We start from the raw sequence: 56,916 nt of genomic DNA on the forward strand, positions 1-56,916 counted from the left end.
AGGTGTTCGAATCGATCGCCCGCGGGTAACCACAAAGAACGGCGGACCCGGCCACAAACAGATGAGGGGGTCCGGGTCCGCCGCTCTGTCATACGAATCGAATCGGATCGTCGATTGAACCGCCTGATCACTATCTCCGTGAACAAGGCGAAGCGGAAACCGGCGCAAGGCCGGCCGCGCCTTCGAGGGAGATCCGACCGACATGACATTCCACGAACAACTCCGCACCCGCCGCAGTGTGGTCGTCGCCGGTGCGGGCGTCGCCGCCGCGGCGGCGGTCACCGCCTGCACCGCCTGCACCGCCTATGGCAAGGGCGACGACGCTCCCGCGCCGCATGACGCCACCGCCGCGCAGGCAGACCGGCCCGTCGATGGGAACAGTCCCGCGAACGCGCTCGCCAAGACGGCCGACATTCCCGTCGGCGGCGGCGTGATCGTGGGCGACACCGTGGTGACCCAGCCCAGCGCGGGCACCTTCGTCGGGCTCTCCTCGGTGTGCACGCACGCGGGATGCAAGGTCGCGACGGTGTCCGGCGGCACCATCAACTGTGCCTGCCACGGTAGCAAGTTCGCGCTGGACGGCACGGTGGCCCACGGCCCGGCGAGCAAACCACTCGCCCCGAAAGGCATCCGGGTCAACGGGGATTCGGTCGTCGCCGAATGAGCAGATCCGCCGGGATCAGGAACCGCCGAACCGCTCGGCCATCCGGCGGTCCATCTCGTCGGGCGGCACATCCTCCACGTGGGTGGCCACCGTCCATCGGTGTCCCCACGGATCCTCGAAGGCGCCACTGCGATCGCCGTAGAACTGATCGGTCATGGGCGTGAGTTCCCTGGCGCCCGCGGACAACGCGGCGGCGAAAGCGGCGTCGGCGTCCTCGACGTACACATACAGGTTGACGGGGGTGCCGCCGACCGTCTTCGGGTCGAGGAAGTCCATATCGGGCGCCGAATCGCCGAGCATGACGACGGAATTGCCGAACATCAGCTCACAATGCGCGATTCTGCCGTCCGGACCGGGCATCCGCATACGCTCGGTCGCACCGAAAATGTTCTTGTAGAAATCGATCGCCGCCGCGGCGCCGTCGACCGCGAGCCCGGGCGACACCACCGGATATCCATCGGGAACGGGTTTGACATCAGACATGGGGAACCTCCGGTCGAGGCGTTGTGTCGGATCATGCCGAGCCTATTCCGGCGACAGGCGCGATTCGGCCGGATCGCGGGAAATCACGGTCCAGCGACGCCCTGCAGCCTGCGCACCTGGGCCGCGGTCAGCGCGCTGAGCACACCCGGGTCCACCGCCTCCGGCGCGGTCACCGCGACCTGCACCAACGTGCTTCCCACCTGAACGATCGCGACGGACGAGCGGAGGGTCAGGTCGTCACTGGTAGTGCGCACTTGGAAAGGTGCGGAGGCATCGCCCGCGGGCGGCTGGACGAGCCCGCCGACGCGGTAGTCCATCGGAATGTCGGAGCCGTCGGCCCCGGCATAGTGCGCGCAGCGACGCAGGATTTCCTGCACTTCCGAGAAAGCGGCCGCGACCGCGTCCGGTGGATAACTGGCCGCGTCTATATCGATGCTGGAGAAATTCGGCCCGGTGTACTGCGTGGACGCCCGCGCCAGCGCGCCGGAGCGTTGCGCACCGAGCGGCGCGAGCACTTTCACGCATTCGGCCGGATTCGTCGGCGAGGCGCCGGTAGCGCCTCCGCCGGTGTCGGCGGGCGGCGCGAGCGCGGTGAAACCGGCGGGCAGATCGCTGTCGGCGAGCAACAGCCCGCGCAGCCGAGTGGAATCGGTCTCGGGGGCGGTGGTCACCGGGGCCGCGGCCACGACGGGTCCGAGCGTGGGAAGCTCGGGCTGTCCTGGTGCGGCGTGGTCCCCCGAGCCGCATCCGGTGGCGACGACGAGGGACGCGACCGCGGCCAGCAGTCCGCACGCACGGATCATTCGGTCCACGACACCTGCGTCTCGATCGCCTGCTGCAGCGTGCTGTCGCTGTGCGGATCGCGGTAGGCCTGGTGCCCGCCGACGGTGATCGACCCGGCCACCGGCAGCGGCAAGCCGAGATCCACCGTGATGGTGCCCGCTCCCTGCATGACGTAGTCGTCGATGTCCAGCGTGCCCGCGTTGTTCGGCAGGTTCCACACCGGCGACTTCGGCTTCTGGGTGACGTGCAGCTCGATGGTGAGCCGGTCACCGTCGCGTTTGCTCAGCGTCGCGGTGGTCACCTGGTCGAGCAGGACGCCGCCGCTGACCTCCTGGCGCACCGTCCAGACCGCGCCCTCGCCGACGGGCTGGTCGGGAAACGCGATCGAACGGTAGACGGCCTGGTAGAACGCCTGCTCCAGCGCGGCGCGCGCGGTGTTGGACGCGTCGGGCGCCGGCTCGAGCCGCAGTGCGGTGATCGCGCCCAGATCGCTGAGGTCGAACCCCGCGTGCGAGCCGCCGATCTTGGTGAGCGCTTTGGCCAGCGTGGGATCGGGCGAGGTGACCGAGCCAAGGGTGAGATCGATGCCCTCCACGGTGGTCTCCGCGGTCATGGGAATGGTCAGCGCCGGGGTGGAGAAGTCGGGCTTGGGCTGCCCATCGATCTGCTGCTGGATGTGATGGGCGGTGTACAGCGTGACCCGCTGCACGGTGCCCGCCGGATACTCCGGCCGCAGCATCGATCGGGGCTCCGCACCGGCCGATTCGACCGTGGTCACCGCGGCCGGAATCGGCACGGTCACTTCCTTGCCGATGCCGAGCGGCTCCGTTCCGTCGGCCTCACCGCTCGACTCGGCGCCGTCGCCGCAACCGACCCCGAATGCCGAGAGGCCGAGCGCGAGCACCATGAGCAGCACACCCGAGCGCGCGCTCCGGGCTAGGCTCGCGCTTCGGGCCAGGCGGGGGGAAGACAACACCGTCACGAGCAACAGGGTACGACCGATTCCTGAGTGTCAGCTGGGACATTCGACCGCGAACCGATCGGCGTGGCACGCGAACGCCGCGGGCGCGGGCCGGGGCAATCGGACGCGCGCACCGGACTCGATTCCGCTCGAGAGATGATGGTCGGTGTGAGTGACGACCGGCCGCCCGAGGAAAACCCAGCGAACACCGCCGACCCGACGACCGAGCCGGCTCCGCCGCAGCGGCTGCGTACGCTACTCGTCCTCGCCGCGGTCGTGCTCGGCCTGGATCTGCTCACCAAGACCCTCGCGGTGGCGAAGCTGACGCCGGGCGATCCGGTACCGATCATCGGCGACTTCGCGCGCCTGAGCCTGGTGCGCAATCCCGGCGCGGCGTTCTCCATGGCCACCGGCATGACCTGGCTGCTGACCCTGGTCGCCGCCGCCGTCGTCATCGGCGTGGTGCGCATCGGCCGCACCATGCGTTCGCTGTGGTGGGCGATCGGACTGGGCATGGTGCTCGGCGGCGCGGTCGGCAATCTGGGCGACCGGCTGTTCCGCGCGCCCGGCCCGCTGCAGGGGCACGTGGTGGATTTCGTCGCGATCGGCTGGTGGCCGGTGTTCAACGTCGCGGACTCGGCCATCGTGTGCGGCGCGATCCTGCTGGTCGTGCTCACCGTGTTCGGCTTCGAACCGAACGGCACCCGGGTGGGCCACGGCAAGACCGGCGCGAGCGAGGGCAGCGCGGCATGAGGGAGACCAGGACCATGCCCGTCCCCGACGGGCTCGACGGCATGCGCGTCGACGCGGGCCTGTCCCGTCTGCTCGGCCTGTCCCGCACCGCGGTGGCCACGCTGGCCGAGGAGGGTTCGGTGCAGCTCGACGGCGTCGCCGCGGGCAAATCCGACCGGCTCACCGCGGGAGCCTGGCTGGAGGTGATCTTCCCGGAGCCGAAGCGGGAGCTGACCATCGAGGCCGAACCGGTGGAAGGCATGAAGATCCTCTACGCCGACGACGACATCGTCGCGGTCGACAAGCCGGTCGGCGTGGCCGCGCACACCGGCGTCGGCTGGAGCGGCCCGACCGTCGTCGGCGGACTCGCCGCCGCCGGATACCGCATCTCCACCTCCGGCGCCCACGAGCGGCAGGGCATCGTGCACCGCCTGGACGTCGGCACCTCCGGCGTGATGGTGGTCGCACAGTCCGAGCACGCGTACACGGTGCTGAAGCGCGCGTTCAAGCAGCGCACCGTCGACAAGCGGTATCACGCCCTGGTGCAGGGGCATCCGGACCCCAGCAGCGGCACCATCGACGCCCCGATCGGGCGGGCCCGCGGCAACGACTGGAAGTTCGCCGTCACCGCAGACGGCCGTCCCAGCGTCACGCACTACGACACGGTCGAGGCGTTCCATTCGGCCAGCCTCCTCGACATCCACCTGGAGACCGGCCGCACCCATCAGATCCGCGTGCATTTCTCCGCGATCCGCCACCCGTGCTGCGGTGATCTCACCTACGGCGCCGACCCGCGCCTGGCCGAGCGTCTCGGGCTGCAACGGCAGTGGCTGCACGCCCGGTCGCTGGGGTTCCAGCACCCCGCCGACGGCCGCTACCTGGAGATCACCAGCGAATACCCGGACGACCTGAAACACGCGCTGGACGTCCTGCGCGATGCCTGACCGCCGGGTGCCGCCCTGGCGCGGGATCTTGCTCGGCGCCGCGGCCGTCGCGCTGATCGCACTCGTCTTCGCGCTCGGCGCGCTGCAACCGCCGTACCGCGCCCCGGTGTCCACCGACCGGCTCGGGCCCGACCAGGGTGAGCAGGTCGCGGACTACCTCGCCCGGTCTCGTGACTCGCTGGACACGGGCGGCGACGAACCGCGCTGGGCGCTGGTGTCGTTCGCCGAACCCTTGGCGCCCGGCGAGATTCCGCAGCACAGCGGCGGATTGCGGATCGCGCAGGTGCTCTACCGGGTGCCCGCGCCCGGCGTGCAGACGCCGCTGGTGGCCGTGCCGGTACCGGAAGGCGTTCAGGCGGCGGCGGATTCGGCGTCGTACGCGGCCTGGCTGCTTCCCCGCCCCGTCGATGACCGCTCCGCCCGCGTGGTCGCGTTCTCGGCCGCACGACTGCGGAGCGGCTGCGGCTGTGTCGTCGGGCTCGTCGTGCGTGGCACCCCGGCGCGACTGCGAAACCTGGCCGGGCAGAACGGTATCCGCGCGGTCCAGGCGCTGCCCGCCGACGCGGTGGCGGGAAGCTTCGCGGTGGCCCCGCTGCTGCCCGACTACCGCGACGTCGTCGCGCCCGGCCCCGACGACGGACCGGTTCCGGAGCCGTGAGCGGCCGGAGCTAGTCCGGCAGGGTGACGACGCCGTCGAGGTAGCGGCGGCACCGTCCGAACAACAGCACGCGGTCGCCGGTCAGTTCGCAGCGCAAGCTTCCGCCGCGGCGGGACAGCTGCCTGGCGTGCAGTTCGGTGCGGCCGAGCCGCTCGCTCCACAGCGGAACCAGCTGCGCGTGCGCGGACCCGGTCACCGGGTCCTCCGGGACGCCCACGGCCGGGGCGAAGACCCGGGAGACGAAGTCGACCGAATCGCCGGGCGCGGTGACGATCGCGGCGCGCGGCAGCGCGGGGAACGCCGCCAGCACGGGCGCGGCATCGCGCACCTCCTGTTCGGTCGCCACGACGATCACCTCGTCGGTGCCGGAATACGCGCCCACCGGGCGCACACCGAGCGCCGCGACGAGCGCCGGATCGGGCTGCACCGGAATGCTCGGCACGGCAGGCAGGTCGAGGACGAACTCGTCGTCGTCGGTGCGGTCGACGTGCAGCCAGCCGCTGCGCGTGTAGAAGCTCACCCGGTCCTCACCGGGGTGCATGTCGGCCAGGATCTGCGCGGCGCTGGCGAGAGTGGCGTGCCCGCAGAGCGCGACCTCCACCCTCGGGGTGAACCACCGGAGGTGGAAGGCGGGCCACTCGCCCGGCGGCACGCCCGCCTCTGGAGGTAACCGTGAGGTATAGAACGCGGTCTCGGCGAGGTTGTTCTCCTCGGCCAGCTGTTGCAGCAACGCATCCGGCAGCCACGACGGGAGCGGCATCACCGCGGCCGGGTTGCCCGAGAACGGTGCGTCGGCGAACGCGTCGATCTGGTGCAGCAGTACCTCCATAATCTCCAGAAGGTACTCCAAGTCTGAATGGCCGCTTCGCACAAGGCTTCTCGTGGCGCGGCGAGTCAGGCGTCCAGTCTGTCAGTCGGCTCCGCCGGGCGAGCTGGGCAGCAGTTGCGGCTTCTCGCCGCGCAGCGCCGCGCTCACCCACCAGGCCGCCTCGACGAGCACGATCCCGACCACGCCGCAGACCACCGCCGCACCGGTGAGCGCGAGGTTGGAGGGGTCGAGTTTGAAGAACTCGCGGGTGAACGGAACGGTGAACAGGAACACGTACGCCGCCACCGACACCGCGATCAGCATCACCTTCCACCACACGTACGGCCGCGCGACGATGGCGAGCACCCACACCGCGATCATGATCAATGTGATGAGCGCCGTGGTGCCCGCCTGCACCTTCTGCTCCTCGGTGGCGTGCGGCCCGGCGTAGGCGATCAGGTACGAGACGAAGGTGGCCGCGCCGATCACCACGCCCGACGGGATGGCCAACCGCATGACGCGCCCCACGAAACCCGTGCGGGCACGCTCGTTGTTGGGCGCGAGCGAAAGGATGAACGCCGGAATGCCGATGGTGAACCAGGCCGCGATCGTGACGTGGCGCGGCAGGAACGGGTAGCCGATGGGCTCGTAGTCGAAGATCTGCGAGCCGATGCCGGCCATGCCGACCAGGAAGGCGAGCAGCACGGAATACACGGTCTTGGTGAGGAACAGATTCGAGACCCGCTCGATGTTGCCGATCACCCGGCGTCCCTCGCCGACCACGTACGGCAGCGTGGCGAACTTGTTGTCCAGCAGCACGATCTGCGCCACCGCCCTGGTCGCCGGACTGCCCGAGCCCATCGCCACGCCGATGTCCGAATCCTTCAAGGCGAGCACGTCGTTCACACCGTCGCCGGTCATGGCCACCGTGTGCCCGCGCGACTGCAACGCCGACACCATGGCGCGCTTCTGATCCGGACGTACCCGGCCGAAGGTGGTGTTGCCGTCCAGCACGGCGGCCAATTCGTCGCCGTCCTCCGGCAACTCCCGCGCGTCGATCGGGTGGTCACCGCCCGGCAGATCGAGCGAGGAGGCCACCGCGCCGACCGACACCGCGTTGTCGCCGGAGATGACCTTGATCGAGACGCTCTGGCTGGCGAAGTAATCGAGTGTGTCGCGCGCATCGGGCCGGACCTTCTGCTCCAGCACGACCAAGGCGGCGGGCCGCACGCCCCCCGGGGCGTCCGCGGCGTCCACCGGACGGTCGCCGCGCGCCAGCAACAGCACGCGTAGGCCGGATGCGCCGAGTTCCTCCGCGACCCGCGCGTCCGCGGATCCCGGGTCGAGCAGCACGTCCGGCGCGCCGAGCAGCCAGTCGCCGTGCTCGCCGTAGGAGCAACCGCTCCACTTCTTGGCGGAGGAGAACGGCGCGACGGCGGTGCGCTGCCAGCCGGGACCGTCCGGCAGAGCCTCGGCGATCGCCTGCACGCTCGCGTTCGGGCGCGGGTCGTCGGCCGCGAGCGCGGCCAGCGCGGTGCGTACCTCGGTGTCGTCGAAGGTGTCCAGCGTCTTCAGGTCCGACAGCCGCATGCCGTTCTCGGTCAGCGTGCCGGTCTTGTCCGCGCAGACCACGTCGACGCGGGCCAGCCCCTCGATCGCGGGCAACTCCTGCACCAGGCACTGGCGCCTGCCCAGCCGCACCACGCCGACCGCGAACGCGATCGACGTCATCAGCACCAGCCCCTCGGGCACCATCGGCACCAGCGCGGCCACCATGCCGGTGAGCGCGGGCCGCCACGACTCCTTGCTGGAGACCAGCTGGTTGTAGATGCTCAGCAGTCCGGCGGGAATCAGCAGGTAGGTGATGAACTTCAGGATCTTGTCGATACCGCTGCGCAGTTCGGAGTGCACCAGCGTGAACTTGCTCGCCTCCTCGGCCAGCCGCGCCGCGTAGGCGTCCCGGCCGACCTTGGTGGCGCGGTAGGCGCCGGACCCGGACACCACATAACTACCCGACATCACCGTGGCGCCGACCGCCTTCTCGATCGAGTCCGCCTCGCCGGTGAGCAACGACTCGTCCACCTCGAGCTGCGCGGACTCCTCTACCGTGCCGTCCACCACGATCTGGTCGCCGGGACCGAGCTCGATCACGTCGTCGAGCACCACCTCGCGCGGCGCGATCTCGACGGCCCTGCCGTCCCGGCGGACGGTCGGCTTGGCCTGGCTGACGATGGCCAGCTGGTCCAGGGTGCGCTTGGCGCGGATCTCCTGGATGATGCCGACCGCGCTGTTGGCGACGATCAGCAGGCCGAACATGCCGTCGATGATCGATCCGGTGGCCAGCACCAGCACGAACAGGACGCCGAGGATGGCGTTGATCCTGGTGAAGACGTTCGCGCGCACGATGTCGCGAACCGATCGGCTCGCGCGATCCGGGACGTCGTTGGTCAGTCCGTCGTGACGACGTTGCTCGACCTCGGTCGCGGTGAGCCCGGTCGCGCCCGATGCCTGCACGGTAATCGACATGACCGCAAGGCTACGGGACAACTACGTTCGTCATCGTGCGGCGAAGCAGGTCCATCCCCGGTGTAGCGTTCGGAGCGAGCGCGTACTTCTTGTGGGGACTTTTCCCCGCGTTCTTCGGGCTGCTGGCGTTCGCCAGTCCGGGTGAAGTGGTGGCGCAGCGGATCGTCTGGACGCTGGTGGTCGTGCTCGCGGTGCTCGCCGTCAGCGGCCGGATCCGCGAACTGCGCGGCATCGACGGCCGAGTCTGGCGGCTGGCGGCCGTGGCCTCCGCCGCGATCGCGCTCAACTGGGGCGTGTACGTCTATGGGGTCACCTCGGGCCACGTCGTGGAGTGCGCGCTCGGGTATTTCATCAACCCTCTGGTCACCGTCGCGTTCGGTGTGGTGCTCTTTCGTGAGCGGCTGACCGGCGCCCAATGGGCCGCCCTCGGGCTCGGCGCGGCCGCGGTGGCCGTGCTCACGGTCGACTACGGCAGACCACCGATCATCGCCTTGGCCCTGGCCTGCTCTTTCGCCACTTACGGCTTGGTGAAGAAGGTGATCCCGCTGGACGCGCTGCGCGGCATCGCCGCCGAGGGCGTCGTCGCCGCACCCTTCGCGCTGGCGTTCGCGATCGCGCTCGCGCTCGCCGGGCACAGCGAATTCGCCTCCGCCCCCGCGCATACCGCCCTGATGGTGGCCACCGGACCGGTCACCCTGGTTCCGCTACTGCTGTTCGCCGTCGCGGCCCAGCGCGTCGCGTTGTCCACCATGGGCCTGCTGCAATACCTCACCCCCGCACTCCAGATGGCCTGGGGCGTCGCGGTCGCGCACGAGCCGATGCCCGCCTCCCGTTGGGCCGGTTTCGCCCTCATCTGGGCGGCGCTGGTGATATTCACCACCGACGCCCTGCTACGAACCCGTCGCGCGCGGCGCACATCGCGCCCTGTCACCAGCGAATCCGGCTCCCACGCGAGCGAAACACGGTCCACACCGTGAGCTTCCCGCTTTCCGGCGACTCTAGTTCGTCGGAATTGGTCGCGAAGGTGTCGGATCCGACACTTCTGCGGGCTTCGCCTTCTCCGTAGCGTCGATGTATGACCGCGCCCAGACCCCTTCGCGCCCGCACCGACGCGGGGCGGCCACCGGCTGAGAAGACACCCGACCCGCTCGGTATGACCGGACGGGAGATCTTGCAGGGAACGCTCGACGGACGATTCCCGGGCGCACCGATTCTGAGCGCGCTGGGTTTCCGGCTGGCCCAGGTCGGCGATGGGACCGTGGTTTTCGAGGGCGAGCCGGGTGACCAACTGCTCGACCCGGCGGGCGGGGTGTACGGCGGCTTCGTGGCGACGGTGCTCGAAGCGGCCCTCGGCTCGGCGGTACTGACGCAGTTGGCCGGCGGCACGCGCTCCACCTCGGTCAAGATCGGCATCGACATCCACCGTGCCGTGCGCAGCGACACGCGCACGCTGCGCTGCGAGGGCACCGCGATCCACGTCGGCACCACCACGGCCAGCGCCGAGGCCCGCCTGGTCGGCGCCGAAGACGGCGAACTGTACGCGCACGCCACCTCGATGTACGCGATTCTGCGCATGCTCTGACCTGCGCGTACTATAAAATGCGGCAGAGCATTTCACGCGACGACGGGCCGGGCGCCGCGAAGCGCGACGACCGGCCCGTCGGGTGAACTCAGCTGCAGGCCGCCGACTGCTGACCGAGGTTGGTCAGCATGGTGCAGGCCCAGGTCTTCTGGATCTTCCACTTGCCGTTGTCGGCGACGAACGGCACGTCGACGATGTTCTCCTGGCCGTTGAGGATGAACTTGGCCTTCGCGTTCACGCTGTCGCCGAAGGAGGTGACGTCGGTGACCACGATCTTCACGTCGGCGCCTGCCGCGGCCTGCGACAGGCGGTCCGGCAGCGTCGGATCGGCCTCGGCGCCCTGGACGTTGTCCAGCTTCTCGGAGGCGGGCACCGACGGGTCGAGCGCACGGGCCAGGGCGGTGTTCAGCTCCGCGGGGGTCGGGACCGGCGGCAGGTTCGCGCTCGCGGTCGCCGACGCCTTGGCGCTGGTCGACGTCTTGGCGGCGGGCTTGCTGTCCTTGTCGTCGCCACCACAGGCGGTCAGGCCAAGCGCGGCGACGATGGCCAGTCCGGCGATCGCGATGCGTCCAGTCTTACGAAGCTTCAACTGCTCGTCCTTTGCGTTCGAGAGGTCCGTGTCGTGTTCCACCATGGCAGCCGCCCCCGAACCGGCGGCGCTGCACGAGGTCCCAGGCTACCGGCCCCGGGTGGCGGCACCCGGATCCACATCGGACCGGCGATGGTCGTCGGCAGCGAACGTACGCGTCCGGCCCGGCGATGTCGAGCCTCGGGCCCTGGCCGTCAGAGCAGACTGCCCAGCGGATCGGCACGGGTGAGGGCGGCATCGTCGGCGGCGAAGGTGCGCGCGGGACCCGGACCGGTGGAACGGGTTTCGAAGCGGACGGTCACCACGCCGAGCCCGGCGCCCTGCACCCAGCCGTGACCGTGCTCGGGATGCGATACGTCCATGCCGGGACGCCAGAGGGCGACCGGTAGGACCGGCGCGGTGTGCGCGGCATCGCCGAGTTCGGGGGCGTGCGCCGGTTCGGATTCCGTTTCCACCGCGGCGATCTCGGGGACGGGGCCGCGATCCAGTTCGGGGAACAGCGATTCCTGACGGACGGTCGACAGGCCGCCGTAGCCGACGCCGACGAGGCGGATCGGGCCCAGCTCCCGCGGGTCGAGCGCCGAACGCTGCGCGGCGGCGGCGAGAGTGGCCAAATCCTCGGTGGCGTAGGGCAGGGTGTAGGAGCGGGTGACGATGCTCATATCCGACTTCTTCAATTTGAGCACCACCGTGCGCGCGGCGCGCCCGTCACCGGTCAGGCGCCGGTGCGCCGCGACGGCCATGTCCTCGATGGCCGGACGCAGTTGCTCCAGGCTGACGATGTCGGTTTCGTAGGTTGTCTCGGCGCTGATCTGCTTCGCCTCGGTGCGTTCGGCGACCGGACGGTCATCGATGCCGCGCGCCAGTCGGTGCAGCGCGGCGCCGACGCTGCCGCCGAGAATCGACATCGCCTCCGACTCCGGCAGCGCGGCGAAGGCGCCCACGGTCTCGATGCCCAACGAGCGCAACCGGCTCTCCGCGACCGGGCCGATCCCCCACAGCTTGCGCACCGGCAGACCTGCCAACAGTCGCGGCTGCTCGACCGGCGAGATCACCCGGATCCCATCGGGTTTGGCCAAGCCGGAGGCGATCTTGGCCAGCTGCTTTCCGGTGCCCGCGCCCACCGAGGCGGTCAACCCGGTCCGTTCCCGCACCACCGCGCGCAAGTCCGCGCAGAACGCGTGCACCTGGGCGACCGTCGCGCCGGCCAGCTCGGCCGGTTCGCCGAACGCCTCGTCGAACGACAGCGTCTCCAGCACCGGGATCCGGCTGCGCAACGCGTCGAAGACCTGCCCGCTGACCACGCCGTAGACGGCGCCGCGCGGCGGCACCACCACCGCCGTGACGCCGACCAACCGGCGCGCCTGATGCATCGGCATCGCCGACCGGGCGCCGAACACGCGCGCCTCGTAACTGGCTCCGGCGACGACGCCGCGCCCGCCGGTCCCGCCGACCAGCACCGGCCTGCCCCGCAGCGTCGGCCGGGTCAGCTGCTCGACCGAGGCGAAGAACGCGTCCATGTCGATGTGCAGAACCCAGCGACGAGCGGCGCTGTCCGCGTCGGCGAGCACCGGTGCCCGCCGACCCACCGAGCTTTCGGCGCGGGTGGTCCCGACCCCGGTCGAGGGCGCGACCGGGCACTCGACGCTCGGCTTCTCGGTACGCACGGCTGCAATGTACGCCCGTCCACCGACAGTGCGGAGCAGGCGGTGACGCTGTCAGGTGGCTGTGCGCTAGCTGCCGGTTACCTGCCGGTATCGGGGCCGCCTCCGTCTCGCGCCCCGGGGACCGTCCGGCCCGGTCGCGAGGGCTTTGATCTGCGCTTTTCCGTGCCGGAACAAGTACCGGGCGGTCTCGAAATAACCGCCGACGTGCCGTGGGGACGGGGCCTGACCCACGGTCCGATATGTGATGATCGGACCCATGAATATCCGCAAGGCCGTCATCCCGGCCGCCGGTATCGGCTCCCGGCTGCTTCCGCTGACCAAGGCCATCCCCAAGGAGATGCTGCCGGTCGGCGACAAGCCGGTGATCGAGCACACGGTCCGCGAGCTGGTCGCTTCGGGCATCACCGACATCACCATCGTGGTCAGCAGCGGAAAATCACTGATCCAGGACCATTTCCGACCCAATCCCGCGCTGGTCGCCCAGCTGCGCGCGGACGGCAAGACCGCGTTCGCCGATGCCGTCGAGGAGGTCGGCGAGCTGTCCCGGCTCGGCCACATCACCTACCTCGACCAGCACGGGCCGTACGGCAACGGCACCCCGGTGCTCAACGCCGCCCGCAACCTCGGCGACGAGCCCATGCTGGTGCTGTGGCCGGACGACGTGTTCGTCGCCGAGGTGCCCCGAGCTCAGCAGCTCATCGACGCCTACGAGGCCACCGGAGCCCCCGTCCTCGCGCTGATGCCGATGGATCCCGCCGAGTCGCAGCGCTACGGCGTGCCGGTGGTCGCCGACGACCACGGCAACGGCCTGCTGCGCATCACCGGCCTGCGCGAGAAGCCGAAGCCGAAGGACGCGCCGTCGTCCTTCGCCGCGATCGGCGGCTATGTCGTCACCCCCGGCATCATCGACGAGCTGCGCAGGCAGACCGAAGAGTGGTACGAACACCGCACCGGCGAGGTGTACCTCACCGACGCGATCAACGTGCACGCGGCGAACAGTCCGGTCTTCGGCCAGGTGATCCGCGGCCGGTGGTACGACACCGGCAACCCGGCCGACTATTTGGTGGCGCAATTCGCCTCGGCGCTGGCCCATCAGCAGTACGGACCGCTGCTGCGCACCCTCGCCGACGGGCTCGGCGACTAGCGCACGTCCGGGCCGTATCGCGGCTCCCGCACACCGGAATGCGGCGGCGCGCCTGACACCGTAGGGTGACGAGGGCGGCTTCCGGTGTCGGCGCACCGGTGCCGGTCCACGCCGCCCATTCGGTTCCTACCGGCGGGCTGGGGTGCATGTGACGTCCGCGGCCGATTCGCCACGGCCCCGACCCGAATTCGCGGGTCGGGGCCGTTTCAGCGCCGGAGTAGCCGCGCTCAGAAGCGACGGATGGCGTAGATGTCGAATTCGTCCAGCGGAGTGAAGCCGACCGGCACGCCCTGACCGTACGCGTTGAGCACCCGGCCGTTTCCGGCATAGATACCGACGTGCGAGCCATCGCTGTTCAGCACGATCACGTCGCCGAGCGACAGCGAGCCCCGCGGGACGGGCGCGCCCACCTTCGCCTGCTGCCAAGTGGTCCGCGGAAGACTCACGCCGACCTGACGGTACGCCCACTGCACGAGGCCCGAGCAGTCCCAGCTGTCGGGGCCTGTCCCACCCCATTCGTACGGCTTGCCGATCTGCGTCGTCGCCGCGGCCAGCGCGCCGACGCCGAACACACTGGGTATCGGCAGGTCGGCCGAGCCGCTGGCGCTGCCGGACGAGGAACTGCCGCTACCCGCCGAGCCGAACGACGCGCTGCCCGGTCCGCTGCCGGAGGCGCTGCCGGTGTCGGCCCAGGCGGGTCCGGCGAACAGGAGGATCGTGATGATCGAGAGCAGGAATCCGAGTGCGATGCGGTGCAACGATTTTCTCGGCACGTGCTCGCCCCTTCCATGGGCGCGGTTGACTGGCCGCCGATCGGCAGCCTGGCTAATACATGGCATCAGCAGCGGCCTCCGATACGGAGCCGCGGCCACCCGCGCCGGTCACATTCCCAGCACGGCCAAATTCCAAGTAGGACACACTGAAAAGAGAAACTGCCGCCCCGGAGATCACCTGGGTAACAGCAGCGACACCGCAGATTGTGCCTGGGATATCGGCGAATTGTCGGGAATCAGCAAATTCTCAGCATGTGATCTAGATCACTAGACTGCGCCGTGAATGCCAGGTTTGAGATCGGAAAACCCTGCCATCGTGTTGCCGGTCGGTCGCGTGCGGTACGCGGCCGCCAGGTGAGCGACCCGGGGCATCGGCGACCGAACAGACCGCGCCCAGACCTGTCCGGCCCCGCCGAGAACATCGAGCGGACCGATTCCGGCAGGCTCGGATCGCTGCCACCGATCGGCTCGGAACAAACGGCACCAAGACCGCTCGAACAGCAACCGGGGCGGGACCTTTCGGTCCCGCCCCGGCTCGAAACCCGGCGCTCAGGCCTTGGCGATCTGCGCCCGCACTCCGCCGACCAGATCGGCGGCCTCCGCTCCGGCGTCGCCGAAGGTCAGCGTGGTGGCGAGGATCTCCCCCGCGATCAGGTCACGGTGCGTCTCGGCCCACGCGGCCCGGTCCGCCGGAACGTCCAGGACCACGGTGATGCGGTCGGAGACGTCCAGCCCGGCGGACTTCCTGGTCTCCTGAAGGTCGCGGATCAGGTCCCGCGCCCAGCCCTCGGCCTCCAGCTCCTCGGTGACCACCGAATTCAGCACCACGAGACCCGCGTTCCCGGGCAGCGCCGCGGTCGACTCGGGCTCGGCCGCCACGAGACGCTGGGTGTACTCCTCCGGCAGCAGGGCGATGCCGGCCGCCCGGACCGTGCCGTCGGCGTCCTCGGCCCAGTCACCGGCCTTCACCGCCTTGATCACCGCCTGCACGTCCTTGCCCAGACGCGGCCCCGCGGCGCGGGCGTTGACCACCAGCTCGAACCGGCCGTGCGCGTCCACGTCGGTGGTCAGATCGACCTTCTTGACGTTGACCTCGTCGGCGACGATGTCGGCGAACGGCGCCAGCCGCTCGGCGTCGGCCGCGGCGATGGTGACCTCGGCCAGCGGCAGCCGCACCCGCAGGTTCTGCGCCTTGCGCAGGCTCAGCACCGTCGAGCACACCAGGCGCACCTCGTCCATGGCGGCGACCAGCTCCGGATCGTCCGGCAGCTCGCCCTCCTTCGGCCAGTCGGCCAGGTGCACCGAGTCACCGCCGGTCAACCCGCGCCAGATCACCTCGGTGATCAGCGGCAGCAGCGGCGCGGCCAGCCGGGTGACCACCTCGAGCACCGTGTGCAGGGTGTCCACCGCGTCGCGGTCCTCGCTCCAGAACCGCGAGCGGGAGCGCCGCACGTACCAGTTGGTCAGCGCGTCGGCGAACGAGCGCAGCTCATCGCAGGCGCCCGCGATGTCGTAGGTCTCCAGCGCCTCGGTGATCACGTCCCTGGTGCGCGCCAGCTTCGCCAGGATGTATCGATCCAGCACGTGCGGCGAATCCGTGCGCCACACACCGGGCTTCGACGCGTACAGCTGCAGGAACGTCCACGCGTTCCACAGCGGTCGCAGCGCGTGACTCACGCCCTCGCGGATGCCGCGCTCGGTGACGATGAGATTGCCGCCGCGCAGGATCGGCGAACTCATCAGGAACCAGCGCATCGCGTCCGAGCCGTCCCGGTCGAACACCTCGTTGACATCCGGGTAATTGCCCTTGGACTTGCTCATCTTCAGACCGTCGTCGCCGAGCACGATGCCGTGCGCCGCGACGGTCTCGAACGCCGGGCTGTCGAACAGAGCCGTCGCCAGCACGTGCAGCGTGTAGAACCAGCCGCGGGTCTGGCCGTTGTACTCGACGATGAAATCGCCCGGGAAGTGGCTGTCGAACCACTCTTTGTTCTCGAACGGATAGTGCACCTGGGCATACGGCATCGAGCCGGACTCGAACCAGCAGTCCAGCACCTCCGGCACCCGGCGCATGGTCGAGCGGCCCGTCGGGTCATCGGGATTCGGCCGGGTGAGCTCGTCGATCATCGGGCGGTGCAGATCGGCCGGGCGCACCCCGAAGTCGCGCTCCAGCTCGTCCAGCGAGCCGTACACGTCGACGCGCGGGTAGGCCGGATCGTCGGACACCCACACGGGGATCGGGCTGCCCCAGTATCGATTGCGGCTGATGTTCCAGTCGCGCGCGCCTTCCAGCCACTTGCCGAACTGGCCGTCGCGGATGTGCTCGGGCACCCAGGTGATCTGTTTGTTCAGCTCCACCATGCGATCGCGGAACTTGGTGACCGCCACGAACCAGGACGGCACGGCCATGTAGATCAGCGGCTGCCCGGAGCGCCAGCTGTGCGGGTAGGAGTGCTCGATCGTCTCGTGCCGCAACAGCTTTCCCGCGGCCTTGAGGTCCTTGATGATCACCGGATTCGCGTCGAACACCATCAGGCCCTCGTACGGCGGAACCATCGAGGTGAACCTGCCGCCCGGGTCCAGCGGCTGCACCAGCTCGATGCCGTGCGCGGAGGCGACGTCCATGTCCTCCTCACCGAAGGCGGGTGCGAGATGCACTATGCCGGTGCCGGAGTCGGTGGTCACGTAGTCGGCGGTGAGCACGCGGTGGGCGTGGGGATGGCCGAGGAAGAAGTCGAACGGCGGCGCGTAGGACAAATCCGCCAGCGCGGCGCCATCGAACTCGGCGAGCACCTCCGGCTCCGCGCCGAACTCCCGCGCGTAGTGCGAAACCCGTTCGGCCGCGAGCACATAGCGTTTACCGTCGGCCGCGCGCAGGTGCACGTAGCGAACGTCGGGATGCACCGCTATCGCCAAGTTGGACGGCAGCGTCCACGGCGTCGTGGTCCAGATCAGCGCGTTGGCGCCGTCGAGTTCGTGCAGCGGATGCTCCGCGGGCACGCGCAACGCCATGTCGACGGTGACCGCCGGGTCCTGGCGCATCTTGTAGGCGTCGTCGAGGCGGGTTTCCTGATTCGACAACGGCGTCTGCTCGTACCAGCTGTAGGGCAGCACCCGGAAGCCCTGATAGATCAGCCCTTTGTCGTACAGCGATTTGAACGCCCACATCACCGACTCCATGAAGTCGGTGTCCAGCGTCTTGTAGTCGTTGTCGAAGTCGACCCAGCGAGCCTGGCGCGTCACGTAGTCGCGCCATTCCCCGGTGTAGCGCAGCACCGATGTTTTGCAGGCCGCGTTGAATTCCGCGAGCCCCATCGCGTCGATCTGTGATTTGTCCGTGATACCGAGCTGCTTTTCGGCTTCGATTTCCGCGGGCAATCCGTGACAGTCCCAGCCGAATCGCCGGTCGACCCGCTTGCCGCGCATCGTCTGGAAACGCGGGACGAGGTCTTTGACGTATCCGGTGAGCAAATGTCCGTAATGCGGCAGACCGTTGGCAAAGGGCGGCCCGTCATAGAAGACGAATTCGGCTGCGCCGGAACGGTTTTCGATGCTCGCGCGGAAGGTGTCGGCGGCCGCCCACGCGTCGAGCACGCGGCGCTCCATCTCGGGGAACGACGCCCCGCTGCCGACGCTCAGGTCGACGCGCGGGTACGCGCTGTTGCTGGAAGTCTGGTCCGCCATTGCGGATACGTCTCCTCGTGCCGAGTCGTTGGCACGGGGACGATGACGGCGCCCGGTGCGCCGAAACCGCGGTACCACCCCGCTTGTCCGGCGTGGCGACACCGGACCTCTCATTCGCGAGCTGTGACGGGCTCACCCGTTCGGTTCTACTGAGCGCCCGGCCCGCAGGCCGTGCCGCCGTTCTTCCGAAGGCTCCCCGGTGATGGCCGGATCGACGCCGTATTCATGTTTGATTCTAGCCGGAGCGGTCAACTCACTTTGTGAGGCAGGTCAGCGTTTGGCATGACGACCAGGAGGCGGCGGGGAATCACTATCCGGACTCCGCATGGACAAAGCACTCACCAACAAGAGCATCGCGCCGATGACGCACACCACGATGCAGCCCCACGCCCAGATCACCGATCCGGTGGTGAGCGCGGCCACGAGCAGGGCGAAGCCGATCGCGGCAAGGACGAGTGTCAAGACGAGCATGGTGACCCCCAAGGCATGCCGGGCGGCTCGACAGTTCCTCTAAACGGTATGCGAACTGCTGTGCTGGGGCGCGGCGCGCTACTTGCCGCCCTTGGCGAATGACGCCGGCGCGAGGTTGTTCGCCGTGTTGGCATCCGCGAAGGCTTCGCCGCCGTCGACCGGAACGGCCGAGCCACGGTTCTCCAGCTCCTCCAGCTGCGACTCCAGGTAGGACTTCAACCGCACCCGGTACTCCCGCTCGAACGTCTTGAGCTGCTCGATCCGGCTCTCCAGCACACTGCGCTGCTGGGTGATGGTCGCCATGATCTCGGTGTGCTTGCGCTCGGCGTCCGCCTGCAGCGCGTCGGCCTTCTCCTTGGCCTGGCGCAGCTGGCTGTCCGAACGACTCTGCGCGTCGGTCAGCATCGCGTCCGACTTCTGACGGGCGTCGGCGATCATGGCCTCCGACCGCGTCCTGGCGTCTCCGACCAGTCGCTCGGAATTCGCCCTGGCATTCGACAGCAAGCTCTCCGCCTCGCTCTTGGCGTCGCTGGTCAGCCGATCCGCCATCTCCTGAGCGAGGCTGAGCACCTTGGCGGCCTGCAGGTTCGCGTCCGCGCCCGGCGCGTCCTTGGCCACCGGCGCGGCGGGCATCGGAGCGGGCGGGGCGACGGGAACCGGGGGCTTGATCGGTTCCGGCTGCGGCGGCGGGGCCTGCGGAATCGGCGGTTTCGGACTGTTCACTCCGGCCGGGCCGCGGTTCTTCTTCGCGTCGGCCAATTCCGCGTCGAGTTCGGCGACCCGCTGGCGCAGATCGGCGTTCTCCTCGATCAGACGCGAGAGCTCCTGCTCCACCAGATCCAGGAACGCGTCGACTTCATCCTCGTTGTAGCCGCGCTTCCCGATCGGCGGTTTGCTGAACGCGACGTTGTGCACATCGGCTGGGGTCAGCGGCATGGAAGGATCCCTTCACGCGTCTTTTGGAGATCTAGCAGATCTAGCAAGCTGTCTTCACGGCCCATTCTGTCACACCGGAGCTACCGGCTGCCCGAGCCTGCCCACGATCGACATCAGGATGAAGACGATGAAAAGCAGGACCATTATCGACAGATCCAGGCGAATTCCGCCCAGTGACACCGGAGGTATCAAGCGCCTGAGCAGTTTCACCGGAGGATCGGTGATCGTGAAGATCACCTCCAGGACGACGACCACGACACCGGTAGGACGCCAGTCTCGGGCAAAGCTACGGATGAACTCGACGATCACCCGGCTGATCAGCAACAGCCAGAAGATGAACAGTACGAAGTACAGCACCGCGAACAAGGCCACGAGTTCACTCTGCCGTAAAAATCGCTTCGCGCAAAATGACCGCGCCGCACAACCTGCGACCGGTCTGCTCCACCCCCCAGATCACGAGCTTATTTCTGGTTGTAGAAGCCGGTTTCCGCGATGCGTCTGCGTTCTTCCGCTGATACGTCGACATCGGCCGGTGAGAGCAGGAACACTTTTGTCGCCACCTTGTCGAACGATCCGCGCAGCGCGAAGGCCAGGCCCGCGGCGAAGTCGACCAACCGCTTGGCGTCGGCGTTGCTCAGATCCACCAGGTCCATGATCACCGGATTGCCCTCGCGAAAGCGTTCGCCGATGATCCGAGCCTCGCTGTAATCGCGCGGGCGCAGCGTCGTGATCTTGGACAAGGGGCCTCCGTCCTCGAAGATCCCGGGCCGCCGCACCGGGGCGGGCTCGGGACGCACGCGCTCCTCCAGCCTGCGCTCCTCGGCGTCGGGATCGACGGCGAGCGCGCCACGGGTCGTACCGCGCAGCGGAGGCGGGCTCCCGCCCGCGCGGAACCGGCCCGACGGCGCGGAGTCGATCCGGGTCGGACGCCGGGGCGCGTCGTAGCGGTCGTCGCCGTAGGGCTCGTCGGCGTAGTCGTCGCGCCGCGACACCGAGTAACCCGCCTTGTAGGGCGACTTGTACGCGGGCTCGGGATAGTCGACGTCGTCGAAACGGCTTGCGCCGTATCGATCGTCGGCGTAGCGATCGACGTAGCCGTCGCGGTCGGAGTAGTCACGGGGCCGGGGCCGACGAGCGCCGCGCTCGTCCACCCCTCGGGGAGCGCGATCGTCGACGTAGTCGTCTTCGTAATCCTCGAGCGGAACCATGCCGAAGTACGCCTTGAACTTGTGCAGCGTGCTCATTGGTCGACCTTCCTTCGGCCCCGGTGGCGGCCGGGTGTTGAAGTCTTGCTCAGCCCTCGTCAGATCCCAGCATATGTGTCGAATGTGACTGATGAGGTTTCTTTGCTAGCCCGAGGTTATCGGTCGCATACCCATCAAGGCGGTACCGACACGCACAACCGTCGAACCATGTTCGATCGCGCATTCCAGATCATCCGACATTCCCGCGGAAAGCTCTGTCGCGTCCGGATGATCGGCGACCAACAACGTGTGCAACATCGCAAGTCGCGCAAATGCGGCATCGGACTCCGAACCCAAGGGTGGAATGGCCATCAGGCCCGACAAACGTAATCCCGGAGCGTCCGCAATCCGTTGCGCGAGCACGGGAAGATCAGCGGCCGTGACACCCCCTCGCGCGGGGTCGTCGTCCAGGCTCACCTGGAGCAACACCCGCAGCGGTTCGGTGCGTTCGCCCGCCTCCAGCGCAGCCACCGCGCCGGCGTCCAGAGCGGTTGCCAGACGTTCGCTGTCGACCGAGTGAACGGTGTGCGCCCAGCGGGCGACACTGCGCGCTTTGTTCCGCTGCAACCGCCCGATCATGTGCCAGCGGATGCCGGAGAGGTCTTCCTCACGTAACGCCGCCACCTTGGCGGCCGCCTCCTGCTCCCGCGACTCGCCGAACTCGCGCCGGCCGAGCCGATGCAGGATCGCCACGTCCGAAGCCGGGAAGAATTTCGTCACCGGCAGCAGCCGCACCGAATCCGGCGACCGACCCGCGGCGCGACACGCCGCGTCGATGCGAGCGAGCAGACCGGCAAGGTTGTCCGACAGCTCGGCGGTCCTGGCGGCGAGTGCGCCGTCCACCGCGGCCCCGGCTTCGGCGCTCATGCGCGCGCCTCCCCGGCGCACAGCGCGTCGACCAGACGGGCGATTCGCGCGGTCACGCGGCGGCCTCCATCCAGATCACCCCGCCGATCCGGCCGGTCGGCGCGCCACGGCGATGGCTGAACAAGGTGCGGTCCTCGATGGTGCACCGCGGGTCCACCGCGATCGCGCCGACGCCTGCCTCGGTGAGCTGCCGGGAGATGCCCGCGCGCAGATCCAGGCCCGGCGTGCCGCGGACCGTGGTGGTCGCACTGCCGGGCAGATGCGCTTCGACGTCGGCGCGCATGGCGGCGGGAACCTCGTACTGACGGCCGGAGGCGGCGGGCCCGAGCAGCGCGCCGACCCGATCCAGGCGCGCGCCGACCGAGACCATCGCGTCGAGCACACGCGGCACGATGCCGATGCGAGCGCCGATCCGCCCCGCGTGCACCGCGGCGATCACGCCCGCCTCGTCGTCGGACAGCAGGATGGGCACGCAGTCGGCGGTGAGCACGACCAGCGCGAGACCCGGCACGGTGGTCACGAGCGCGTCGGTGGCCGGTACCGGTTCGGCGCGCGGCCCGTCGACGATCTCCACGTTGCGGCCGTGGATCTGTTCCATCCAGACCAGGCGCTCCGGCGGCAGGCCGATGCCCTCGGCCAGCCGGTCGCGGTTGCGCCGCACGGCCGTCGGATCGTCGCCGACGTGGTCGCCCAGATTGAACGAGTCGTAGGGTGGCGCCGAGAAGCCTCCGGACCTGGTCGTGGTGACCCGTCGGACAGTGATGGTCGGCGCGATAGTCATGGCGACGAGCGTAGTGGCGCTCGGTGAAGGGCGTCGAAATGCCCAGGTAGAGAGCGAATATTCCCCCGGGACGGAATCAGTCGCGTCGTATCGGGCGCCTCGGCGCCCGGTCCCGCCCGGCCGGCCCCCGCACCGGCGTCCCCCGAATTCCTGTGCACAGTCGTGCTTCGGGACCGCTTCGGCGTATCCCTCCGACGCGTCCCGGCGCGGGCCGGGATCGCTCTTTCCAGCTCGGTCCCGGCCTGCGCCGGAACCGGATTCCAGCGCCTGATGGGTGCTGCCGGACGCAGTCCGTCTTCAGCACGCGCATGGCCGGAGCGAAGGCGGAGGTACGCAGCCCGCGCATGGCCGGAGCGAAGGCGGAGGTACGCAGCACGCGCATGGCCGGAGCGAAGGCGGAGGTACGCCTAGCCCCTCCGCATGAACGACGGCACGTCCACGTCGTCGTCATCGTCGTCGGCATCCGGCGGCGTGATGTGCGGTCGCGTGCCGCTCGTCACCGACGGCTCGCCCAGGGTGCGCGGCCGTTCGGTGTCCCGGTAGCTCGGCAACGTGCCGCGGCCAGCCGTACCCGTGACGGACGTGCTCGGCGTGCTGTCGCTGCTTCGCGCGGTCAACTCGCTGGTTCGGCTCTGCCCGATCTCACCGGACCGCGCCGTGCCGATGGTGCTGCGACCCGACGTCTCGAAGGTGCGCCGGGCCGGGCCGCCGCCGTCGAAGCCCGCCGCGATCACGGTGACCCGCACCTCGTCGCCGAGCGAGTCGTCGATCACGGTGCCGAAGATGATGTTGGCCTCGATGTGCGCGGCCTCCTGCACCAGCGAAGCCGCCTCGTTGATCTCGAACAGCCCGAGATCGGACCCGCCCGCAATCGACAGCAGCACGCCGTGCGCGCCGTCCATGGAGGCTTCCAGCAGCGGCGAATTGATCGCCGCCTCGGCCGCTTTCACCGAGCGGCCCTCGCCGCGCGACGAGCCGATACCCATCAGCGCGCTGCCCGCGCCGGACATCACGCTCTTGACATCGGCGAAGTCGACGTTGATCAGACCCGGGGTGGTGATCAGGTCGGTGATGCCCTGCACACCGTTGAGCAGCACCTCGTCGGCGGAGCGGAACGCGTCCATCAGGCTCACCGCCGCGTCGCCGAGCTGCAGCAGCCGGTCGTTCGGGATGACGATCAGCGTGTCGCACGACTCGCGCAGCAGATTGATGCCGACCTCGGCCTGGTTCCCGCGCCGCTTGCCCTCGAAGGAGAACGGGCGGGTGACCACGCCGATGGTGAGCGCGCCGAGCTTGCGCGCGATCTGCGCGACGACCGGGGCGCCACCGGTGCCGGTGCCGCCGCCCTCACCCGCCGTCACGAAGACCATGTCGGCGCCCTTGAGCACCTCTTCGATCTCGTCCTTGTGGTCCTCGGCGGCTTTACGGCCGACCTCGGGGTCCGCGCCTGCTCCGAGACCTCGGGTCAGCTCGCGGCCGACGTCGAGCTTGACGTCGGCATCGCTCATCAGCAGCGCTTGGGCGTCGGTGTTGACCGCGATGAACTCGACACCTTTGAGTCCCTGCTCGATCATCCGGTTGACGGCATTCACACCGCCGCCGCCGATACCGACGACCTTGATCACCGCAAGGTAGTTGTGCGGGGGCGTCATGGGCTCTCGCCTTCCTTCGATCTAAAGCCTGTCGTTTCCGGATGCTCGGCACACCGCCTTTTCGGCCCGGTCCGGGGGTCGGGTCGCTACGAGGAGCGAACCGCGGCTCGGGCAAACCCTAAAGCTCAACCATAGGGTTAGCGTTATGTCAAGTATCCGACTGGTGCGGAACGCTATTCGCAGCCGACGCGATACGCGCGCAGGCGCGCCGAAACGAGAGCCAGAATCTTGCGTGATCCCGCTCGTCTCGCCGCTCCACACGTCGTATGGTGAACGGTTGCCCCCCGGCTCCCTTCTCGGCGCCGGAACAACTCCCGGACCGCCGAAAATTACCTGGGCGCAATGGGTGTGGATCACTTTACCGTGACCAGATTGGGACTCGACACATCGAACACCGTTCCGGGGCGCGTCAACAACGGCAACACAACCGCCGCCTTTCGTTCGGCGTCGTCGCTCCCGCCCCAGAGTACCGTGCGGCCGCCCTTCAGATTCAGCGAAATATCCGAAATGGACCGTGCCACAACCTCGCTCACCTGAACCGCCAGCGCAGGCGGCACGATGGCGATCACCGAGACCGCAGCCCTGGTCACCGGATCGGCGCCGCCGGGATGATCGGTGATCAACTTCGGCACGCCGATCGGAGCCGGCTCGACCGCGAATTCCACGCCGTCCGCGTCCAGCAGATGCGCGCCTTCCCTGCTGTCGTAGAACAACACCGCGGCGCGCTCGACGACCGTCACCCGAACCGAGGACGGAAACACCCGCTGCACCCGTGCCGTGCGTACCTTCGGAATGCTCGCCACCCGGCGTGCCACGGCATTGGTGTCGATCCGCAAGATCGAGCGGCCGGAAGGAATTTCGAGCACATTCCGCACTTGTTGTTCGGGCACCGCCACCGCCCCCTCGATTCGCACGGTGCGCACCGAGAGCACCGGGGTGAACCAGGCGAGAACACAGAGCACTGCAAGGACGCACACGCTCAGCAATCCCCACAGGCGAATTCGGCGCCAGTCGAGCTCGCCGAACCGATCACCCGCGCGGCGCCCGGCCGCGCGCGCCGACCCGACCCCGCGCACGCCGGGTCACCGTCCGTGCTGGGGACGCGCCCGTAATCCGTCGAGAATCTGACCGCCCAGCATCGTCACGTCGCCCGCGCCCATGGTGATCACCACGTCGCCCGGCAACGCCAGCCCCGCGACCTGGCGCCCGACCCGGGACATGTCCGGCTGGTAGTGCACCGGCTTGGTCACCGATTGCGCCACCAGCGCTCCGTTCACGCCCGGCAGCGGCTTCTCCCGCGCGCCGTAGACATCGAGCACGACGACCTCGTCGGCCAGACTGAGCGCGGCGCCGAAGTCCTGGGCGAAGGTCGCGGTCCGGCTGTAGAGATGTGGCTGGAAGACCACGATGACCCGGCCCTGCCTGGACCGGGCTCCGTCGCGGGCCTCCTGCTGGACCAGTTCGGCGGCGGCGCCGAGCACGGCGCGCACCTCGGTGGGGTGGTGGGCATAGTCGTCGAACACCCGCACCCCGTTCTCCCGGCCGGCGAACTGGAACCGGCGGTGCACACCGCCGAACCCTTCCAGGCCCTGGATGATCTCGCCGACATCGGCGCCGGTGGCCCGGGCGGCGAGCAGGGCGCCGAGCGCGTTGAGCGCCATGTGCCTGCCCGGCACCGACAGGCGCAGCGTGCGCGGCGCGGCCTCGTCGGTGAGCTGGAATTGCGCGATGCCGCCGACGTCCCGCGGCTCCCAACTGTGCAGCCGGGCGCCCACCGGGACCGGCGCGTCGGCGAGTTCGCCGGAGCCGTAGCCGAGGACTTGGACGTTTCGCTCGGCCAAGCGCGCACCGACTCGCTCGGCCAGTGCCAGCGAGCCCGGATCGTCCAGGCACACCACCAGCAGGCCGCCCGCGGCGAGGCGGTCGGCGAAGTCGTCGAAGACCTGCACGTAGGCCTCGTCGGAGCCGAAGAAATCCAGGTGATCGGACTCGATGTTGGTGACCACGGCGACGTCCGGGTCGTATTGCAGCAGCGAGCCGTCGCTCTCGTCGGCTTCGGCCACGAAGATGTCACCGGTGCCGTGGTGGGCGTTGGTGCCCGCCTCGTTCAGCTCGCCGCCCACCGCGAACGACGGATCGAACCCGCAGTGCTGCAACGACACGATGAGCATGGAGGTCGTGGACGTCTTGCCGTGCGTACCGGACACGAGCAAGGTGCGATGCCCCCGCATCAGCGAGGCCAGCACCGTGGGGCGCAGCAGCACCGGGATATCGCGCCGGTTGGCCTCGACCAGCTCCGGGTTGGTCTTCGGAATGGCGGCGTAAGTGGTGACCACCGCGGTCGGGCCGCCGGGTAGCAGGTCCAAGGCGGTGGCGTCGTGCCCGATCCGCACCTGAGCGCCGCGAGCGCGCAGCGCCAGCACGCCCCGGCTCTCCTTGGCGTCCGACCCCGACACCGCGCCGCCGCGTGCGAGCAGGATCCGCGCGATGCCGGACATCCCGGCCCCGCCGATGCCGACCATGTGCACACGCTCCAGCTCCGGGGGCAGCGCGGTCCGTTCGACGCCCGCGTCCTGGACCACCCGATCTGCGGTCGTGTCGCTCATCGGCGCGCCACCTCCAGCGCGATCCGCGCCACCTCGTCGGCGGCGTCGCGGTGCCCGGCGCCTGCGGCGGCCCGGCCCATCTCGGTCAGCCGTGCGGAGTCCATGAGCAGCGGAATCACCTCATCGATCACGTACTTCGGCGTCAACTCGGAGTCGGGGACAATTCTGCCACCGCCCTGGCGCACCACGGGCCGAGCGTTGAGTTCCTGTTCCCCGTTACCGTGCGGCAGCGGCACGTAGAACGCGGGCAGCCCGACCGCCGAGACCTCCGCGACGGTCATCGCGCCCGATCGGCAGACCACCGCGTCGGCGGCGGCGTAGGCGAGGTCCATCCGGGACAGGTACGGCACGGCGACGTAGCGAGCGCCGTCCGCGGCGGATCCGTCCACGTCGATGGTGTTCTTGGGCCCGTGCGCGTGCAGCACCGAGATGCCCGCGGCGGCCAGCTGGGGCGCGGCGCCCGAGACCGCGTCGTTGAGCGTCCGCGCGCCTTGGGAACCGCCGAAGACCAGCAGCGCCGGGCCTTCGGACGGAAGGCCGAAGTGCTCCCGCGCCTCGGCCCGCAGTGCGGCGCGGTCCAGTCCGGTGATCGATTCGCGCACCGGAATGCCCACCACCCGCGCGTCCGCCAGGCCGGAGTCCGGGACCGCCGCGAGCACCCGAGCGGCGCGGCGGGCGCCGACCTTGTTCGCGATACCGGCCTTGGCGTTGGCCTCGTGCACCACCACCGGCACCGGGCGTCTGCGGCGCAGCACACCCGCGCCGGCGGCGAGATACGCCGGAAGCGCAACGTACCCGCCGAAACCGATGATCACGTCGGCCTCGACCGCATCGATGACCGCCCTGGTGGCCGCCACCGAGGCGCGCACCCGACCGGGTAACCGCAGCAGATCGGCGGTGGGCTTGCGGGGCAGCGGAACCGGAGGGATGAGCTCGAGCGGATAGCCGCGCTCGGGAACCAGGCGGGTCTCCAGACCGCGTTCGGTGCCCAGCGCCGTCACCCGGATGGAATCGTCGAGCCGCCGCAACGCGTCGGCCACCGCCAGTGCCGGTTCGATGTGGCCCGCCGTGCCGCCGCCCGCGACGATTACCGAGATCACCTGGATCTTCCCCGTTCTCTTGCGTGATTGACCGGATAACTGGGTTCCCAAGCCCTGGTGGCACGCGCCGAGCTGGTGCCGCGACTCTCCGGCGAGCGGCGGCGCGCCGGTTCCGCACGCCCCCGCCTGCCCTGCGGCAGCGCCGAGGATCCGCGATCGGACGGCCGCGGCGCCCGGCCACGTCGGGCGCTCGCCCGAGCCGGCGCGTACACCTCGGGTTTGGGCAACCGCAACAGCCTACTGAAACGACCGTCCTGTCCGGCGTGCAGCGCCGCGACGGCTTCCGGCTCGTGCCTGGCCGCGTTGGCGATCAGCCCGAACATCAGCAAGGTGATCGCGAGCGATGAGCCGCCGGCGGACACCAGTGGCAGCTGCAGCCCGGTGACCGGAAGCAGACCGACGACATACCCGATGTTGATCATGGCCTGTCCGGCGATCCACGTGGTCGCGGAGGCGGTCAGCAGCCGCAGGAACGGATCCGCCGACCGGCTGGCGATGCGCAGTCCCGTGTAGACGAACAAGGCGAACAGGCCCAGCACCAGCGCGCAGCCGAGAAAGCCCAGCTCCTCCCCGATGATCGCGAAGATGAAGTCGTTGTGGGCGTTCGGCAAGTAGCTCCACTTGGCCCGGCTCTGTCCCAGGCCCCTGCCCCAGATCCCTCCGTCGGCAAGGGAATACAGGGCCTGTCGAGCTTGATAGTTGTCGCCCTGCGGATCGGAGCCCGGGTTGAAGAAGGACCGGACCCGATTCGACCGGTAACCGGCGGACATGGCGAGCACGCCCGCGGCGACGACGCCGGAAACCGCGATCGTCACGAACAGCCGGATCGGAAGTCCGCCGAACCACAGCAAGGCGCCGAGGATGATGCCCACCGCGACCGTGGTGCTGAGATTCGGCTGGACCACGATCAACAGACAGACCAGCACACCCGCCGGGACGAGCGGCACCAGGATGTCCCGCAGACTCGAACCCATCGCTCGCCGGGAAACCAGCAAGTGCGCGCCCCAGACGATCAAGGTCACCTTCACGACCTCGGACGGCTGCACCGAGACGGGACCGAGGATCAGCCAGCGGCGCGCGCCCTGCACGCTGGTGCCGATGCCCGGAATGAGCACGAGCACCAGCGCCAGCACCGAGATCGCGAACAGCGGGAACGACGCCTGGCGCAACAGGCGCAGCGGAACGCGCAGGGCCAGATAGAACAGCACCGCGCCGATCGCCGCGAACAACGTCTGCTGGATGAACAGGGAGTACGCCGACCCGCCCTCGGCGTACTCGACGACGCCGGACGCGGACAGGACCATGACCAGTCCGAGGGCCGTCAGCAGCGTGGCGATGGTGACGACGAGATGGAAGGACGCGAGCGGCCGTGCCAGCCACGAACCGGGACCCGTCCCTACGCCGCGGCCACGCCGGGATGGCGTCCCGGCTTCTCGTGCGCCCGAGGTCCGGGCCGCCTTACCGGTCCACCGCCTGCCGTTGCCCGAAGTCACGAGGCACCCGCGGCCCGCGCCGGTAGCACCACTGTCACAGCGAACCAGCGGAGGCGGAGGATGCTTGCGCGTCCGCGAAAGCGACTCGACCGACCGGGGCGGGTGTCGATACCCCGCCCGCCCCGGTCGGCAGTCATCGCAAACCCCCGATATCGGTGGTTCCGAGGTCACCGTCTTCCAGGGCGTGCACCGCCTGGGCGAAACTGCGACCCCGGTGGGTGTAATCGGCGAACATGTCCAGCGACGCGGCGGCCGGAGCCAGCAGCACGGTGTCGCCGCGGCGGGCGAACCCGGCGGCCGCTCGCACGGCCCGCGCCATGACAGCGTCGGCCGCGGCGGCCCTCGACGCTTCGTCACCCATCCCTGCATCGTCTCCCGCGATCAGCTCGACGACGGGGACCTCGGGCGCGTGTCGCGCCAACGCGGCCGCGAGCACCGGTGCGTCGGCGCCGATCAGCACCGCCGCGACCAGGCGGTCGGCGACCTCCTCGACGAGGTCGTCGACGTGCGCGCCCTTCAGCTGGCCACCGGCCACCCAGATCACCTGCGGATGCGCCAGGATCGATGAGCGCGCGGCGTGCGGATTGGTGGCCTTGGAGTCGTCGACGAACTCGACGCCGGACAGCTCGCGGACGAACGCCGCGCGGTGCGGGCCGACCTTGTGCTCGATCAAGCCTTCCCGGACGAACTGCGGCGCGACGTCGATCGCCCTGGTCAACGCGGAGGCGGCGAGTGCGTCGGCGACGCCGGCGGGGCCGGGCGGGCTGATGTCGCCGACCTCGGCCAGGATCGCGGCCTTGGTGAACGCGCGGTCGAGCAGCTTGCCGTCCACCACGCCGAGCTCGCCGTCGGCGGGCACGCCCACCCGGAACCCGACGGTCCGGCGCGCCTTGGACTTGCGGGCCAGCGAGGCCGCGACCGGATCGTCCAGGCCGACCACGCCGACCCGGCCGACCAGCGCCCTGGCCTTGGCCGCGGCGTAGGCGTCCAGGCCGCCGTGCCAATCCAGGTGATCCTCGGCCACGTTCAGCACGACACCCGCCTCCGGACGCACCGACGGCGCCCAGTGCAGTTGGAACGACGACAGCTCCACCGCGAGCACCTGCGGACCGGGGTTGCGCCGCAACGCATCCAGGATGGGCAGGCCGATGTTGCCGCACGCGACGCTGGCGATGCCCGCCGCGCGCAGGATCGCGTGGGTCATCTGGGTCGTGGTGGTCTTGCCGTTGGTGCCGGTGACGACCAGCCATTTGCGCACCGGACCGTAGATCCTGGCCTGATCGACCCACCAGGAGAACTCCACGTCGCCCCACACCGGCGTGCCCTCCGCGACCGCGGACGCCAGCACCGGCGAGTCCGGCCGCCAGCCCGGGCTGGTGATCACCAGCGCGAACCGGCTCCAGTCCGCGTTCTCCAGTTCCGCGGTGGTGGCGACGTCCAGCCCGAGCCCGGCCGCCTCGGCCAGGGCCGCTGCGCCGCCGTCGGTCACCACCGGACGCGCGCCGATGTCGCGCAGCGGTTCCACCAGCGAGCGTCCCGACACACCCCAGCCCGCGACCAGAACGTCGCGTCCGCGTAGGAATTCCAGCATGGGCCCTGGGGTGCGCAGAGCCCGCGGAGAATGTTCGACCATCTCGTTCACCCGACCGCGGAGAGGTATTCGCTGTAGAACAGCCCGAGCCCGACGGCGGAGGCCATCGCGGCCAGCAGCCAGAATCTGATGATCACCGTGGTCTCGGCCCATTTGCTGAGCTCGAAGTGATGGTGGAACGGCGCCATCTTGAACAGCCGGTTGCGCGTGGTGCGGAAGACGGCGACCTGCAGCACCACCGACGCCGTCTCGGCGACGAACAGCGCGCCGATGACGATCATCAGCAGCTCGGTGCGGGTGGTGATGGACAGGCCTGCCAGCAGGCCGCCCAGCGCGAGCGAACCGGTGTCGCCCATGAAGATCTTGGCCGGTGCGGCGTTCCACCACAGGAAACCGACGCACGCCGCCGCGCCCGCGGCGCAGACCAGCGCGAGATCCAGCGGATCGCGCACGTTGTAGCAGCCGGTCTCGGGCTTGGTCTCGCAGGCGTGGTAGTACTGCCAGAACGTGATGATCACGTATCCGCCCAGCACCAGGCTCATCGATCCGGCGGCCAGCCCGTCGAGTCCGTCGGTGAGGTTCACCGCGTTGGACCAGGCGACCACCACGAAGCAGACGAACACCAGGAACACGACCACGCCCATGGTCACCGTGCTGATGTCGCGCACGTAGGACAGGTGCCTGCTGGCGGGCGTCAGCCCGCTGCCGCCGCGGAACTGCAAGGCGAGGATGCCGAAGATCACGGCCGAGGACAGCTGGCCGAGATACTTGCCCGCCGCGGTCAGCCCCAGGTTGCGCTGCTTGCGGATCTTGATGAAATCGTCGACGAAACCCACCGCGCCCAGCGCCGTGGCCAGCCCGAGCACGAGCAACGCCGACGCCGACGGCCCGTCGGCGTCGTAACCGATGCCGATCAGGTGGGAGCCCAGGTAACCGGCCCACATGCCGACCAGGATGGCGACGCCGCCCATCGTCGGCGTACCGCGCTTGGCCTGATGGCTGGCGGGACCGTCGACCCGGATCTCCTGCCCGAAGCCCTGCTTGGCGAACAACCGGATCAGCAGCGGGGTGAGCAGGATCGAGACCGTCAGCGCGATCGCCGCGGCGAAGAGAATCTGTCTCATCCTGCTGCCTCCGTGTCCTGTCCCACCCCGTTGTCCGCCGCGCCGCCGCGTGCGGCCACGGCGGCCGGGTCGGTCAGATGCTCGGCGACCTCCCACAGGCCGACCGACTTCGATGCCTTGACCAGCACCACGTCGCCGGGGGCCACTTCCTGCTCGAGCAGCGCGATCGCGGCCGCGATGTCGGGCACGAGGACCGATTCCTCGCCCCAGGAGCCTTCCATCACCGCGCCCTGGTGCAGCGCGCGGGCGGGCCTGCCGGTGCCGACGGCGACCACCCGGCTGACGTCCAACCGCACCGCGAGCCGCCCGATGGCGTCGTGCTCCAGGACGGATTCCTCGCCGAGTTCGCCCATCTCGCCGAGCACCGCCCAGCTGCGCCGCGGCGTCTCGGCCGCGCGCGCCATGCTCACCAGCGCTTTGAGCGCGGCGCGGACCGAGTCCGGATTGGCGTTGTAGGAGTCGTTGACGACGGTGATCCCGTCCGCGGTGGTCCGCACGTCCATCCGGCGGGCGGACGCGGCGCGCGCGTCGGACAGCGCGGCGACGGCGGTGTCCAGATCGGCGCCGCATTCCAGCGCGACCGCGATCGCCGACAGCGCGTTGCCCACGTGGTGCTCGCCGTGCACGGCCAGGCGCACCTGGGCGCTGCCCGCGGACGTGTGCACGGTGAACGCGGCCCTGGCCTGGTCATCGAGCCGGATGTCGGTGGCCCGCACGTCGGCGGTCGCGGCCTGCCCGACGGTCACCACCCGCGCCGATGTGCGCGAGGCCATCGCGGCGACCTGGGGATCGTCGGCGTTGAGCACGGCGAGCCCGGTGGGCGGCAGCGCCTCGACCAGCTCGCCCTTGGTCTTGGCGATGGCCTCGCGGCTGCCGAACTCGCCGAGATGCGCGGTGCCGACGTTGAGCACCACTCCGATGCTCGGCGGCGCCACCTCGGCCAGCGCCGCGATGTGCCCGGGCCCGCGCGCGGACAGCTCCAGCACCAGGAAGCGGGTGCCCGCGTCGGCGCGCAACGCCGTCCACGGGTGGCCGAGTTCGTTGTTGAACGACCCAGGCGGGGCCACCACCGTGCCCAGCGGCGCCAGGACGGCGGCCAGCAGGTCCTTGGTGGAGGTCTTGCCGGACGAGCCGGTGACGCCGACGACGGTGAGCCCGCCGTCGGCGGCGAGACGCGACACGCTGGCGCGGGCGAGCGCGGCGAGCGCGGTCAGCACGGCGGCGCCGGATCCGTCCGCATCGTGGCTGAGCGCGACCGAACTCGACGGCACGTCGCCGCCGCCTGGCGTGACCACGATGGCGGGCACGCCCACCGGCCGCGCCGCAAGGACCGCCACCGCGCCCGCGGCGACGGCCGCGCCCGCGTAGTCGTGGCCGTCGGAGCGCTCACCCGGCAGCGCCAGGAACAGATCGCCGGAACCGATTCGGCGCGAGTCGAATTCGACCGCGCCGGTCACTCGCACCTCCGGGTCTGCGACGTCGTGCAGCGTGCCGCCGACGACCTCCGCGATCTCCCGCAGTGTCATCTCGATCATGAAACCGTCAAGTCCTCCGCGTGGCTACCTTGCGGACTGCGTCTTTCCAATGCGGCCGCGAGTACGTCGCGGTCGTCGAACGGGTGCTTCACGCCCTGGATCTCCTGCCCTGCCTCATGTCCCTTGCCCGCGATCAGCACCACGTCACCGGGGCGCGCCCACGCCACCGCCGCGGCGATGGCCTCCGCTCGGTCTCCGATCTCCCGCACCTCGCCGCGTTCGGCTTCCGGGACCTCCAGTGCACCGGAGCCGAGGGCGGCGCGGATGGCCGCCGGATCCTCGGTGCGCGGGTTGTCATCGGTGATGATCAGCAGATCGGCGCCCCGCGCGCCTACGGCGCCCATCAGCGGCCGCTTCGCCGCGTCCCGGTCGCCGCCCGCGCCGACCACCACCGCGAGCCGTCCCGCGGTGTCGGCCGCGAGATGACCACGCAGCGTGGCGATCACGGACTCCAACGCCGCGGGCTTGTGCGCGTAGTCGACGATCGCCAAGAAGTCCTGTCCGCGCTCCACCCGCTGCATGCGGCCGGGCACGTCCACGGTCGCCAGCGCCGGAGCCGCGATCGACGGCTCGACGCCCGCCGCGGCGCACACCGCCACCGCGAGCAGGCCGTTGGCGACGTTGTAGCGGCCGGGAAGCCGAAGGCGTACGGGAGTTTCGCCCTGCGGACCGGCCGCGGTGAAGTCTTGTTCGCCGCCGTGCGCCGACACCGCGCCGGTGACGCTCCAGGCGGCGGTCCTGGTGGTCGAGACGGTGACCGGGTTCGGCAGGCCGGCGGCCAGCCGCCGCCCCCACTCGTCGTCCACGCAGACGACGGCGGTGCGGGCGGCGACCGGCGAATCGGGTTCGAACAGCTTGCGTTTGGCGGCGAAGTAGTCCTCGAAGTCGGCGTGGAAGTCGAGGTGGTCCTGGGACAGATTGGTGAACGCGCCCACCGCGAACCGCACTCCGTCCACCCGGCCCAGCGTCAGCGCGTGGCTGGATACCTCCATCACCACCGCGTCCACGCCCTGCTCGACCATCAGCGCGAACATCGCGTGCAGCTGCGGCGCCTCCGGAGTGGTCAGCGCGCTCGGCACCCGCCTGCCGCCGATCCTGGTCTCGATCGTGCCGATCAGCGCGGTGGACAGCCCCGCGGCGGCCAGGCCCGCCTCCACCAGGTAGGAGGTCGTGGTCTTGCCCGAGGTTCCGGTGATCCCGACGATGCGCAGCCGCTCGGACGGATTGCCGTAGATCGTGGCCGACAGCTCGCCGAGCACCGCCCTCGGATTCTCCCGCACCAGCACCGGCACCTCGAGCGGACCGGCCAGTTCCGCACCCGCCGCGTCGGTCAGTACCGCGACCGCGCCGCGGGCGACGGCGTCGCGCGCGAAACGCGCCCCGTGCGCGCGGGCCCCGGGCAGCGCGGCGAACAGGTCACCGGGCAGCACGGCATCCGAGCGCTGCTCGATGCCGGTGACCGCCACGTCCGATTCGGCGCTCGTCGTGGCCCCGATGACGGCGGCCAGCGACGCCAGCGGCGTTGACGGCGAATGCTCTGGCCGCAATGCGCGCGGTTGACCGGACTGCACAGAAACCAGGCTCCTTTCGGGGGCGGCGATCGACGTGTCAGGTTACCGGCGACCGGTCACGGCGGGACCATGCGCCCCGTCGCAACGCCGGGGAGGTCGCCCACCGCACCCTACGGGTTCGCCCGCCCGGCCCGGACCGCGCCACGCGGCACTCGGACGCCACCGGGCGAGGACGCGGCGCACACGGCGGGCCGTCGTCGGCCTATGCCCCTCGAACACCGCACTCACCTGCTGCTTCCTCCACACCGATCCGATGTCTTCGCTACCGACCGCACATCCCCGGAGCGGATCGATCACCCTGCCTGCAAGACGAATTGCCTGGACGGCTGGACGGACGGCGGGATGCGGTCGCGCTGCAGGGCCCACGAGGCGATGTTGTGGAACAGCGGAGCCACCGAACCGCCCCCGGAGCCGTCCGAACTGCGCACGGGCGCGTCGAGCATGAGGCCGATCACGTACCGAGGATTCTCCGCGGGAACCATGCCCGCGAACGTGATCCAGAACGACGACGTGGAGTAGCACCGGCAATTGCGATCGACCTTCTGCGCGGTACCGGTCTTGCCCGCCACCTGGTAGCCCGTGATGGCCGCGGGCCATCCGGTGCCGTTCTGGTTGGCGTTCATGGGGTCACGCTGCACCACCGCCTGGAACATCGTCCGCAAGGTGGCGGCGGTCTGCTTGCTCACCACCCGCACGCCGTCCGGCTGGGTCTCCTCGGTGCGGGCGCCGTCCGGCGCGATCCTCGCCCGCAGGATCCGCGGCGGAATGCGGACACCGTCGTTGGCGATCGCCTGATACATCCCGGCCATCTGCAGCGTCGTCATCGAAAGACCTTGGCCGATAGGAAGGTTGGCGAAGGTGCCGCCGGACCACTGATCCCGGTCCGGCATCAGGCCCGCGCTCTCGCCCGGCAGGCCGATGCCCGTGCGCTGCCCGAGCCCGAACCGGTGCGCCATGTCGGCGAAGCGATCCTCGCCCACGCGCTGCGCGAGCATCAGCGTGCCCACATTGGAAGAGCGGCCGAAGATTCCGGTGGTCGTGTAGGGCTCGACGCCGTGCGACCACGCGTCGTGCACCGTGACACCCGCCATCTGGATCGCGCCGGGCACCTGGTGCACCTCGTCGGGATCGGTCAGGCCGTAGTCGATGGCCGCGGCCGCCGTGACGATCTTGTTCACCGAGCCGGGCTCGAACACGTCCGTGACCGACGGGTTGCTCAGCTGGGCATTGGCCCACTTCTGCGGTCCCAGGTCGGGATTGAAGGTGTTGTCGTTGGCCATCGCCAGGACCTGCCCTGTCTTGGCGTCCAGGACGACGGCCGAAGCGGAACCCGCACCGGAGACGTCTTTGGCCTGCTGCACCTGCTGCTGCACGTAGTACTGCAGATCGGAGTCCAAGGTGAGCTCCACGGCGGACCCGTTGACCGCGGGCTGCTCGTCGCGCCAACTGCCGGGAATGACCGCGCCGTCCGAGCCGCGATCGTAGGTGTGCGATCCGTCGGTACCGGCCAGCACCGAGTCGAGCGACGACTCCAGCCCGATCTGCCCGTGACCGTCCCAACCGACAGCGCCGACGACATTCGCCGCCAGCGACCCGCCGGGGTAGACCCGGGGGCTCTGCTGGTCGGAGCCCACCTGCGGATATTTATCGGTGATCTCGTCCGCGATGCGCGGATCGACATTTTGGGCGAGGAACACGAACTGCTCGTCGCTGTTCAGCTTGGCCAGCAGCTCCGCTTCCGCGGGCGCGTCTTTGCCGAGCTTCTCGTGGATGGTGCGCGCGATGTCGCGCAGCCGCTGATCCGGATCGGGCGCCTTGTCGTTCTTGGCCTTGGCGTCCGCCAGTTCCTTCCGGACCGCGACCGGCCGGAAATGCAGCGCCTTGGCCGACACGGTGAAGGCCAGCGCTTTGCCGTAGCGGTCGGTGATCGGCCCGCGGATGGCCGGGTCGGGCTGATGGGTGGTGCGCTGGCTGGCCGCTTGGGCCGACAGTCCCGGCGCGGCGACGCTCTGCACCCACAGCAGTTGCAGCGCGACGACCGCGAGCGCGACGAACATGACCACTCGTCCGACGCCGAGGCGCAACCGGAGCGGGCCGTCCGAGACAGCTGAGCGCGGTGGCCGCGGCCCGCCCGTGGTGCGGGGCGCCGAGGGCCCGCGCCTGCGCGGCGCGGGCCCGGGATGCGTCACTGCGGGGCTCCGCCGGGCACCGCCTCCGGGGCCTGCGCGGCTTCCTGCTGCGGCGACGCTTCCGCGGGCGGCTGGGGCGAAGTGACCTGTGGTGTGACCGAAGCCGCGGGCACCCCGGGCTGCGGCGGGTTGATCGCCGAAGTCGGGGCCGGGCTCGCGGCCGTGGGCGCCGGGTTCACTTGCGCGTTGTTCTGCGATCCCGTGTTCGGCTGACCCGGCGCCGGAGCACCGGGCGTGGTGGTGACCGGCACCACCCGCTCCCCTCTCGGCGACCGCGCGGAAGGCGAGGCGTTCAGCGGCGGCACGGGAGTGCCCTCGGCCGGGGCGGGCTTGCCGATCACCGTGACCGAGCCGTCGGGACCGACCAGCAGGCGAGCCGGGTCCTTGGCCGGGATCATGCCCAGTTCACGCGCCCGCAGGGCCAGTTCGGGGGCCGAATCGGCGACCTCGACCTCGCGCTGCAGGGCCGCGCGCTCGTCGGCCAGCCGCCGGTTCGTCGCCCGCGCGTCGCCGAGCTGATAGCTGTCCTCGGCGGCACGGGTGGTCAGCAGCAAGGTCAGCGCGAGGCCGCAACCGAGCAGGGCGATGATCGCCGTGACGAACGGGATGCGCGCCGCCATCGCCGAGCGCCGCACGGTGGGCAGGAACGCGCTGTCCGAACCACTTTCGCGCATTCGCCGCCGGGCATAGGCGCGTTGCGCCGCGCCCGACTTCACCCGCTCGGCGTCCTGGACCCGCCGGGCGACCCGGCCCGGCGCTTCGACGGTCCTCGTCCGCACGCTCATAGATTCCCCTCCTCTGTCCTCCGGGGATGCCGGGCGAGTACAGCGCTCCGCTGTCTCATCCGGCCTCCGCTACCGCTGCGGGACATCCGCATCCGGCCGGCGCGATGCGGGCACTGCTCGCTCACCGCGCCTCCTGGATCCGCTCGGCGGCGCGCATGCGTACCGGGGCCGCCCGCGGGTTGTCCTCGACCTCCTGCTCGGTCGCCTTCTCCGCGCCACGGGTCAGCATCCGGAACTCCGGTCCCATGCCGGGAAGCTCGACCGGCAGGCCCACCGGCGTCCTGGACGCGGTGTGGGCGGCGAGCTCGTGCTTGACCACCTTGTCCTCCAGCGATTGGTAGGACATGACGACGATGCGGCCGCCCACCCGCAGCGCGGCGAGCGCGGCGGGCAGCGCGGCTCGCAACGAGTCGAGCTCCCCGTTGACCTCCACCCGCAGCGCTTGGAACGTGCGCTTGGCCGGATGCCCTCCGGTGCGGCGCGTCGCCGCGGGAATCGTGGCGTACAGCAGCTCCACCAGCTCGGCGCTGGTGTGGAACGGTTTGCTCTGGCGACGCCGGATCACCTCGGCGGCGATCCGGCTCGCGAAGCGTTCCTCTCCGTAGGTCCGCAGTACCCGGGTCAGATCGCCGTGACTGTAGGTGTTGAGCACATCGGCGGCGGTGGGCCCGCTGGTCGGGTCCATCCGCATGTCCAGCGGGGCGTCGACGGAATACGCGAAGCCGCGGTCGGCCTCGTCCAACTGCATGGAGGAGACGCCCAGGTCCATCAGGATCGCCGAGACCGAACCGGTGGCCGGCAAGCCGGCCTCCGCCAACGCATCGACGATGCCGTCGTAACGGGTGTGCACCAACGTGATTCGGTCCGCGAACGGCTCGAGCCGCTCGCCAGCCAGCTTCAACGCGGTGGTGTCGCGGTCGAGCCCGACGAGACGGAGGCCCGGGTAAGTGCTCAGGAAATGCTCGGCATGACCGCCGAGGCCGAGTGTCGCGTCGACGTAGACCGCGCCCGGCTCGGCCAACGCCGGACCGAGCAGCGCGTCGGCTCGCTCCAGCAGAACCGGAACATGGCGGGGACCGCGCTGTTCACGGTTCACCTAGACCTCCCGGAGTCTGCCTCGCGTCGTCGCGCACCGCACACGGGTCGCCTTGATACACAGTGCTTTCCATACGGACACGAATGCCCCGTGGTCTCTGACCGAACTTTCGGCACCTGGCGTCGGGGAAGTACGTCAGGGTCCGCGTCCGGGCAGAGACCGCGTGGCACTCGCGCGCCCGCGGCTAGAAGATTCCGCCCAGCGACTCGTCTCTGGCTTGCGAGAAGTCCTCCTCGTGCTCGGCGAGGTAGGACTCCCACGCCTGCTTGTCCCAAATCTCCAGGAAGTCGACCGAACCGATCACCACGCAATCCCTGTCCAGGTTGGCGTAGCGACGATGGTCGGCGGACAACACGATCCGGCCCTGCGCGTCCGGACGTTGCTCGTCCGTTCCGGCCGCGAGTGCCCGGACGAACGCACGGGCCTGCGGATTGCTTCGAGACGCGGCCGCGGCCCGCCGGGCGAGCGCGGTGAACTCCTCTTTCGGGTACACGGCAAGGCTGTGGTCCTGCCCCTTCGTGACCATCAACCCTCCCGCCAGATCGTCTCGAAACTTCGCAGGCAACGTGAGTCGCCCCTTGTCGTCCAAGCGAGGTGTGTAGGTACCGAGAAACATCTCGATACCTCCCTATTCGATCACCTCGATGGTCGGCCCTTCAGTACTGCGCGCTCCACATTACCCCACTTTCCCCCACTTTCAATCGAAACAAGCGGTGATCTGGCTCCCGACTCAGACGATTCCGCAGGTCATGTCAGCTATCACCGGCGTGGAGAACTTTCGCGAGTTCTGCCGACACGCGCCGCCCCAGGCGACAAACGCCCGAAAACACCCAGCAAACCCCCTGGTGTGGCACCGGAGGGGGCGAAGTGGGGGAAGTTCGTGGGGAGGTGTGGGGCGAGGGGGAAGTCGGACCCGAAGTTCATTCGCGGCGTGATCGGTTACACACACGAACCGGCGACGCCGCACCATCGCGGTGCGGCGTCGCCGGTCGTGCTGAAGTTGTCAGGCTACGGGCGAGCTATTCCTGCTCGAACCGCCGCCGGAAGCGATCCTCCATACGCTCGGAGAAACCGCCGGACTTGCGCTGGCGCCCTCGCCCGCCGCCGGAGGACGCCTGCCCGCCGGACCGGTCGTTCTTGGTGATGCTCTTGGAGGTGCCCAGCAGCAGGAGCACGCCTGCACCGAACATCACGATGAAACCGATCAGGCTGATGATCGGAAAGCCGCCGGGCTTCACGGGCGCTGCGATGCCTGCGACGAGGAGAAAGAGGCCGAGGACGAACAACGCCGCGGCCTGGAGTCTGCGACGACTCGAGGTCGAACGTAGCCGTCCGCCGCGGACGGACGAGGCGAACTTGGGATCCTCAGCATAGAGAGCGCTCTCGATCTGTTCGAGCATGCGCTGCTCGTGCTCGGAGAGTGGCACGGTACCTCCCCCGGCACTAGGACGTGGCTGTCGCCTCCGGGTAGACGACAGATAGCCGACCTTGGCGGCCATCTGTCACCAATGATACGAGTTCGATCAGGGCCAGACCACCTAATGGGCACAGTCGGACGTAGTCCGTCATCAGCCCGCGCATGGCCGGAGCGAAGGCGGAGGTACGCCTAATGGGCACAGTCGGAGCCAGTCCGTAACCAGCCCGCCCGTCGCCGGGGCGAAGGTGAAGGTAGGCCAACACGCCGATAACTAAGCGGTCATACCGCCGGTCATTCCAGGGGCGGGCCGCAACCGGGCCGATGCCGCGAGGAGATCTTCCACGTCGTGGAGGAATGCCGCCACCCGCGAAGAGAACTCGTCCGCCTCGTGTTCGTCGACATTCCGGTCGAGGCCCGCCTCCAGTGCCGCCCGGATCTCCGACCGCGCGCTGAAGTAGTCCGCCCACATCACGAATTCCGGCGCGGCGCGCTGCATCAGCACCCACGCGTTGCGCGAGCGCGCCCTCGGCGCGGTGTCGGCGCCCGTGAGCGCGATCACCGCGCCCGCCCCGCGCAGCGCCGCCAGGTAGGCGGTGCGGAACCGTTCCCGCGGATCTCGTTCCCCCGCCGCCTGCATGAGCAACCCGTCCGCGCGCTCCAGCAACTTGCCGGCCCGGCCGGGCCGGCCCGGATGTTCCACTCGACCAGACATCGCCGTCCCTCCACCCTCGCGTACCTTGGCCCGTATGCGGCGCTGGAGACGGCGTGCCCCACCGCTTTCCAGCACCGCCCGGACCGAACAGGTATTCGAACGTTTGAATTGAGCTTCAATATAGAGACGCCCACCGACAACTTTCCGCGTCCGCGCGACCGACGAGAGCCATGACCGCCGTCAAGCCCAATCACACTCCCGCACCCGCCGTCATCGATCTCTCGGTGGCGGCCCTGCGCTCCCGGCTGCACGACGCGCTGGCGGTCTACGTGGCCGCTATGGACTATCCGCGCGGGACCGAGAACCATCGCGCGCCGATGTGGACCGAGCACACCACCCGGCCCGGCTGGCAGGCGGTCGCCGCGGTGCTGCCCGACGACTCCGGCCGGATCGATCTGCGCCACGCGCCGATCGTGGCGATCGCCTACGGCTATCGCGGCGCCGCGCACCAGTGGTGGCATCAGCAGGTGCACAGCGGAATGCGGCGTTCGGGTTGGCCGGAACATTCCGCGCGCGAACTGCTCTCGGACTACTTCGAGCTCACCGAGCTGCATGTGCATCCAGGTGCGCAGGGCCGCGGCATCGGCGGCACGCTGCTGGAACGGCTGCTGCGCGACCGCACCGAGCGGGCGGTGCTGCTGTCGACGCCGGAGGTCGCCGGTGAGGACAACCGCGCCTGGCGGTTGTATCGCAGGCAGGGATTCACCGACGTGGTCCGCAATTTCGTCTTCACGGGCGACAACCGGCCGTTCGCGATCCTCGGCAGGCGGCTGCCGCTGTGAGGATCACGTGACGGTGATCGTCGTCGGCTCGGGCCACAACGCCTTGGTGGCCGCGTGCTACCTCGCCCGCGCCGGGCACGAGGTCGAAGTGCTCGAACGCGACGAGGTCCTCGGCGGAGCGGTGTCGACGGTCGAGCGGTTCCCCGGCCACCGGGTCGATCGCGGCTCGTCGGCGCACATCATGATCCGCCACACCGGCATCGTCGAGGACCTCGAACTCGACCGTTTCGGCCTGCGGTACATCGACTGCGACCCATGGGGTTTCACGCCCGCGCACGCGGATCGCCCCGCCCTGGTGTTCCATCGCGACCTGGATGCGACCTGCGCCTCCATCGCCGCGGCTTGCGGCCCGCGGGACGCGGACGCCTACCGCCGGTTCGTCCGGGTGTGGGGTCCGCGCAGCGCCAGGGTGATGCGGGCGTTCGGCGGCGCACCTACGCCGGGCAGGCTGGTGCGGTCGTTCTGGGGACTGGACGCGAGGAACGGCGGCAGCGCACTCTCGCGGGAGTTCCTGCAATCCGGCGACGCCCTGTTGGACGTGTTCTTCGAGGACGAACGGTTGAAGGCGTCGCTGGCCTGGTTCGGCGCGCAGTCCGGGCCGCCGATGTCGGAGCCGGGCACGGCGCCGATGGTCGGCTTCGCCGCGCTCATGCACACGCTGCCGCCGGGGCGCGCGGTCGGCGGCAGCGGGGCGCTGACCACCGCGCTGGTGGCGCGGCTGCGGTCCGACGGCGGGGTGGTGACCGCGGGCGACGCGGTGTCCGCCCTGCGTCGCGACGGGGACCGCTGGCGGGTGCGCACCGCCTCGGGCCGAGAGTTGCGCGCGAGCACCGTGATCGCGGGCTGCCACGTGCTGACCACTCTGGACCTGCTCCGCGACGGCGGCTTCGACGGCGCGGTGCTCGACGACTGGCGCACGCGCATCCGCGTCGGTCCCGGGATCGGGATGGTGGTGCGGGCCGCCACTTCGGCGCTGCCCCGTTATCCCGGCAGTCCGATCGATCACTCCGCCCGCGGCCTGCAATTGCTGGTGTCCGATCGCGCGCAGTTGCGTCGTGCGCACGGCGCGGCGCTGGCGGGTGACCTCCCGCCGCGACCGGTCGTGCTGGCCATGAGCTTCAGCGCCGTGGATCCGACCATCGCGCCGCCCGGCGAGCACCAGTTGTCGCTGTGGGCGCAATGGCACCCGTACCGACCGGCCTCCGGGGCGGACTGGGCCGGCCTCGCGCAGCGGGAAGGCGACCGGATCATCGCCGAAGTCGATTCCTACGCGCCCGGTTTCGCGGAGACGGTGCTGCGCAGACACGTACAGACACCCGTGGACCTGGAGCGCGAACTCGGGCTCGTCGGCGGCAACGTGATGCACGTGGAGATGTCGCTGGACCAGATGATGCTGTGGCGTCCGCTGCCCGAGCTGGCGGGGCAGCGGGTGCCCGGCGCGCCGGGACTGTATCTGACGGGCGCGTCCACCCATCCCGGCGGCGGCGTCTCCGGCGCCAGCGGACGGACGGCCGCCGCACTCGCGCTGCGCGACCTGAACCGGCCCAGGTTGTCGCGGTGGCTGCGACGATGACGGATTCGGGCGAACTGCCGCCCGAGGCGACAGAACGGTTCCGATACCGCTCCGCGCGTTTTCTGCTGCCACTCGCCTTGGTCGTGCTGACGATCGTCGCGCAGATCGGTTACCCACTCGCCGCGGGTGGTGCGCGCGACCGTGTCACCGTCGCGGTCGTGCTGCTCTCCGCCGCCGCCGCGCTGGCGCACGCGACCGCGACCAGGGGGTTCCGCTATGCCGTCGGTTTCCTGATCATCGTCTCCGGCGTCGGGCTCACCGCCGAGGTGATCGGTACCGCGACCGGCATACCGTTCGGCTGCTACGAGTACGCGACCGACCGGCTCGGGCCCGCTCTGCTCACGGTGCCGCTGCTCGTCCCGCTGGCCTGGACCGGCGGGATGTATCCGGTGTGGGTGGTGGCCGGGTTGTTGTCACGGCACACGGTCACGCGGGTCCTTGCGACGGCGGTGGGCGCGGTGGGCTGGGATCTTTTCCTGGATTCGCAGATGGTGATCGACGGGCAGTGGGCCTGGTGTGACACCCACTCCGGCCTGCCCGGGCTGGACCTGATTCCGGTGACCAACTACCTGGGCTGGTTCGCTGTCGCGCTCGTGATGGGCTGCTTGCTGGCGCTCTGGGAGCGAGCGGCTCCGGATCCCGTACGGGTAGCGCGACCGGGTGGCCGCGCGATGGCGGTCGCCGTACCGGTGGCCTTCTTCCTGTGGACCTGGCTGGGGTCGGCGCTGGCCCACGCGGTGTTCCTCGGTCTCCTGCCGTCGGCCGGATACGGTTTCGCCGGTATGGGTGTGCTCGGTGTTCCCCTGCTCGTCGTCCTGGCTCGCGCGCGCCGCTGACCCGGCGTGATTCCCCGCACTCGGCGCGCCGACGCGCGCGATGAGTGGCGCGTTTCATTCCGGGCGGACGGCCTGGCACGATGTCACCCGTGCAGCCGAGTCCCGTCACCACGAAGCTCGATACCCCGGATCGCCCGCCGCGGCGGGTCCCACGCCGTGCCGCGCGTGCCGCTTCGGTCGTCCTGCTCGCGGCGATGCTGGTCCCGATGCTCGCAGCGTGCCTGCGGGTCCAGGTTTCGATGGGGGTCTCGTCCAACGACCGGGTGTCCGGACGGATCGTCGCCGCCGTGGTGCCCGCCGACGCCGGGGACAAGGGCCCGCAGCTGAAGGCGCCCGAGACGCTGGCCGCCAAGGTGCGGGTGGAGCCGTACGCCCAGGACGGATATATGGGCAGCCAGGTCTTCTTCGAGGATCTGTCGTTCGGCGAGGTGCAGCAGCTCGGCGGGCTGTCCGAGCAGACCCAGGGCATGTTCCAGTTGCAATTCCAGCGCACCGGCGACCTGGTCAGCCTGAGCGGGCGGGTCGATCTGAAATCGGTGCCGCCGCACGGCTCGGACGTGCAGTTCACCATCGCGTTCCCGGCCCGCGTCGCAAAGACCAACGGCAGCCGCGAGGGCGACAACGTCGTCTCCTGGAAGCTGCCGCCCGGTGATGTCTCCACGTTGCGCGCCGAGGTCAGTTACGCCGACCCGAACACCCGCTCGTTCGCGGGCTGGGCGGGCATCGCGGGCGGCATCACGCTCGCGGTGGCCGCCATCGTCGCGGCCATGGCGTACATGGACCGCAACCCCGCCGCGCCCGGCGCGCCGGAGGTCGGCTTCTCGCTCAGCCGCTGGTGGCGCTCGGTGACGCAGAATCGCTGAGCGACAGGTCGGTGTGCCGCGATAGCGTGGCCCACATGGTGAGTGCCGACCTGCCGAAGACGTTGCGCGCGAACTCGATCCTGCCGTCCTTCGCCGCCGCGGTCGCCGTGTTGGGCGCGGGCATCGCGCTGTACAACCGGATCACCGTACGGCGGTTGACGAACACCCCGACGACGGTGATCGAACCGGTCACCGTCTGTATCCCGGCGCGCGACGAGGCCGACCGGCTACCCGAGCTGATCGGCGACCTGCGCGCCCAGGTGGGCGTGCCGCGCATGGCGGTACGCGTCCTCGACGACGCGTCCACCGACGACACCGGCGCCGCGGCCCGCGCGGCGATCGACGGCGACCCGCGTTTCACCTTGCTGCACAGCGAGTCCGATCCGGTCCCCGGCTGGACCGGAAAGGCCACCGCCTGCGTCCGGCTGGCCGAGGAGGTGTCGACGCCGGTGCTGATCTTCTTGGACGCCGACGTGCGGCTGGCCCCGACGGCGCTCGCGGCGGCGGTCGGCGCGCTGCGCGAACGACGCGCCGCGTTGGTCTCCCCCTGGCCGCTGCAGGTGGCAGGCTCGGTGGCGGAGGCGCTGGTGCAACCCCTGCTGTGCTGGTCGTGGGCCTCGACGCTGCCGGTCACCGCGGCCGACCGGAGCCTGCGGCCCGCCACGGCGGTGGCCTGCGGGCAGTTCCTCGTGTTCGACAACGCCGCGTACCGCTCGGTGGGCGGCCACACGGCGGTGGCCGGAAGCGTCACCGAAGACCTCGACATCGCCCGTACGCTGCGGCGAGCCGGTCATTCCACGGTTCTGGTGGCCGCGGGACCGCTGGCCCGCACCAGGATGTATCGCGACGCCGCGGAATTGGACGCGGGCTACTCCCGCTGGCTCTGGTCGGCCTACGACGGCACGATAACGGGTGGAGCGGCGGTGGGACTGGTTGCCGCCCTTGCCTATTGGGTGCCGCCCGCAGTGGCGGTGTTCGGCCGCGGGGCGCACCGCCGGGCGGGCCTGGCCGGCTGGCTCGCCGCCGTCGCCGGGCGACTGCTGGCCCGCTCGACCGAAACCGGCGGCCCGCTGAAACCTTCGGACCTGCCTGCCGCCGTCGCGCATCCGGTGTCGGTGGCGGTGTATCTGCTTTTGTGGGTGCGATCACACCTGGCCCGGCGCCGCGGCACGGCCCGCTGGAAAGGTCGGCCGCTTCCCTGAGCAGCCGTGCCACGGTGACGGAAATCTCATGGCACCGGGGTAATTCCCACCGTCGGCAGGAAGAAGCAGGACTTGGCGCCGTTCTGCACCGTGCCGAACATCGCGGCGAGCACGGTGCCCTTCCCGGTGTCCACCGGGACCGCGCGCACCCCGCCCATCGGGAGGGACGCGACGAGGAAGTCCCGGATCGCCTGCTCGGCCGCGGGCCGCTGCTCCGGCGGAACGGCCGCGGGAACCATCGAACGCGCGACCTCGGGCAGCGGCCCCATGGCGGCGGTGCCGCTGCGACCGGTACTCAGATTCAGCCAGCTCACCTGCATTCCGGCGGTATTCGGGCCGTCCGGTCCGAGCCCGTAGGGCACGAAGGTGAACATGGCCTGCCCGGCCTTGACGGCGCTGAGGTCCTGGCCGGGAATCTGGACGGTGGTCTTCGGCCACGGCCCCGGAATGGCGCCTGCCACGGCGGGCGCCAGACCGGCCGTGGTGTTGTCGAGGCAGAACGCCGACGCGCTCGGGTACGCGAACGGCTGGATACCGAGCGCGCGCAACGCGTCGAGCGCGGCTTGATACGCGCCGAACAGGTCACCGGGAGCGGCGATCGGCACGGAGTCCTCGGGGAACGCGGGAATCGTGGCATCCGGAGCCGCGAACGCGGCCCCCGGCCCGGCGAGCACGAAGGCGATCGAACTGGTCGCGACAGCGGACAACTGGGTCAGACGGCGCAATATGGTCACGAAACCTCCTCATCGGCGGAACGATCGAGGGGGACAGTACTCCGGCAAACGCAATCAGCAGCCGAGATTGCACACAGCAATTTCGTGGCGAGTCCTGTTTGCCCGGAACGGACCTCCGCGTAGCCCACCGGCGTTCCCCAGCGTCGGCGATAGCCGTATGCTGCATCGGACCATCCCAGTCCGGCGCCACGCGCCCGGGATCGGCGAAGCGAGGAATCTCACCTCGCCCTCGGCAGAGCAGCGCACGCCCGGTTACTACAAAGATCCGATGAATCGGCGTCGACAAGATCTACGCTCACGGTGATTACTTCTCTTGTTCCAGGCTTCCCTTGCTGGGCATCATGATTCGGCTCGCCCCTGACATCCGTTGACGGGGGGTCGGCGCCAACCATCCAGAGCGACCGAGAGACCTGGCTCGTCGACGTCGCAGCAACCCCCCGGTCACCGGGTGCGGGTGCTTCCGCCGGGACCGATGGAGGAACCGAAGTGATCATCGAGGACCCGTCATGAGCGCGTCCACCGCGCCGGACGCCGCCCCCGAGGCCGCCGCGCCGACCGAACCGGACCCGACCGGAACACCGGCCCCCACCGAGACCGGCGCGACGCCGACCGTCGCGAAGACCCGGCATCCCTGGCGCTGGGTGATCAGTGCCGTCGCGCTGATCCTGCTCGCCCAGTTCGTGCACGGGCTGGCCACCAATCCCGGCTGGGATTGGCCGACGTTCGCGCGGTACATCACGGCCGAGTCGGTGCTATCGGCGCTGCGGGTCACCTTGGAGCTGACCGCGTGGGGCACGGCGCTGGGTTTTCTGCTCGGCACCGCGCTCGCGATCGCCCGGCTGTCGAACAACCCGGTGCTGCGGGTGATCGCGTGGGTCTACATCTGGGCATTCCGCTCGATCCCGCTGATCGTGCAGCTGCTGTTCTGGTTCAACATCGCCTACCTGTATCGGACCCTCTCGGTCGGCATCCCGTTCGGGCCCGCGCTGTTCACCTTCGAGGTGAACGGGGTGATCAGCGGTTTCACCGCCGCCGTGATCGGCTTGGCGCTGCATCAGGCGGCGTATTCGGCCGAGATCATCCGGGCCGGGTTCATCTCGGTGGACGCTGGTCAGCTGGAAGCCGCCGCCGCCTTGGGGATTCCACGGCTGCGGCAATTCCGCACGGTGGTGGTGCCGCAGGCGATGCGCTCGATCCTGCCGAACGCGGCCAACGAGGTGATCAGCCTGTTCAAGGGCACCTCGATCGTGTCGGTGATGGCGATCGCCGAGCTGTTCTACCAGGTCCAGGTCATCTACGGGCGCAACGGACGGGTGGTGCCGCTGCTGATGGTCGCGACGGTCTGGTACATCGTGCTCACCACGGCGCTCTCGGTGGCGCAGTACTACATCGAACGCCACTACGCCAAGGGCGCGCACCGCACGCCGCCGCCGACGCCGCTGCAACGCGCGTGGCGGAAGCTGCGTGAGGTCGCCGAGGTCGGTCCCGCCGCACCGCGCGGAGCGACCCGATGAGCGCCACACCCGCCGTGCAGGTCCGCGGCGTCCGGAAATCCTTCGGCTCGCACGAAGTGTTGCGCGGCATCGATCTCACCGTGCGATCCGGCGAGGTGGTGGCCGTGATCGGCCCGTCCGGGTCGGGCAAGTCGACCCTGCTGCGCGTGGTGAACCATCTGGAGACGCTGGACGCGGGCACCGTGCACATCGACGGCGAGCTGATCGGATATCGGCTGCGGCGCGACCGCTTGCACGCGCTGCCCGACCACGCGGTGCGCAAGCAGCGCTCCCGGATCGGCTTCGTCTTCCAGCAGTTCAATCTGTTCCCGCATCTGACCGTGCTCGACAACGTCACGCTCGCACCGCTGTCCGCGCAGCGGCGCGATCGGACCGAGGTGGAGCGCGAGGCACGCCTGCTGCTGGATCGGGTCGGCATCGGGCACCTGGCGGACGCGTATCCGCGCAGGCTGTCGGGCGGGCAGCAGCAGCGGGTTGCGATCGCCCGCGCGCTGGCGCTGCGCCCCCGCGTGATCCTGTTCGACGAGCCCACCTCCGCGCTGGACCCGGAACTGGTCGGCGAAGTGCTCGACGTGATCCGCGATCTGGCGCACGGCGGCACCGCGCTGGTGATCGTCACCCACGAGATCGGCTTCGCCCGTGAGGTCGCCGACACCGTGGTGTTCCTCGACGAGGGCGTCATCGTCGAGCAGGGCCCGCCCTCGGTCGTTCTCGACCATCCCGAACACCCGCGCACTCGCGCGTTCCTTTCCCGAGTCCGTTGACGAACAGGTATCCGATGAAGTTCTCCGCCCTGGTCACCGCCGCCGCGACCGCGGTCGTGCTGCTGGCCACCGGCTGCACCGAACCCGAGGCGGACAGCGCCGCGCAGCCCGCCGGTTCGGTCACCTTCGACCTCTCCCCCGCCCAGTCCGGCCGCGTTCGGGCCGCCAAGGTCGATGCCATCGCCGCCGAGGTGCCGAAGGCGATCCGCGACCGTGGCACGCTGGTCGTGACCGGCACGTCCGGGGCAGCGCCGCCGCTGCGGTTCTACGCCACCGACGACCGGACGGTGGTCGGCTCGGAGATCGACTTCGCCTCGCTGGTCGCCGACATCCTCGGCCTGAAACTCGATGCGCAGGTGGCCGATTGGTCGCAGAACTTCGTGCGGGTGGACTCCGGTGAGGTGGACGCGTTCATCTCCAACGTCACCGTCACCGAGGAACGCAAGGAGAAGTACGACTTCGCGACCTACCGCAAGGACAACGTCGCGCTGGAGGTGCCGATCCAGAGCAAGCTGGAATACAAGGATCGGACGAGCCTGGCGGGCAAGCGGATCGGGGTCGGCAGCGGCACCAATCAGGAGCAGCTGCTGGTGAAGTGGAACGAGCAGAACCGGGCCGAGGGCCTGCCTCCGATCGACATCGCCTACTTCCAGCAGACCACCGACTACTACCTGGCGCTGGCCTCGCAGCGGCTCGACGGCTACCTCGGGCCGAACCCGACGGCGATCTACCACGCGGCCACCGCGAAGCAGACCAGGATCGTGGGCACCTTCTCCGGTGCGGGCGAGGCGCTGCAAGGCGAGATCGCGGTGCTCACCAAGAAGGACAACGGGCTGATCACCGCCGTGCAGCACGCGCTCGCCTACGCCATCGAGCACGGCACATATCAGCAGGTGATCGACCGTTGGGGCCTGCAGAGCGAGAAGGTCACCGAATCGCGGATCAACCCGCCCGGCCTGCCGAAGAAGCGCTGAGCCGATGACACAACCGCTCTCGACCCCGACGCTGCGCGTGCACCGGGTCGCCCAGGACGATCCCTTGGCCGCGCCTCTGCTGGCCGAACTCGCCCTCGAGTACAGCAGCCGCTACGGTCGCACGCCCGGCGAGGTGCACGCCTCGTTGCGCGAACACCCGGCCACCGCGTTCGCGCCGCCGCACGGCGCACTGCTGGTCGTCACCCGCGACGGAGAAGCGGTGGCGGGCGGTGCGTTCCAGCGCTACGACGCGCACACCGCGGAGCTGAAGCGGATCTGGACCTCGCGGGAGCATCGCAGGCAAGGGCTCGGCCTGTTCGTACTCGAGCGGCTGGAAGCCGAGATCGCGCGCCGCGGCTACCGGCGGATCTACCTGACCACCGGACCGCGTCAGCCCGAAGCGGTCGCCCTCTATCTCGCCGCCGGTTACCGCGCGCTCTACGACCCGGACCTGCCCGCGGAACAGATCGGGCCGCACCCCTTCGAGAAGCAGCTGCCCGCGCTGGGAGCGATCGCGTGAAGTTCCTGCTGTTCACCTTGGTCACCCGGGTACCCGACCCGCGGACCGGCCGCCTGCCCGGCACCCGGGAACGCCTGCGCGACGTCGTCGGCCAGGCGCGGCTGGCCGAGGAACTGGGCTACGACGGATTCGCCGTCGGCGAGCGGCACGAGGAGCCGTTCCTGTCCGCCGCGCCGCCGGTCATCCTGTCCCACCTGGCCGCCCTCACCTCGCGGATCACGCTGTTCACCGCGGTGACCACGCTGAGCCTGCTCGACCCGGTGCGTGCTTTCGAGGACTACTCCACGCTGGACAACCTGTCCGGCGGGCGGCTCGAGCTGATCATCGGCAAGGGCAACGGCGCCGCACAGGCGCAGCTGTACCACGTCACGCCCGACGACCAGTGGGACCGCAATCGCGAAGGCTACGAACTGTTCCGCGCCCTGTGGGCCGGTGACAGCGTGACCTGGTCGGGGCGCTTCCGTCCGCCGCTGCGCGAGGCCAAGGCATTGCCGCGGCCGTGGCAGCCGAAGATCCGGATCTGGCACGGCAGCGCCACCAGCCGCGAATCGGTGGAACTGGCCGCGCGCCACGGTGATCCACTGTTCTCGGCGAACGTCACCAACCCGATCGAGCCGTATGCCGAGCTGGTGCGCCACTACCGGGAGCGCTGGGCGTTCCACGGCCACGACCCCGCCGACGCGCTGGTCGGCGCGGGCACCGCCGGATTCCAGGTGTCGCGCACCTCGCAGGAGGCGCTCGCGGCCTACGCGCCGATCTTCGAAGCGCGGCTGGCGCTGGCGCGCGAACGCGGGCTGCCGGTGGTGTTCGAGACCCTCGACGACTACGTGGCCCGCAGTTCGGCGCTGATCGGCAGCCCGGAGCAGGTGATCGACAAGGTCGGCCGCCAGCACGAGCACCTCGGCCACGAGGTGATCCACCTGTCCGCCGAACGCGACGGCCGCCCCGAGCGGCAGTACCTGGACGGCCTCGAGCTGTTCCAAGCCGAGGTGGCGCCGGAATTGCGCCGCCGCATCCCCAGCCGACCGTTGGCGACCGGTGTCGCCGATACCGACCCCGACCAGGGCGAGGAGCTCCCCCGCCCCGAAGTATCTGGAGTTGCCCCGTGATCCGAACCCGTCACCGAATCGTCGCGCTGGCCGGCGCGCTCGCCGCGGCCACCACCGTGGCCGCCTGCGGCAGTGATTCGGCCGCGCCCGGCGGCGACGCGGGCCCGCCCCAGCCGGGCGGTGTACTGCGCTACGGCCTGTCGCAGGCGCCGACCTGCTCGGATCCCGCCCAGGCGGGCACCAATCAGACGCTGTACGTCGCCCGGCAGATCGTGGATTCGCTGACCGACCAGGACCCGGCCACCGGCGAGCTGAAGCCGTGGCTGGCGCAGAGCTGGGAGACGAGCCCCGACGCGAAGGTCTTCACCTTCCACCTCGTCGACGGCGTCACCTTCAGCGACGGCACGCCGCTCACCGCCGAATCGGTGCGCAACACGTTCGATTCGGTCGTGAAGATCGGCTCGGGCAAGGCGCCGCTGGGCAGCAGCTACCTCACCGGCTACGTCGGGACCACGGCTGTGGACCGGCTCACCGCCCGGGTCGAGTTCAGCAAGCCCAACGCACCGTTCCTGCAGGCGTCCTCGACCGCGGCGCTCGGCATCCTGGCCGACGTGACCACGGCCAAGCCTGCCGAGCAGCGTTGCCTCGGCGACAACGTCGGCAGCGGACCGTTCACCTACGCGGCCTACCGCCAGGACGCCGCGGTGACGCTGGCCAAACGGACCGGCTACCACTGGGGTTCGGCGGTGTTCGCCCATCGGGGCGAGGCCTACCTGGACAAGATCGAGTTCACCGTGGTGCCCGAATCCGGCGTCCGCACCGGCAGTCTCGCCTCCGGGCAGCTGGACGCGATCAGCGACGCGCTGCCGCAGGACGCTCCGCAGATCGAGGCGGCGGGTGGCCGGGTGCTCAGCACCGCCAACCCGGGTGTGCCGTTCGGCTTGCAGCTCAACGTCACCAGAGGTCCGTTGCGCGATCCGGCGGTGCGCCGGGCCCTGCTGCCCGCCATCGATCGCAAGCAACTGGTCGACACCGTGCTCGGCCCGCAATTCAAGCCCGCCACCAGCACACTCGCCAGCACCACACCCGGCTACACCGACCTCTCCGCGCGTCTGGCCTACGACCCGGCGAAGACGCGCACGCTCCTGGATCAGGCCGGGTGGCTGCCCGGCGCGGACGGCGTCCGGACGAAAAACGGCGAGCGGTTGTCGTTCTCGGTGCTGTTCAGCCAGGTGTTCGCGGGCAACCAGGCGATCCTCGAACTGGTGCAGCAGCAGTTGCGGCAGGTCGGCGTCGAGCTGAAGCTGGACCTGGTGTCGTCGGCGGAGGCCACGGCGCGCCAGAGCAGCAAGGATTTCGATTCCTTCTACGGCAACACCACTCGCGCCGACGGTGACATCCTGCGCACCACCTTCGGCCTCGAAGGGCGCAATCTCAACGCGCGCGGCCCCGTACCCGCGTTGGACGACGCGCTGAACGGGCAGGTCAGCACCGTCGACGCCGCAACACGCAACGGGCTCATCCGCACCGCGCAGGAACAGGTGCTCGACGCCGGACTGCAGCTGCCGACCGTCGAGCTGTCCCAGGCGATCGGCGCGAGCGCGAACACGCGCGATCTGAAGTTCGAAGCCTCCGCCCGATTGCAGTTCTTCGACACCTGGCTGAGCGGACGGTAGTCATGGCGCGCTATCTGGCCCTGCGGGCACTGCAGGCGATCTGGGTGCTGTGGGCGGCGTTCACGCTGTCGTTCGTTGTGCTGTACCTGCTGCCCGCCGACCCGATCTCGATCGCGGCCGACGGCGGCGGCGCAGGCACGCCGGTGGACAAGGCCGCCATCGCCGAGATGCAGGCCCGCTACGGGCTGGATCGGCCGCTGTGGGAACAGTATTCGACCGCGCTCGGGCACGCCGTGCGCGGCGACCTCGGGCATTCCATCGCGACCGGGCAGCCGGTCACCGGCGCGATCGGTGACGCGCTGCCCGCCACGCTCGAATTGACCGGCACCGCATTGCTCTTCGCGGTCGTCGGCGGCGTCGCGCTGGCGTTCGCGGCCACCCAGACCCGGCGGCCCTGGCTGCGCAACGCCTTGGCCGCGCTGCCGTCGCTCGGCGTCTCGGTGCCGACCTTCTGGACCGGACTGCTACTGCTGCAAGTGTTCTCGTTCCAATTGCGGCTGGCTCCGGCATTCGGCGGACACGGTTTCGCCGGCACGGTGCTGCCCGCACTCACCCTGGCCCTGCCGATCGGCGCGGTCATCGCACAAGTGCTCACCGCCGGGTTGGAGACGACCTGGCGTCAGCCGTTCGTCGACGTGGCCCTGGCCAAGGGCGGGTCGCGCTGGTGGGTGCGGCGCACGCACGTGCTGCGCCCGGCCAGTGTGCCCGCGTTCACCATCGCGGGGGTCCTGGTCGGCAACATGCTCGCCGGATCGGTGGTGGTGGAGACGGTCTTCGCCCGCCAAGGCGTCGGGCGGCTGACCCAGACCGCGGTGCTGGCGCAGGACATCCCCGTGGTGCAGGGCATCGTGCTGCTCACCTCAGTGGTGTTCGTCAGCGTGAATCTGGCGGTGGACCTGCTGTATCCGATGCTCGACCCGCGCATCGCCGCCCGCTCTCGCGGTGTGCGCGGCGAGTCCGAGCAGACCGCCGCCGACACCGGCGAGGAGGCGATCGTCCGTGCCTGACCCCGCTCCCGTCATTCGTAACGCCGGGCTCCTGCTCGGCGCACCACTCGCCGAGGGGGTACGGACCCGTGGTTGACGTCACCGAGGAACAGCGCGCAGCGGTGCTGACCGGTCTGCGACGACCGGCCGTGCGGTGGAAGACTCTGCGCGGCAATGCCGGACTGCTGGTGTCGGGCGCCGTCGCGCTGCTCGCCGTGGGGTGGGCGCTGGCGCCGTCGGTCTTCGCCGGTGGCGACCCGCTGACCGGCGTGCCCGCGCAGAAGTTGCAGAGCCCGAGCGCTCGACACTGGTTCGGCACCGACAATCTCGGGCGCGATCTGTACACCCGGATGGTGCACGGCGCCGGGCTCTCGCTGACCGCCACCCTGGCCGCGGTGGGCATAGCGCTGGTCGCCGGGGCGCTGCTCGGGCTGTTGTCCGGCGCGGTCGGCGGCGTGGTGGACGCCGTCGTCATGCGGCTGGTCGACGTGCTGCTGTCGGTGCCCTCGCTGCTGCTGTCGCTCGCGCTGGTCACCGCGCTCGGCTTCGGCACCCGCAACGTAGCGCTGGCGGTGGGCATTTCGCTGGTGGCCAATTTCGCCCGCGTGATGCGATCGGAAGTGCTGCGGGTGCGCCAGGCGGTGTACGTGGAGGCCGCCCACGCCGCGGGCGCACGCTGGTACACGGTGCTGGCCAGGCACGTGCTGCCCAATTCCATCCAGCCCGTACTCGCCTTGGCCGCGGTGGAATTCGGCATGGCGGTGCTGGCCGTGTCGGCGCTGAGCTTCCTCGGCTACGGCGCGAAGCCGCCCACGCCCGAGTGGGGCACGCTGATCTCCGAGGGCCGCAACTATCTCGCGACCGCGTGGTGGATGACCACCCTGCCCGGTCTCGTCATCATCGCCGTCGTGCTCGCCGCGCAGCGCCTCGGCCGCGCGATCGGGAAGGGAGAACGCGCGTGAGCGCCCCGGCATCTCCACTGCTGCACGTCGAGGACCTGCGGGTTCGTTACCGCTCGGACACCGGCCCGGTCACCGCGCTCGACGGTGTGTCACTCACCGTGGCCCGCGGCGAGGTGGTGGCGCTGGTCGGCGAGTCCGGTTCCGGCAAGTCCACGCTCGCCCACGCCGTGATCGGCCTGCTCGGCGCGAACGCCGAGATCGCGGGTGGCACCGTGACCTTCGACGGCGCCGTGGTCGACACCGGCTCCGAACGCGCGCTGCGGCGGCTGCGGGGAGCGCGCATCGGCTTCGTCCCGCAGGACCCCGGGCTGTCGCTGAATCCGGTCCGGCGAATCGGCGACCAAGTCGCCGAATCGCTGCTGGTACACGGACTGGCCGACCGCAAAGCGGCACGGGCGCGGGCGATCGAGCTGCTGACCGACGCCGGACTGGACCGGCCCGAACTACGGGCCACCCAGTACCCGCACGAGCTTTCCGGCGGGCAGCGCCAGCGGGTGCTGATCGCCTCGGCGCTGGCCTGCGCACCGGACCTGGTCATCGCCGACGAGCCGACCAGCGCGCTCGACGCGACCGTCGCGCGCCGGGTACTGGATCGGCTCGCCGAGCAGATCGCGGCGCGCGGCACGGCGGTGCTGCTGATCACCCACGATCTGGCCGTCGCCGCCGAACGCGCGGACCGCCTGGTCGTGCTCAACGGCGGCGAGGTGGTGGAAAGCGGCGCCACCGCCGAACTGCTGGCCACGCCGCACCACCCGTACACCAAGCGCCTGCTCGCCGCCTCACCCAGCCTCGCGCCCGCCGACGGCTACCGCGAGCCCAAGCCCAGGACGGGCGAGCCGCTACTGGTCTTGCGCGAGGTGCACAAGACCTTCCGGGCGCACGGGGGCGACAGCGTGACGGCGGTGGCCGGGGTCGGTTTCGAACTCGGTCGCGGCGAGACCCTCTCGCTGGTCGGCGAATCCGGATCAGGCAAGTCCACCACCGCGCGGATCGCGCTGCGGCTCACCGAACCCGACCGCGGCGAGGTCACCTTCGACGGGCAGTCGCTGTCGCGGGCCCGCGGGTCGCGGCTGCGCGCACTGCGCAAACGCTTCCAGGTGGTGTACCAGAACCCCTACGCCTCACTGGATCCGCGTTGGCGGGTCGGTGCGATCGTCGAGGAACCGTTGCGCGCGTTCGGCATCGGGAACCGCGCGCAGCGCCGCGACCGCGTGGCGGAACTGCTCGCGCAGGTCGCGCTCCCGCCCGGTTTCGCCCAGCGCAGGCCCGCCGAGTTGTCCGGGGGACAGCGTCAGCGCGTCGCCATCGCCCGG

Annotated in this window: 52 protein-coding genes and 1 riboswitch (1 of these 53 only partly in view); of the genes, 21 read left to right on the forward strand and 31 right to left on the reverse strand. The window is 70.0% G+C overall.

Features of this window, described 5'->3' with window-relative positions:
* Nucleotides 1-202 precede the first annotated feature (202 nt).
* Nucleotides 203-664: a QcrA and Rieske domain-containing protein gene (locus ACL03I_RS33660; protein ID WP_412807975.1), complete on the forward strand. Its 462-nt coding sequence runs from the start codon at nt 203-205 to the stop codon at nt 662-664.
* A 15-nt stretch (nt 665-679) separates the two neighbouring features.
* Here ACL03I_RS33660 and ACL03I_RS33665 read toward each other — a convergent pair whose 3' ends face one another.
* The 3 genes from ACL03I_RS33665 to ACL03I_RS33675 form a co-directional block, all read right to left on the reverse strand.
* Nucleotides 680-1,147, reverse strand: a complete 468-nt coding sequence (locus ACL03I_RS33665; protein WP_355079683.1) for a VOC family protein — start codon at nt 1,145-1,147, stop codon at nt 680-682.
* Between the two features lie 83 nt (nt 1,148-1,230).
* Nucleotides 1,231-1,950 (reverse strand): hypothetical protein, encoded by a 720-nt coding sequence (locus ACL03I_RS33670; protein ID WP_412807995.1) that lies wholly within the window; start codon nt 1,948-1,950, stop codon nt 1,231-1,233.
* Nucleotides 1,947-2,837, reverse strand: coding sequence for a hypothetical protein (locus ACL03I_RS33675; protein ID WP_379253122.1), 891 nt, complete (start codon nt 2,835-2,837; stop codon nt 1,947-1,949). Before ACL03I_RS33675 ends, ACL03I_RS33670 begins: the two co-directional genes overlap by 4 nt.
* Nucleotides 2,838-3,047: 210 nt before the next feature.
* On the opposite strand from ACL03I_RS33675, the gene lspA reads away from it, so the two are divergent.
* The 3 genes from lspA to ACL03I_RS33690 are packed head-to-tail and all read left to right on the forward strand — an operon-like array spanning nt 3,048 to nt 5,225.
* Nucleotides 3,048-3,644, forward strand: coding sequence for a signal peptidase II (lspA, locus tag ACL03I_RS33680; protein ID WP_397282347.1), 597 nt, complete (start codon nt 3,048-3,050; stop codon nt 3,642-3,644).
* Nucleotides 3,641-4,567: an RluA family pseudouridine synthase gene (locus ACL03I_RS33685; RefSeq protein WP_355079679.1), complete on the forward strand. Its 927-nt coding sequence runs from the start codon at nt 3,641-3,643 to the stop codon at nt 4,565-4,567. The genes lspA and ACL03I_RS33685 overlap by 4 nt, the downstream gene beginning before the upstream one ends.
* On the forward strand, nt 4,560-5,225 hold the full coding sequence (locus ACL03I_RS33690) for a hypothetical protein (protein WP_412807976.1): 666 nt from the start codon (nt 4,560-4,562) through the stop codon (nt 5,223-5,225). Before ACL03I_RS33685 ends, ACL03I_RS33690 begins: the two co-directional genes overlap by 8 nt.
* A 10-nt stretch (nt 5,226-5,235) precedes the next feature.
* Here the strand turns inward: ACL03I_RS33690 and ACL03I_RS33695 are convergent, their stop codons facing one another.
* Together ACL03I_RS33695 and ACL03I_RS33700 are read right to left on the reverse strand one after the other, a co-directional pair.
* Nucleotides 5,236-6,054, reverse strand: a complete 819-nt coding sequence (locus ACL03I_RS33695; RefSeq protein ID WP_355079675.1) for a PhzF family phenazine biosynthesis protein — start codon at nt 6,052-6,054, stop codon at nt 5,236-5,238.
* A gap of 81 nt (nt 6,055-6,135) precedes the next feature.
* Nucleotides 6,136-8,559 (reverse strand): HAD-IC family P-type ATPase, encoded by a 2,424-nt coding sequence (locus ACL03I_RS33700; protein ID WP_355079673.1) that lies wholly within the window; start codon nt 8,557-8,559, stop codon nt 6,136-6,138.
* 32 nt (nt 8,560-8,591) lie between these two features.
* On the opposite strand from ACL03I_RS33700, the gene rarD reads away from it, so the two are divergent.
* Nucleotides 8,592-9,536, forward strand: coding sequence for an EamA family transporter RarD (gene rarD, locus ACL03I_RS33705; protein ID WP_379253121.1), 945 nt, complete (start codon nt 8,592-8,594; stop codon nt 9,534-9,536).
* A gap of 98 nt (nt 9,537-9,634) precedes the next feature.
* Nucleotides 9,635-10,141 (forward strand): PaaI family thioesterase, encoded by a 507-nt coding sequence (locus ACL03I_RS33710; RefSeq protein ID WP_355079669.1) that lies wholly within the window; start codon nt 9,635-9,637, stop codon nt 10,139-10,141.
* Between the two features lie 88 nt (nt 10,142-10,229).
* On the opposite strand, the gene ACL03I_RS33715 is transcribed toward ACL03I_RS33710, so the two are convergent.
* Both ACL03I_RS33715 and ACL03I_RS33720 read right to left on the reverse strand, forming a co-directional pair.
* Nucleotides 10,230-10,730: a WKL family lipoprotein gene (locus ACL03I_RS33715; protein WP_355079667.1), complete on the reverse strand. Its 501-nt coding sequence runs from the start codon at nt 10,728-10,730 to the stop codon at nt 10,230-10,232.
* Nucleotides 10,731-10,924: 194 nt separating this feature from the next.
* The gene (locus ACL03I_RS33720; RefSeq protein ID WP_355079703.1) at nt 10,925-12,301 is read right to left on the reverse strand and encodes a DNA polymerase IV; all 1,377 of its coding nucleotides are present in this window, start codon (nt 12,299-12,301) and stop codon (nt 10,925-10,927) included.
* A gap of 352 nt (nt 12,302-12,653) precedes the next feature.
* Between ACL03I_RS33720 and ACL03I_RS33725 the strand changes: the two genes are divergently transcribed.
* On the forward strand, nt 12,654-13,541 hold the full coding sequence (locus ACL03I_RS33725; RefSeq protein ID WP_355079665.1) for a UTP--glucose-1-phosphate uridylyltransferase: 888 nt from the start codon (nt 12,654-12,656) through the stop codon (nt 13,539-13,541).
* Nucleotides 13,542-13,768: 227 nt separating this feature from the next.
* On the opposite strand, the gene ACL03I_RS33730 is transcribed toward ACL03I_RS33725, so the two are convergent.
* The 23 genes from ACL03I_RS33730 to ACL03I_RS33840 all read right to left on the reverse strand — a co-directional run bounded on the left by ACL03I_RS33730 (nt 13,769) and on the right by ACL03I_RS33840 (nt 41,168).
* A complete protein-coding gene (locus tag ACL03I_RS33730; protein ID WP_355079663.1) occupies nt 13,769-14,314 on the reverse strand; it encodes an NlpC/P60 family protein in 546 nt (181 codons plus the stop codon).
* A gap of 549 nt (nt 14,315-14,863) precedes the next feature.
* Nucleotides 14,864-17,998: an isoleucine--tRNA ligase gene (ileS, locus tag ACL03I_RS33735; protein ID WP_412807977.1), complete on the reverse strand. Its 3,135-nt coding sequence runs from the start codon at nt 17,996-17,998 to the stop codon at nt 14,864-14,866.
* A 270-nt stretch (nt 17,999-18,268) separates the two neighbouring features.
* Complete coding sequence (locus ACL03I_RS33740; RefSeq protein WP_355079659.1) at nt 18,269-18,469, reverse strand: hypothetical protein; 201 nt, start codon at nt 18,467-18,469, stop codon at nt 18,269-18,271.
* A gap of 78 nt (nt 18,470-18,547) precedes the next feature.
* Nucleotides 18,548-19,405: a DivIVA-like cell division protein Wag31 gene (wag31, locus tag ACL03I_RS33745; RefSeq protein ID WP_355079657.1), complete on the reverse strand. Its 858-nt coding sequence runs from the start codon at nt 19,403-19,405 to the stop codon at nt 18,548-18,550.
* 69 nt (nt 19,406-19,474) lie between these two features.
* Nucleotides 19,475-19,777 carry a YggT family protein gene (locus ACL03I_RS33750; RefSeq protein WP_039797136.1) on the reverse strand — a complete coding sequence of 101 codons (303 nt, stop codon included), beginning with the start codon at nt 19,775-19,777 and terminating at the stop codon, nt 19,475-19,477.
* A gap of 89 nt (nt 19,778-19,866) precedes the next feature.
* Nucleotides 19,867-20,649 (reverse strand): cell division protein SepF, encoded by a 783-nt coding sequence (locus tag ACL03I_RS33755; RefSeq protein ID WP_355079655.1) that lies wholly within the window; start codon nt 20,647-20,649, stop codon nt 19,867-19,869.
* A 105-nt stretch (nt 20,650-20,754) separates the two neighbouring features.
* Entirely contained in the window at nt 20,755-21,516 is a 762-nt protein-coding gene (locus ACL03I_RS33760; protein WP_412807978.1) for a YggS family pyridoxal phosphate-dependent enzyme, read from the reverse strand.
* A 52-nt stretch (nt 21,517-21,568) separates the two neighbouring features.
* Entirely contained in the window at nt 21,569-22,297 is a 729-nt protein-coding gene (pgeF, locus tag ACL03I_RS33765) for a peptidoglycan editing factor PgeF (RefSeq protein ID WP_356965199.1), read from the reverse strand.
* 407 nt (nt 22,298-22,704) lie between these two features.
* Complete coding sequence (gene ftsZ / locus ACL03I_RS33770) at nt 22,705-23,949, reverse strand: cell division protein FtsZ (protein WP_355079649.1); 1,245 nt, start codon at nt 23,947-23,949, stop codon at nt 22,705-22,707.
* A gap of 353 nt (nt 23,950-24,302) precedes the next feature.
* Nucleotides 24,303-25,025, reverse strand: a complete 723-nt coding sequence (locus tag ACL03I_RS33775; protein ID WP_412807979.1) for a cell division protein FtsQ/DivIB — start codon at nt 25,023-25,025, stop codon at nt 24,303-24,305.
* A 6-nt stretch (nt 25,026-25,031) separates the two neighbouring features.
* Complete coding sequence (gene murC, locus ACL03I_RS33780) at nt 25,032-26,555, reverse strand: UDP-N-acetylmuramate--L-alanine ligase (RefSeq protein WP_355079647.1); 1,524 nt, start codon at nt 26,553-26,555, stop codon at nt 25,032-25,034.
* Nucleotides 26,552-27,655: an undecaprenyldiphospho-muramoylpentapeptide beta-N-acetylglucosaminyltransferase gene (gene murG / locus ACL03I_RS33785; RefSeq protein ID WP_412807980.1), complete on the reverse strand. Its 1,104-nt coding sequence runs from the start codon at nt 27,653-27,655 to the stop codon at nt 26,552-26,554. Before murG ends, murC begins: the two co-directional genes overlap by 4 nt.
* Nucleotides 27,652-29,148: a putative lipid II flippase FtsW gene (gene ftsW, locus ACL03I_RS33790; protein ID WP_397281739.1), complete on the reverse strand. Its 1,497-nt coding sequence runs from the start codon at nt 29,146-29,148 to the stop codon at nt 27,652-27,654. The genes murG and ftsW overlap by 4 nt, the downstream gene beginning before the upstream one ends.
* Before the next feature lie 133 nt (nt 29,149-29,281).
* Nucleotides 29,282-30,739, reverse strand: a complete 1,458-nt coding sequence (gene murD, locus ACL03I_RS33795; RefSeq protein ID WP_355079697.1) for a UDP-N-acetylmuramoyl-L-alanine--D-glutamate ligase — start codon at nt 30,737-30,739, stop codon at nt 29,282-29,284.
* Nucleotides 30,740-30,786: 47 nt separating this feature from the next.
* The gene (gene mraY / locus ACL03I_RS33800) at nt 30,787-31,863 is read right to left on the reverse strand and encodes a phospho-N-acetylmuramoyl-pentapeptide-transferase (RefSeq protein ID WP_039797126.1); all 1,077 of its coding nucleotides are present in this window, start codon (nt 31,861-31,863) and stop codon (nt 30,787-30,789) included.
* On the reverse strand, nt 31,860-33,398 hold the full coding sequence (locus ACL03I_RS33805; RefSeq protein WP_355079643.1) for a UDP-N-acetylmuramoyl-tripeptide--D-alanyl-D-alanine ligase: 1,539 nt from the start codon (nt 33,396-33,398) through the stop codon (nt 31,860-31,862). Before ACL03I_RS33805 ends, mraY begins: the two co-directional genes overlap by 4 nt.
* On the reverse strand, nt 33,395-34,969 hold the full coding sequence (locus ACL03I_RS33810; protein ID WP_412807981.1) for a UDP-N-acetylmuramoyl-L-alanyl-D-glutamate--2,6-diaminopimelate ligase: 1,575 nt from the start codon (nt 34,967-34,969) through the stop codon (nt 33,395-33,397). Before ACL03I_RS33810 ends, ACL03I_RS33805 begins: the two co-directional genes overlap by 4 nt.
* Nucleotides 34,970-35,262: 293 nt before the next feature.
* A complete protein-coding gene (locus ACL03I_RS33815; protein ID WP_412807982.1) occupies nt 35,263-37,026 on the reverse strand; it encodes a peptidoglycan D,D-transpeptidase FtsI family protein in 1,764 nt (587 codons plus the stop codon).
* A 128-nt stretch (nt 37,027-37,154) separates the two neighbouring features.
* A complete protein-coding gene (locus ACL03I_RS33820; RefSeq protein WP_355079639.1) occupies nt 37,155-37,943 on the reverse strand; it encodes a hypothetical protein in 789 nt (262 codons plus the stop codon).
* A 121-nt stretch (nt 37,944-38,064) separates the two neighbouring features.
* Nucleotides 38,065-39,039, reverse strand: a complete 975-nt coding sequence (gene rsmH / locus ACL03I_RS33825; RefSeq protein WP_397281747.1) for a 16S rRNA (cytosine(1402)-N(4))-methyltransferase RsmH — start codon at nt 39,037-39,039, stop codon at nt 38,065-38,067.
* Nucleotides 39,040-39,223: 184 nt separating this feature from the next.
* Nucleotides 39,224-39,655, reverse strand: a complete 432-nt coding sequence (gene mraZ / locus ACL03I_RS33830; RefSeq protein WP_355079635.1) for a division/cell wall cluster transcriptional repressor MraZ — start codon at nt 39,653-39,655, stop codon at nt 39,224-39,226.
* A 403-nt stretch (nt 39,656-40,058) separates the two neighbouring features.
* Complete coding sequence (locus tag ACL03I_RS33835; RefSeq protein ID WP_412807983.1) at nt 40,059-40,466, reverse strand: DUF3040 domain-containing protein; 408 nt, start codon at nt 40,464-40,466, stop codon at nt 40,059-40,061.
* Nucleotides 40,467-40,727: 261 nt separating this feature from the next.
* Nucleotides 40,728-41,168, reverse strand: coding sequence for an SAV_6107 family HEPN domain-containing protein (locus tag ACL03I_RS33840; RefSeq protein WP_355079634.1), 441 nt, complete (start codon nt 41,166-41,168; stop codon nt 40,728-40,730).
* Nucleotides 41,169-41,338: 170 nt separating this feature from the next.
* Between ACL03I_RS33840 and ACL03I_RS33845 the strand changes: the two genes are divergently transcribed.
* The 5 genes from ACL03I_RS33845 to ACL03I_RS33865 all read left to right on the forward strand — a co-directional run bounded on the left by ACL03I_RS33845 (nt 41,339) and on the right by ACL03I_RS33865 (nt 46,424).
* On the forward strand, nt 41,339-41,950 hold the full coding sequence (locus ACL03I_RS33845; protein WP_412807984.1) for a GNAT family N-acetyltransferase: 612 nt from the start codon (nt 41,339-41,341) through the stop codon (nt 41,948-41,950).
* Nucleotides 41,951-41,957: 7 nt separating this feature from the next.
* Nucleotides 41,958-43,523 (forward strand): phytoene desaturase family protein, encoded by a 1,566-nt coding sequence (locus ACL03I_RS33850; protein WP_412807985.1) that lies wholly within the window; start codon nt 41,958-41,960, stop codon nt 43,521-43,523.
* Nucleotides 43,520-44,359, forward strand: coding sequence for a carotenoid biosynthesis protein (locus ACL03I_RS33855; protein ID WP_412807986.1), 840 nt, complete (start codon nt 43,520-43,522; stop codon nt 44,357-44,359). Before ACL03I_RS33850 ends, ACL03I_RS33855 begins: the two co-directional genes overlap by 4 nt.
* Before the next feature lie 80 nt (nt 44,360-44,439).
* A complete protein-coding gene (locus ACL03I_RS33860) occupies nt 44,440-45,222 on the forward strand; it encodes an LppM family (lipo)protein (RefSeq protein ID WP_379253084.1) in 783 nt (260 codons plus the stop codon).
* Nucleotides 45,223-45,257: 35 nt separating this feature from the next.
* Complete coding sequence (locus ACL03I_RS33865; protein ID WP_355079626.1) at nt 45,258-46,424, forward strand: glycosyltransferase family 2 protein; 1,167 nt, start codon at nt 45,258-45,260, stop codon at nt 46,422-46,424.
* Between the two features lie 26 nt (nt 46,425-46,450).
* Here ACL03I_RS33865 and ACL03I_RS33870 read toward each other — a convergent pair whose 3' ends face one another.
* Nucleotides 46,451-47,158 (reverse strand): hypothetical protein, encoded by a 708-nt coding sequence (locus ACL03I_RS33870; RefSeq protein WP_412807987.1) that lies wholly within the window; start codon nt 47,156-47,158, stop codon nt 46,451-46,453.
* A 385-nt stretch (nt 47,159-47,543) separates the two neighbouring features.
* Nucleotides 47,544-47,637, forward strand: a riboswitch (SAM riboswitch).
* A gap of 27 nt (nt 47,638-47,664) precedes the next feature.
* Between ACL03I_RS33870 and ACL03I_RS33875 the strand changes: the two genes are divergently transcribed.
* The 9 genes from ACL03I_RS33875 to ACL03I_RS33915 form a co-directional block, all read left to right on the forward strand.
* On the forward strand, nt 47,665-48,672 hold the full coding sequence (locus ACL03I_RS33875; RefSeq protein ID WP_412807988.1) for an amino acid ABC transporter permease: 1,008 nt from the start codon (nt 47,665-47,667) through the stop codon (nt 48,670-48,672).
* Nucleotides 48,669-49,436, forward strand: a complete 768-nt coding sequence (locus ACL03I_RS33880) for an amino acid ABC transporter ATP-binding protein (protein WP_355079621.1) — start codon at nt 48,669-48,671, stop codon at nt 49,434-49,436. Before ACL03I_RS33875 ends, ACL03I_RS33880 begins: the two co-directional genes overlap by 4 nt.
* 14 nt (nt 49,437-49,450) lie before the next feature.
* On the forward strand, nt 49,451-50,410 hold the full coding sequence (locus ACL03I_RS33885; protein ID WP_412807989.1) for an ABC transporter substrate-binding protein: 960 nt from the start codon (nt 49,451-49,453) through the stop codon (nt 50,408-50,410).
* 4 nt (nt 50,411-50,414) lie between these two features.
* A complete protein-coding gene (locus tag ACL03I_RS33890; protein WP_412807990.1) occupies nt 50,415-50,930 on the forward strand; it encodes a GNAT family N-acetyltransferase in 516 nt (171 codons plus the stop codon).
* Nucleotides 50,927-52,039, forward strand: a complete 1,113-nt coding sequence (locus ACL03I_RS33895; protein ID WP_355079615.1) for an LLM class flavin-dependent oxidoreductase — start codon at nt 50,927-50,929, stop codon at nt 52,037-52,039. Before ACL03I_RS33890 ends, ACL03I_RS33895 begins: the two co-directional genes overlap by 4 nt.
* Complete coding sequence (locus ACL03I_RS33900) at nt 52,036-53,655, forward strand: ABC transporter substrate-binding protein (RefSeq protein WP_355079613.1); 1,620 nt, start codon at nt 52,036-52,038, stop codon at nt 53,653-53,655. The genes ACL03I_RS33895 and ACL03I_RS33900 overlap by 4 nt, the downstream gene beginning before the upstream one ends.
* A gap of 2 nt (nt 53,656-53,657) precedes the next feature.
* Entirely contained in the window at nt 53,658-54,662 is a 1,005-nt protein-coding gene (locus ACL03I_RS33905) for an ABC transporter permease (protein ID WP_412807991.1), read from the forward strand.
* A 143-nt stretch (nt 54,663-54,805) separates the two neighbouring features.
* Nucleotides 54,806-55,603, forward strand: a complete 798-nt coding sequence (locus ACL03I_RS33910) for an ABC transporter permease (RefSeq protein WP_412807996.1) — start codon at nt 54,806-54,808, stop codon at nt 55,601-55,603.
* Nucleotides 55,600-56,916 carry the 5' portion of a dipeptide ABC transporter ATP-binding protein gene (locus tag ACL03I_RS33915; protein WP_412807992.1) on the forward strand. The gene runs 306 nt beyond the window's last position, so the window shows 1,317 of its 1,623 coding nt (coding positions 1-1,317); its start codon is at nt 55,600-55,602; its stop codon lies beyond the right edge, outside the window. Before ACL03I_RS33910 ends, ACL03I_RS33915 begins: the two co-directional genes overlap by 4 nt.

The organism is Nocardia sichangensis (genome assembly GCF_047200615.1).
Taxonomy (GTDB): Bacteria; Actinomycetota; Actinomycetes; order Mycobacteriales; family Mycobacteriaceae; genus Nocardia; species Nocardia sichangensis.

What these genes read in the sequence shown, in the direction of transcription:
- ACL03I_RS33760 (WP_412807978.1), bottom strand. Translation starts at nt 21,516, where the DNA reads ATGAGCGCCGAAGCCGGGGCCGCGGTGGACGGCGCACTCGCCGCCAGG.
- ACL03I_RS33690 (WP_412807976.1), top strand. Translation starts at nt 4,560, where the DNA reads ATGCCTGACCGCCGGGTGCCGCCCTGGCGCGGGATCTTGCTCGGCGCC.
- ACL03I_RS33670 (WP_412807995.1), bottom strand. Translation starts at nt 1,950, where the DNA reads ATGATCCGTGCGTGCGGACTGCTGGCCGCGGTCGCGTCCCTCGTCGTC.
- ACL03I_RS33875 (WP_412807988.1), top strand. Translation starts at nt 47,665, where the DNA reads ATGAGCGCGTCCACCGCGCCGGACGCCGCCCCCGAGGCCGCCGCGCCG.
- ACL03I_RS33855 (WP_412807986.1), top strand. Translation starts at nt 43,520, where the DNA reads ATGACGGATTCGGGCGAACTGCCGCCCGAGGCGACAGAACGGTTCCGA.
- ACL03I_RS33695 (WP_355079675.1), bottom strand. Translation starts at nt 6,054, where the DNA reads ATGGAGGTACTGCTGCACCAGATCGACGCGTTCGCCGACGCACCGTTC.
- ACL03I_RS33815 (WP_412807982.1), bottom strand. Translation starts at nt 37,026, where the DNA reads ATGTTCGTCGCGCTCGCGGTCGTCGCGCTGCAACTGCTGTGGGTGCAG.
- ACL03I_RS33905 (WP_412807991.1), top strand. Translation starts at nt 53,658, where the DNA reads ATGGCGCGCTATCTGGCCCTGCGGGCACTGCAGGCGATCTGGGTGCTG.
- ACL03I_RS33660 (WP_412807975.1), top strand. Translation starts at nt 203, where the DNA reads ATGACATTCCACGAACAACTCCGCACCCGCCGCAGTGTGGTCGTCGCC.
- ACL03I_RS33755 (WP_355079655.1), bottom strand. Translation starts at nt 20,649, where the DNA reads ATGAGCACGCTGCACAAGTTCAAGGCGTACTTCGGCATGGTTCCGCTC.
- ACL03I_RS33740 (WP_355079659.1), bottom strand. Translation starts at nt 18,469, where the DNA reads ATGCTCGTCTTGACACTCGTCCTTGCCGCGATCGGCTTCGCCCTGCTC.
- ACL03I_RS33885 (WP_412807989.1), top strand. Translation starts at nt 49,451, where the DNA reads ATGAAGTTCTCCGCCCTGGTCACCGCCGCCGCGACCGCGGTCGTGCTG.
- ACL03I_RS33890 (WP_412807990.1), top strand. Translation starts at nt 50,415, where the DNA reads ATGACACAACCGCTCTCGACCCCGACGCTGCGCGTGCACCGGGTCGCC.
- ACL03I_RS33725 (WP_355079665.1), top strand. Translation starts at nt 12,654, where the DNA reads ATGAATATCCGCAAGGCCGTCATCCCGGCCGCCGGTATCGGCTCCCGG.
- ACL03I_RS33865 (WP_355079626.1), top strand. Translation starts at nt 45,258, where the DNA reads ATGGTGAGTGCCGACCTGCCGAAGACGTTGCGCGCGAACTCGATCCTG.
- ACL03I_RS33820 (WP_355079639.1), bottom strand. Translation starts at nt 37,943, where the DNA reads ATGAGCGTGCGGACGAGGACCGTCGAAGCGCCGGGCCGGGTCGCCCGG.
- murD (WP_355079697.1), bottom strand. Translation starts at nt 30,739, where the DNA reads ATGCTGGAATTCCTACGCGGACGCGACGTTCTGGTCGCGGGCTGGGGT.
- ACL03I_RS33700 (WP_355079673.1), bottom strand. Translation starts at nt 8,559, where the DNA reads ATGTCGATTACCGTGCAGGCATCGGGCGCGACCGGGCTCACCGCGACC.
- ACL03I_RS33840 (WP_355079634.1), bottom strand. Translation starts at nt 41,168, where the DNA reads ATGTCTGGTCGAGTGGAACATCCGGGCCGGCCCGGCCGGGCCGGCAAG.
- wag31 (WP_355079657.1), bottom strand. Translation starts at nt 19,405, where the DNA reads ATGCCGCTGACCCCAGCCGATGTGCACAACGTCGCGTTCAGCAAACCG.
- mraZ (WP_355079635.1), bottom strand. Translation starts at nt 39,655, where the DNA reads ATGTTTCTCGGTACCTACACACCTCGCTTGGACGACAAGGGGCGACTC.
- ACL03I_RS33710 (WP_355079669.1), top strand. Translation starts at nt 9,635, where the DNA reads ATGACCGCGCCCAGACCCCTTCGCGCCCGCACCGACGCGGGGCGGCCA.
- mraY (WP_039797126.1), bottom strand. Translation starts at nt 31,863, where the DNA reads ATGAGACAGATTCTCTTCGCCGCGGCGATCGCGCTGACGGTCTCGATC.
- ileS (WP_412807977.1), bottom strand. Translation starts at nt 17,998, where the DNA reads ATGGCGGACCAGACTTCCAGCAACAGCGCGTACCCGCGCGTCGACCTG.
- ACL03I_RS33845 (WP_412807984.1), top strand. Translation starts at nt 41,339, where the DNA reads ATGACCGCCGTCAAGCCCAATCACACTCCCGCACCCGCCGTCATCGAT.
- ACL03I_RS33675 (WP_379253122.1), bottom strand. Translation starts at nt 2,837, where the DNA reads ATGGTGCTCGCGCTCGGCCTCTCGGCATTCGGGGTCGGTTGCGGCGAC.
- pgeF (WP_356965199.1), bottom strand. Translation starts at nt 22,297, where the DNA reads ATGACTATCGCGCCGACCATCACTGTCCGACGGGTCACCACGACCAGG.
- ACL03I_RS33805 (WP_355079643.1), bottom strand. Translation starts at nt 33,398, where the DNA reads ATGATCGAGATGACACTGCGGGAGATCGCGGAGGTCGTCGGCGGCACG.
- ftsZ (WP_355079649.1), bottom strand. Translation starts at nt 23,949, where the DNA reads ATGACGCCCCCGCACAACTACCTTGCGGTGATCAAGGTCGTCGGTATC.
- ACL03I_RS33860 (WP_379253084.1), top strand. Translation starts at nt 44,440, where the DNA reads ATGTCACCCGTGCAGCCGAGTCCCGTCACCACGAAGCTCGATACCCCG.
- ACL03I_RS33685 (WP_355079679.1), top strand. Translation starts at nt 3,641, where the DNA reads ATGAGGGAGACCAGGACCATGCCCGTCCCCGACGGGCTCGACGGCATG.
- murC (WP_355079647.1), bottom strand. Translation starts at nt 26,555, where the DNA reads ATGAGCGACACGACCGCAGATCGGGTGGTCCAGGACGCGGGCGTCGAA.
- ACL03I_RS33880 (WP_355079621.1), top strand. Translation starts at nt 48,669, where the DNA reads ATGAGCGCCACACCCGCCGTGCAGGTCCGCGGCGTCCGGAAATCCTTC.
- ACL03I_RS33665 (WP_355079683.1), bottom strand. Translation starts at nt 1,147, where the DNA reads ATGTCTGATGTCAAACCCGTTCCCGATGGATATCCGGTGGTGTCGCCC.
- lspA (WP_397282347.1), top strand. Translation starts at nt 3,048, where the DNA reads ATGATGGTCGGTGTGAGTGACGACCGGCCGCCCGAGGAAAACCCAGCG.